Origin of the sequence: Flavobacterium jejuense, from assembly GCF_006491595.2 — a bacterium.
Taxonomy (GTDB): domain Bacteria; phylum Bacteroidota; class Bacteroidia; order Flavobacteriales; family Flavobacteriaceae; genus Flavobacterium; species Flavobacterium jejuense.
Map to the genome: position 1 here is coordinate 57,672 of NZ_VEVQ02000003.1, position 56,667 is coordinate 114,338.

Sequence of the window (56,667 nt, forward strand, 5' to 3'; positions counted from 1 at the left end):
TGCAAATTTGAATGCAAAGGTAGGAAATTGAACGTTAGAAACTAGAAGTTAAAAATCAGAAATAAATCATTCTACTTTTTGTTTTACAAGAAAACAATACAAAACCTAGCTAGGCCCTGATGGGAACAGCATCCTTTTATAAGTTGAAAACTTGTAAAAGATAACGTGAACAGCAGGAAAAGGGACAACAAAAAAAACAAGCCATTCGCTTCTAAAAATCACTCTATTTTTTCATAATATTGGTTTAAATCTTCAAATAATATAATTCTTGGATTTCCAAAAAACCAACTTCTTTTTATAATAGTATTAAAAAACTATCTATTAGAGAAGCTAATTTCTTCATCTTTTTAGTCTAAAGGACTTGTCCCATTTGTAGTTTCAATAAAAAATATTGTATCAAACATTACAAAAGGGTTAAGTTTATAATAATCCAAATCACTTTCTTTTCCATATCCTACAAGCTTTAAATTTTCTATAACTTCCTCTTTTTGCAAATTTTTTGTATTAAAATAATATGGTTTTTTATTTAATTCATTAAAAATAAGTTCCCATGAAGTTTTAGGCTGATTTTTAATAGTGTTCAATAAAAGTTTTTCGCTAAAATCGTGATCTCCATTAATAAATTTATTTTCTATATAAGAATGTGTTCCTTTTAGAGAACTTAATCCAATTGAATAATAATTTTCTTTAAATTCATTTTTTAAATCCCTACCCATAATTCCAATTTCATTTCCAATGATTATTTTATTAGATATATGAGCATTATGAGCCCAAATAATTATTTTTGCATTTGGATCTTTAGCTAAGTAAGATATTCTTTTTGCCATTACTTCATCCCTAGATTGAATTTCTTTATTTTTAGTCATATTCAAAAAATTCACATAACTTGTTTTTGCATTAAAAATTAATTCTTTTAATTTATCATTTAAAATATTTTCTTTATTTAAAATATTTTCAAGTTTCATTAAATCCTCATATATACTTGCTCCTAATCCATAATTATTTTTGGGTAAAATTAATGCATTTGGATATTTATTTAAATAATCATCTACACTTAAAACTATTTTTTCTTCTATGCAATTAAATAATTTATTAATAGAATCATTATTTAAATTGAGAATTTCATCTTTTAACAAACTACTTAAAACCCAATAAGAATCATCACATCCTTTAAATTTTATATCTTTCTTAGACTTAAACCAATTTAAAAAAGAAAGCATCTCTTTAGTTTGGTATATTGAAAACAAATGCTTTTTCATTAAACTTGATATTTCTTCCTTTTTTAAACTTTGAGTTAGTAACTCTATATCATCATAAGGATTTTCTAGAATAACAAGATTGAATCCTTTTTCATCTATTAGTTTTTTTGTAATTGCTTCTCTTAATTTATAAAACTCAGATGTACCATGAGTATCTTCACCAATAGAAACTATTTTACTATCACCTATATCTTTAATTAATTTATCTAAGCTTCTGTCTAACTTTTTATCAGTTGCAAAACTTATATCAGACATATTTTTTACAATTTTATTTGTCGTTTTCTTTAAAGTTTCTTGACTAACTGGCTTTTTTTCTTCTTTAGGCAATATTTTAAAATCCTTATCATCTATAGTTAATGTTAAATCATCAATCCACATTTTCCCTTTTCCGACAAGTAATCCACCAATTAATATTTTTTCTGCAACTAATGAGTTATAATCTAATTCTATTTCATACTTTTTCCAATCTGTTGTTCCTACTATTCCTCTATTATTCATGTTGTCAAAACCAACTTCTGGATCAATTCTTAGCCATAAGCCAGCATAACCATCAGCAACATTTTCTGTTTTTACAAATCCTGTAAGTTTAATTTTTTTTCCTGAATAAGATGCTGGAATATTAAAAGAAAGTGCCTTAAAACCCTCTTTACCTTCTTTATATTCAATAATGGCTGAATAACGTCCATTATATTGATTTAATGAATCTTGAAGAATTACATAACTATCGTTTCCAAAGAGACTCCAATCTTTAAATCCTTTTTCTTTTAGTATTTCAAAATCTAGATTATACTTTTCATCCGAAGTTTCTTGAGCAATTAAATTTCCATTAACAAATAATGAGAATAACAGTAATTTTAAAAATGTTTTCATATTTTCTAATTTTTATTTAGACAAATATTCATAAAATGCTAACGTAAAAATTGTACTAATTAGACATTAACTTTTTTTTATAATTTTAAAATAAATGTTTTTTTGAGAAATTGATTGAGTCTTTTTAAAAAAATGTTTTGGTGTTTCTCCAGTCAATTTTTTAAATGCATTATTAAAATTTGCCTGATCATAATAATTTGAATCTAATGCTACTTCTGTTAAATTAAATTCTGGATTTACTTTTTTTATTTTTTCTAATGATTTTCTAAACTTAATTATTTTTTTAAATGTGATTGGACTTTCACCACATAAACTTTTAAAAAGTCTATAAAGCTTTTTCGGGCTACAATTACATTGTTTAGCAATTAAATCAATTGATAATTCATTTTTATCCATTAATTCAATTGCTTTGATAACGATATCTGTCCCTTGCTTTTCAATTAATTTTTCAAGTAAAAAATTAGAAATATATGTTACTTTTTCATCTGAGTTTATACCTAAAAGAGGAAAATTAAAATTGTTAAAAAAATTTATCAAAAAAATATCTCTAGAACTTTTCCAATCTAAGGTATTTTCTAAAAATTGAACTAAACCATATGGTTTAAATACTATACAAAAATCATTTACTTTACCAATTATATTTATTTTTATAGGAAGAACAAACTTATTAACTGTAAAAAAACTATTATTCAAGTTTTCCATGTTTTCTATAAAAACCTCATTATCGATTATTTTCACAATAGAATTATCTACATAAGAAACAGGTAAATTAAAATGTGGAAATGCAAAATAGCTTTCATCTTCTAATTCAGTCTCATAAAAGTATTCTATATATTTTTTTAACCTAATATCTTTTGGTTCAAATATTCTTATTTTCATTTAATCTCTATTTCTCGCTACTTAACTTATCATGATACATTTTTATATTATCTTTTACTTCGTCTTCTAGTTCTGGTTCTTTTATATCATTATATTTTTCTAGCGTTTCTAAAATAGTTTTAGCTACTAAATAACGGCAAGTTTCTTTATTATCTGCAGGAACGATGTACCACGGAGCATGCTCTTTTGAAGTTTTATTAATCGCTTCTTCATAACATTTTTGATAATCATCCCAAAGTTCGCGTTCTTTTAAATCACCAGGAGAAAATTTCCAATTGTGTTTTTCGGTTTCTAATCTTCTTAACAAACGCTGTCTCTGTTCTTCCTTACTTAAATGCAAATAGAATTTCAATACAATAACACCATTAGTCGTAATATGTTTTTCAAAGGCATTGATGCTTTCAAAACGGTTTTCCCAAAATTCAGGAGTTATGTCTTCAACGGATTCAATACCAGGAATATTTTCATTTAAAATATAGTTAGGATGCACTCTTGTAACCAAAACATTTTCATAATGTGTTCTATTAAATACTGAGAATTTTCCTTTTTCTGGCAAAGCCAAATAATGTCTCCATAAATAATCGTGTTCTAATTCGATTAAATTTGGTGTTTTAAAACTGTGCACCACTACTCCACGCGCATTAAATTCTTTAAAGACTTCACGAATTAGACTGTCTTTTCCAGCTGTATCCATACCTTGTAAGCAAATCAATACTCCATATTTGTTATGTGCATACAATGTGTCTTGAATCCTACTAAGTTTTTCTCTGATTTTCTGTAGTTTTTTCTCTTTCTTTTTTTCTGAAGTAGCTACATCAATAAAAGTTGGAATTGTATTAAGTTGAATAGCTTCGTTAGCTCTTAAATCTTCACAATTTATATTTTTCATTTTATGAATTTTATTTATAAAGATAAATGTATTTTTACAACCGAAAAAAATTATCGAAATAAAATGGAAAAATTCCAGTTACAACTTTTTCAAGAAATTATTGGAATAGGTTCCGCATCTGGCATTTTATATCATAATAATTTACTTTTTATCATTTCAGATAATAGTTCTTTTTTATATGAGCTGAATTTGGACAATGACCATTTTGAAAAACATGCATTGGACAACAACCCTCAAGAAAACATTCCAAAGAAAGACAAACCTGATTTTGAAGCTATAAATCTAAAAGACAATACAATCATTATTCTTAGTTCCGGTTCAACTGAAAAAAGAAATAAGGGTAAGATTTTTGATTTAAAATTTAAAAAAAGCAAAACTGTTGATTATACAAAACTTTTTGATCGTTTCAAAAAATTGACTTCACTTTCAAAAGAAGAATTAAATATTGAAGGATTAATTAATACTTCAGAAAAAACCTATTTCTTTCAAAGAGGGAATTCTATACATGCTGCAAATGGAATTTTTATTTTAGATGAAATCACAAATTCTCTCACTTTTAAAGCCATTACCCTTCCTGCACTTAATGGAATTGAATCTTCATTTACTGATGCCATTCTTGTTACTGAAAACATCTATTTTTTAGCAGCAGTTGAAAACACAATCTCTACTTATGATGATGGAGAAATACTAGGTACTTTTTTATGTAAAATGAGACTTGACGATTTTGTAATTACAAAAACACTTTTTCTGTCAGAAAAACATAAATTTGAAGGTATCACATTATATCAACAAAATGAGACTCTACTCACTTTTCTTCTTTGTGAAGATAATGATGATGAACAATTAAAATCAAAAATTTATAAACTAACAATAAATAAGTAATGAATCCAATTTTATCTAAAAATGTGTTTTTAGTAAAAGAACACGTAGGCATCTTTAAAGCTTCCAATAATTATGACATCTACAATCCTGAAAGTGGTTCTGTAATGATGACTTGTAGAGAACCAAATCTAGGTTTCTTCACTAAACTATTTCGCTTTACAGATTACAAAAGAATGACTCCTTTTCATATTGTAATTAGTGATCCTCAAGGAAAAAAAATCCTTTCAGTTAAAAGAGGTGTTACCCTTTTTAGATCAGATGTGGATGTTTTTGATGAAAATGAAAAATTAGTTGGTGTTTTCAAACAAAAATTCTTTTCTTTTGGAGGAAAATTTGAAATACATGATGCAAATGATAAACATCTTTGTACACTTCAAGGAAAATGGACAGGTTGGGATTTTAAATTTATGCAACAAAACAAAGAACTAGCTAATGTTTCTAAAAAATGGGCAGGAATAGGTAAAGAGCTTTTTACAAGTGCTGATAATTATGTACTCAACATCAATGCTTCTGTAGATCCAGAAGACAAAGTAAGACAGCTTATTTTGGCTGCTGTAATGTGTATTGATATGGTTTTTAAAGAATAGTTTTAGAAAAACAAAAATTTAAAGGCATATGTAATAAAAAACGTATGCCTTTATTTATTTTTAAAAAATATTTAAAGGCTCTCCCAACCTTTTACCAACTTTTGCGCTCTATATAGAAAAGCAACCAATTGTGATGGATGAAAAAATAATACAAGCCTGTAAAAAGCAAAACCGCGAAGCGCAACGTAAGGTTTATGAATATATGGCTCCAAAGCTGTATCACTTATGCAAACGCTATCTTAAAAAAGAAGAAGAAATCGAAGAAGTCTTAGCGGATGGCTTTTTTATTCTCTTTACCAAAATTGATCAATTAAAAGAAATCTATGCTTTTGAAGCTTGGGCAAGAAAAATTGTAGTCAACCAATGTTTGTTACAATTAAAAAAGAATCTCAACTTTAATTTATATTTAGAAGATGTAAGTTACAAATCCCAACCTTTAGCAGACAATGTGACCGATTTAGAAGAAGCTGATTTATTGAATTTACTCCTTTATATTCCAGAAGGTTGTCGAACGATTTTTAATTTATTTGTCATTGAAGGGTATTCGCATAAAGAAATTGCCAATCAATTAGGTATTTCAGAAGGCACCTCTAAATCACAATTGAATGCTTCCAAAACGAAGTTAAAAGAATTGGTAAACACTTTTTACTATCAAAAAGCAAAATAATCATGGGAACAGAAGATAAATTATATAAAAAAATACAACAAGTAGCCGAAAAAGCTGAAACCAATACTTTCCCTGGAATGGAAAAAGTATGGGCGCGAGTTGAGGAGAAGTTGGAAACAAATGTTCTTAAGAAAGAAAAAAATAATTGGAAAAAAATTAGTGTCGCTGCTTCAATTATCATTGTTTTATCTATCCTTTACAATTTCAATAAAAGAGAATCCAGAATAGAAAGAGACTCAATTGTAATTAATGATTCTATGGTAAAAAAAGAATTATTAAAAGAAGAACAAATAATCAGTTTAGTTAAAGACACGGTAAAAAAAATAAAAAAGGACACTTTATTTAATTTGAAAGAAAATCAAGTTGTTTTTAAAACATCACCAATTGAACTTGTTAAAAACGATAGCTTAAAACTTCAAAAAAATAATTTAAAAATTATTCCAAACAATAATGCATTGGGATTTATCGAAACGGCAGATTCAACTTCGAAAACAAATAAAAAAGATAACATTTTATTTCCAAACTTAAAAAAAAGAAATCAAAGAATAGAATACACTAGTTTTCAATCAACCAGTAATAAATCACTACAAAATCCGAGAACTACTTTTAAAAAACCTAATCCTTTAGTTATAATTAATGGAAAAGTTGATAGTGTTAATGGTCTTAAAGAAATAACTAAAGACGAAATTGATTCTATTTATGTGCTCACAAATCCATTATATATTATTAATGGTGTCGAGTATAGTGAAGAATCTTTATTTGGAAAAAACCCTACAAGTCCCTATTATCCTCTTGACAAACAAAAAATTATTGCAACAACTATTTTGTATAAAGAAGAAGGTGAAAAAATATACGGAGTTAAAGGAAAAGAAGGTGTTGTGATTATTAAAACAAAAAATGAAAAACCAATTAAGTAATATCATTATGAAAAACGTACTGACTTTAATTTTACTAGTATTTATTGGAGTAAATATAGCCGCACAAGATTCTATAATAAAAACGAAAGAACTAAACATTTTTCAATGCAAATCATCTATTATTGATAAAAGAAAAGATCCAATTGTTTTGGTTAACGGAACTATTGTAAGTAGTAATATATTAGAAAAAATAAATGTTCTAAAAATCAAAGATCTAAATGTTTTAAAAAGAGACTCTAGTACTATTTTTAAACATAATTCTGCTGAAGGTACAATTATCATAACCACAAAAAACATTTCAGATAAAAAGTTAGAAAAACTTTATAAATTATATCCTTACGAATATTCAGAAAACAAAGGTAAAGAGTTTACCCTTACAGGATTGATTTTAGATTGTGAAAAAAATCCTCTACCAGGAACTAAAATTAAAAACTTAAATACTAAAAATGACTGTTTAGCCGATTTTGATGGTAAATTCAAAATTAAAGTTCGTAAAAATGATGTTTTGCAATTTGAAAACTCTAATTATGTATCACAAAAAGTAATAATCGAAAAACAAAAAACGATTACTATTTCTTTAAAAGCTATTCTTCTTTCAAATGACAAACCAATTCTTCTTAAAAAACCAGTAATTTACCTTTACCCAAAAGAAGAAACAGAAGTTACATTGCAATTTGATTTCAATGGAAAACTACTAACTACTTTCCCAAAATATGAAGAAAACTGGAAAGTTATAGCTTCTCCAAGTGGACAGCTTTACGATACTAAAACCAAACGCGTTTATAATTCTTTATTTTGGGATGGGATATTTAATTTACCAAAAGAACATTATCAATACAAAGATGGTTTTATCGTTGCAAAAGAGAATTTAACCCATTTTTTAATTGAAAAACTAGAGCATGTTGGTCTAAACAATCAAGAAACAAATGAGTTTATTCAGTTTTGGTTACCTATTTTAGAGCAAAACAAATTCAATTTTATTCATTTTTTGACAAATGATGCTTGTAATGAAGTTTCAATTAATTCGGTAAACCCAAAACCTGAAACTTCTATTAGAATCTATATGGAATTTTATGGCTTAGAGCAATCCATGTCTATTAAAGAACAACAATTACCTAAAACAGAACGTAAAGGTTTTACTCTGGTTGAATGGGGAGGAACTGATGTCACTAATAAAATACAAAAAGATGAACTATAATATTTTAGCATTACTACTTTTCTTTTGTTTTCAAACACAAGCACAAGAAAAACAAATAGAAATAACAACATCAAAAATTGAAGTAAACTCAAAAACTCAAACCATTTACATCATAAGTGGAATTGCTTCCACTATCACAAAAGAAGATTTGGCTTTTGCTAAAAAATACAACATTCAATATCATGATTTTGGCTGTTTGGCTCCTGTAAATTTTAAAGAGTATGAAATTAAAAACGCACTTGTTTTTGAAAAATTGAATTTAGAGTTTGGAATATATTGGCAAAAAGAAATAAAAAGTTCTTCAATGGGTTTTGAAAAGTGGAAGAAGAAATAGTAATTAGTAATTAGTAATTAGTGATTAGTGATTAGTGATTAGTGATTAGTGATTAGTGATTAGTGATTAGTGAAAGGTAATGGTATAGTTCTTGTAGTTATTCTCTTAAAACTAATTTATGAAAAAAGTGTTTGTTTTTTTATTAGTCTCTTTAATTTCCTGTAAAAAAGAAGAAAAAAATATTTCAAAACCTGAAATTCCTGAAATAAAAAAAGAAAAATCTCTTGTTGAAAAGGAAATAGATGATCCTTTCTTATTTTTAAGTTTAAAAGATACCATTGATGTTAAAACTTTAGAATTTCCCTTTGAACTTGAAAGAAATGCTATTTGTGTTACAATCTCTATAAGTTATGGTTGGAATGCATTTGATGATAGAATCCATTATATTTTTTCAGAAGATAGCATAATCAATGCATTTAAAGAAAAAATTCCAAAAAGTTATCTAAAAGGGAAAAGATATAAAAAAAAGGTCGAGAAAATTAAGCTAAATAATAAGAAAAAATCTGAATTATTAGCCTCTTTGAAAGCTGAAAAAACAATTAATTTTCAAAAATATAATCAAACTGATTTTACAATTGACTCAAATAAAATTAGTAGATGTATTGTAACAGATAATAATGGTTACAGCATCACTTTTTTACAAAACAATACATATAATTCTTTTTTTTATTATGCTCCAATATTTGCTTTGAACAAATGTGATGATGAAACTATAAATAAATCCGTTTTAAAAGAATTCATTGAACTTTTAAAAATTTGGAAAGTTGAATTATAAAAAACTAAAAGCTCCAATTGGAGCTTTTTTACTATTTACTTTACTAACCGCTTATTACTAAGGACTAAGGACTAATCACTATTTCTCAATTTCCTTTAAAGAATCCATTTTTTTAATTTCTAAGAAACCTTTTAAATCTTCAAAATGTTCTTTTACTCTTTTGTTTCCAAATTCAAAAACTTTGGTAGCCAAACCATCTAAGAAATCTCTATCATGAGATACTAAAATTAAAGTACCGTCAAAATCGCGTAGAGCATCTTTGATAATGTCTTTTGTTTTCATATCTAAGTGATTTGAAGGCTCATCTAAAATCAATAAGTTAACAGGCTCTAATAACAGTTTTATCATAGCCAAACGTGTTTTTTCTCCTCCAGAAAGCACTTTCACCTTCTTTTGAATGTCATCCCCTTGGAACATAAAGGCTCCTAAAATATTTTTGATTTGGGTACGAATGTCTCCTACTGCAATTCTATCAATAGTTTCAAAAATAGTAGCATCTCCATCTAATAAGGAAGCTTGATTTTGAGCAAAATAACCAATTTGTGCATTGTGACCAATTTCAACACTTCCAGAATTGATTTCAATCTCTTTCATGATAGCTTTTATCATGGTTGATTTACCTTCACCATTTTTACCCACAAAAGCTACTTTTTGGCCTCTTTCAATAACAATATTAGCATCTTTAAAAATCACATGATCTCCATAACTTTTATACAATTCTTTCACCACCACAGGATATTGACCTGAACGAACAGATGGTGGGAACTTTAACTTTAAAGCCGAGTTATCAATCTCATCAACCTCAATTGGGACAATTTTTTCCAACATTCTAACACGAGACTGAACTGCATCAGTTTTAGAAAAAGTACCACGAAATCTATCAATAAAGGCTTGATTATCTGCAATGAATTTTTGTTGTTCTTCGTAAGCTTTTTGCTGGTGAACTCTTCTGTCTTTTCTTAATTCTAAATAATGTGAATATTTGGCTTTATAGTCATAAATTCTTCCCATTGTAACTTCAATCGTACGATTTGTAATATTATCCACAAAAGCTCTATCATGAGAAATAACCATTACTGCTTTGGCTTGGTTTACCAAAAAGTCTTCCAACCATTGAATACTATCCATATCCAAGTGATTTGTTGGCTCATCTAGTAGAATTAAATCTGGTTTTTTTAATAAGATTTTTGCTAACTCTATTCGCATTCTCCATCCTCCCGAAAATTCTTTTGTTGGTCTACTAAAATCCTCTCTTTCAAAACCTAATCCTTTTAGTACTTTTTCAACTTCAGCTTCATAATTCACCTCTTCAATAGCATAAAACTTCTCAGAAAGTTCCGAAACTTTTTCAATAAGTTTCATATAAGCATCACTTTCATAATCGGTACGAATTGTTAATTGTTCATTAATTTCATCTATTTCTGCTTTCATTTTAAAAACTTCAGCAAACGCTTTGGAAGTTTCTTCCATAACCGTACAATCATCATTTGCTAATAAATGCTGAGGTAAATAAGCAATAACAGCCTCTTTTGGAGCTGAAATTGCACCGCGAGTTGGTTTATTTTCACCTGCAACAATTTTCAAAAGAGTAGATTTTCCTGCTCCATTTTTACCCATAAGGGCAATTTTATCGGTCTCATTAATGGCAAAAGTTACCTCACTAAAAAGCGTTGTTCCACCAAATTCTACTGCTACGTCGTTTACTGTAATCATTTTATAAAAGTTAAAAGGCGAAAGTTAAAAGTCAAAAGACAAGTAACTATAATTTTTGAAGGTGCAAATATAGAGTATTAAGCGAATAAGCCAATTTAGAAAAACAAAAAAACTTATAAAAAAAGTAAGTTGATAATTTGATTCTTAATTTATTATCAAATAAATAATTCGCATTAGAAAATAAGTCATTAACTATACTTACTGTGTAAAATAACTTAATTTTGCTAACCAAAAAAATAAAAAATGCCTCTAATTGACTATAGTTTTCTATCAAAAATTTTACCAAAAGCTAAAATCAAAAAATCATTTAGAAAGTTAAAAAGCGATTATTTATTCCGAATTCGAATTGCAATGGCTTTATTTTTCTTTGGGAAAGGGTTTTGTTTTGCCACTTGGGCCAGTCGAATTCCTGATTTAAAACTTTCTTTGCAGTTAAGTGAAGCAGACTTAGGTACTATTTTATTTTTTCTTCCCATTGGTCAATTAGTTGCAATGCCTTTTTCTGGAAAAATAGTGAGTCGTTTTGGAAGTCGTACCGTCACCATATACGGTACTTTACTTTATGCTCTTTTTTTAACTTTTTTGGGTTTAGCAAATACTAGTTGGCAATTAGCATTAGCATTATTTCTATTCGGTGTTTTTGGGAATTTTTGTAACATAGCCAGTAATACACAAGGAGTTGTAACCCAACAACTTTTTGAAAAACCTGTAATGGGTTTCTTTCATGGCTCTTGGAGTTTGGCTGGTTTCTTTGGTGCTTTAGTATCTTTATTAATGGTTTATTTAGGTTTATCTCCTTTCATTCATTTTATTATAGCTTTTGGTTTTGTTGCTATTATAGTTGCATTAAACTCTAAATATTTGGTACAAACTAAAGTTAGTAAGCATCTTGAAAAAGTAAAAAAATCTATTTTCCAGGTTCCTGATAAAATTTTAATTTGGTTAGGAGTAATTAGCTTTTGCTGTATGGCAAGTGAAGGAATTATGTTTGATTGGAGTGGAGTATATTTCAAAGAAATCGTACAAGCACCAGCCACTTTAGTTGCATTAGGCTATACCTGTTTTATGATTACTATGGCAACAGGGCGGTTTTTAAGTGATCTTTTAGTGCAGAAATATGGTTCAAGAAAAGTAATACTAACTAGTGGTATTGTTATAAGTGTTGGTTTATATACTGCTGTCCTTTTACCTTACTTAATTACTTGTACTATTGCATTTATGCTGGTTGGGTTTGGTGTATCTAATGTAATTCCAATAGTTTTCAACGAAACTGGGAAAATTAAATCGGTTGCTACTGAGACAGCTTTGACTATCATTTCCAGTATTAGCTTTCTTGGATTTTTAATTGGCCCGCCTATCATTGGATATATTGCTGAAGCCACTTCATTGCAATATTCTTTTGCAACTATAGGCATTTTTGGTTTTTTCATAACCTTAGTAACTTATAGACAAAAGCTATTTAAGTAATCTTTATTTTTTAATCTATCTTTAACAGCAGTATGTTGTAATCACATGAATTTCTTTTTATCTTTGATACTAAATTAAACAAAACCAATTATGAAATCGCAGATTCACGAACACAAAAAAAACTATGTTAACATTGTGAGTAAAAAAATAGCTCTATTTGCATTTGCCATGACAATACTTACAACAAGTTGTAAAAAAGAAGAAAAAACCGAAACACCTGTTGAGGAAATAAAAACAGAAGAAGTAAGTGGTTTAAAAATAGTTTCTGATTCAACAAAAGTGAGTTGGACAGCATATAAAACTACTGACAAAGTAGCTGTAGGTGGTAGCTTCAAAGAAATTGAATTAAAAAACACACAAACTGGTAACACTCCAGAAGCTGTCCTAGAAGGTGCCTCTTTCTCAATTCCTGTTAGTAGCTTATTCACTAATAACGAAGATAGAGACAATAAATTAAAAACAATTTTCTTTGCCGCTTTAAAAAATACTGAAATGATAGGTGGTGCTTTAAATTTTAGAGATGGAAAGTGTTTTCTAACTTTAACTTTAAATGATGTTACTAAACAAATGGAAGTTCCATTTACATATGAAAACAAAAAATTTGCCTTAAATTCAACTATTAATTTAGATGATTTTGGAGGTCAAACAGCTATCGAAGCTATTAATAAAGCATGCTTCGAATTACACAAAGGAGCAGATGGAGTTAGTAAAACTTGGAGTGATGTTGCTATCAGTGGTTCTGTTTTATTCGAGTAAAACAGGTAATAAATAATAAAAAAAGTGCCTTGAAATTTAATTTTTCAAGGCATTTTTTTTTTTATAAATTCATTTTGAAGTCATCAATAACTGCTTCTGCCTTTACAAATTCTCTTTCTTCGATAAATAATTCCACAGCCATACCTGAATTACCAAATCCTGATACTCTAGCCGCTTGCAAATTATTTCTTACAACAGGAAAAATATTAATTGCTTCTAATTTTTGTTGCAATCCTGATGCCAAAATTTCGCTACCAGAAAAAATCTTTTTTAATGCCATGATATTATGTATTTACTTTTATTTTTTACTATTAAACCTAAGTTATTCATCTGATTCTAAAAAAACAGGATCAATCATAATCTTTTCAGCAAGAAAATCAATTTTTTCTGTTATTTCATTGCAAAAGAAAATACGCTGTGTTTTGCTAATACTATCAGAGATACGTTTAATTATTGGATCTAATCTATTTCTTAGTAAAATATCAGCATCATCAACTACTACCATTAATAAACGGTTTACATTATAACCTGCACCAGAGAACATGATATTCAACTTATTTGGTGTACCAATAAGAATGTCTATTCCTAACGAAATTTGGTTTTTATCATCATCTAAATCCGTTTTATCATGAACTCCAAATACTCTTAATTTGTTATTTTTTCCTAATTGATTAAATAAATCTACCATTTCAAGTACTTGAGGTTTGTCTTGTACCATGATTAAAGCTCTTGGAGATTCTTCAAAAGGCTTAACTAACTTCTGAATTACATTAATAACAATAGTAGTCGTTTTCCCTGAACCTTTACTCGATTGAATAATAGCATCTACTCCACTTTTAATAGTAGAAAATGTCCCTTCTTGCAAATCATTTGCTTCTGTTAAACCGACTTCTACTAATCGTTGCTGTAAAGCCTCGTTTATTTTTTTTAATTTCATTTTTTTAGTATTAGTGATTAGTTACTAATAATTAACAATAAAAAATATACCCTAATTATCGTTTACCAATTACTATTTTATTACTTACTTGCAAATAATTTTACATCTTGTTCTGAAACCTCAGTTCCTCCAAGAATGATTAAACGCTCGACTACATTTCTTAATTCACGAATATTTCCTGTCCAGTCGTATTCTTGTAGTAATTTAATGGCTGTTTTACTAAATCCTTTTTCTGTATTCCCTTGTTCTTCTGCAATTTTATTGGTAAAATGCTTTAATAATGCTGGAATATCATCTCTTCTGTCATTTAAAGCAGGAACCTTTATTAGAATCACTGCTAGTCTATGGTATAAATCTTCTCTAAAACGCCCTTCTTCAATTTCCTTTTTTAAATCTTTGTTTGTAGCTGCAATTACACGTACATCCACTTTAATATCTTTATCTGCACCTACTCTTTGCACTAAATTTTCTTGCAAGGCTCTCAATACTTTTGCTTGAGCTGGTAAACTCATATCTCCTATTTCGTCTAAAAAAATAGTTCCTCCATTTGCGGCTTCAAATTTCCCTGCTCTATCTTTAACGGCTGATGTAAAAGCTCCTTTTACGTGACCAAATAACTCGCTTTCTATTAATTCCGAAGGAATAGCTGCACAGTTTACTTCAATAATAGCTTGATTTGAGCGATCACTTTTTTCATGTAATTGATGAGCGACTAACTCTTTTCCTGTTCCATTTGGTCCTGTTATCAACACACGAGCATCTGTAGGAGCTACTTTATCAATCATAGTACGAATATGATTAATCGCTTCACTTTCTCCTATCATTTCGTAATTCTTACTTACTTTTTTCTTAAGAATTTTGTTTTCTACTACTAATTTCTTCTTATCTAAAGCATTACGAACTGTATTTAATAATCGGTTTAAATCAGGTGGTTTTGATATGTAATCAAAAGCTCCTAATCTCATGGTATTCACTGCGGTTTCTAAATCGCCATGACCAGAAATCATGACCATTGGAATTTCAGGTTTTATTTTTTTTACGGCTTCTAGTACCTCAACACCGTCCATTTTTGGCATTTTGATATCGCATAGTACTAAATCGTAATCCTCATTCTTTATTTTTTCTATTCCTTGAAGTCCATCTTCTGCTTCATCAACTTGATAGCTATCATTTTCTTCAGAAAGAATTTTTACTAAGACTCTTCTAATAGCAGCTTCATCTTCAATAACTAATATTTTTGGCATATTGTTGTTATAAATTGTGAATTTTGTATTTTTAATTGGCTTCAAAGTTAGTGAAAAATCAATACATTTCCTTTCTAACCCTGATGGGAATGAAAATCCTGTTATTGCTTTTACCTATTTTCTATTAGATTACTTAACTAATGGCAATAACAGATTGTAATGTACAGCAGGAATTACTATAACAAAAATTCGCAAGCCATTCGTTTCTATTGATTAATAATGTGAATATCGCGTTGTGGAAATGGAATAGAAATTCGATTTTGTTTGAAAGCCTTATCAATACTAAATCTCAAATTGCTTTTTATGAGCGGACTTGCCATTCCATCTGCTACATAAAAATAAAGTGAGAAATTTAAAGAAGAATCAGCAAAATCTTCAAACAAAACAAGTGGTTTAGGCTCTTTAACTACATCTTTTTCTTGTTCTGCACATTGCAATAATGTTTTCTTTACTAATTCGACATCACTTCCATAAGCAACTCCTATATTTACTTGTTCTCTATTAATATAACTATTTTGTGTCCAATTAAATAGTGTATCCATCATGAATTTATGATTAGGAATCACCATGACTCTATCATTTCTTGTTACCACTCTTGTAGTTCTTAATTTTATGTCAAGAACTTTACCAACCTTATCATCTACTTCTACGATATCACCTACATGTAAAGATTGATCTAAAATAATTAAGACTCCAGAAATAATATCTTGGAATAACTGTTGCAAGGCAAAACCTAAACCTACTAATAATGCTGCTGAAGCTGTTAAAAGTACGCTCATATTAACACCTGAAACATCTAATGCGAAAATGATTGCAAAAATAAAGACGATGTACCGAATAAACTGAAAGAAACTAATAAACTTATTTTTATCTTCTAACGGTAATTTTCTTGTAAAAACAACTCTAACTAATTTTAAAATCACACTTGTAAGCACTAAAACAATTAGCAACAAAGCAACTGTTCCTACAGTAATATCTATAGAATCAGTATCAAGTAATTTAAAATTTAGAATATTTTTTAGTGTTTCTAACATGTTATTTTCTTTTTACACCTATTCCATAATAAGAGATAGATTTATATGTACTTTCATGTTCATTTTCAAATACCAAACCTGCCTCCCTTTGTAAATATTCTTTTTTTATTCCAATAACAGCATCACAACATTTTTTATTTGCTAATTTCTTAAGTACATTAATTACATCAATATCTTTATCAAAATTAGCTCCCTGAACCTCAATGAGTCCCACTTTTTCATATTCAAAAGTAATCGGTTCGCCGTCAAAAAATAAATCTACAATAGAATCTTTTTTAGTACAACTTGCTAATTCATTACCTACTGGAGTAAAAATTTCCTTAGGATAGTATCCTATACAAGAATTTAATAGAAAAAGAATAAGACTTAGGCTTATAAAAACTCTAAACATTTTTTTAATATTTTAACCATTTAAACAATTCTTTCCAAGTTGGTTTTTTACCATACATCAATATTCCCACACGATATATTTTTGCTGCAAACCATACTACAAAAGTAAAGGTTCCAAATAAAATAACAAGAGATAAAACTAACTGCCACCAAGGCACTCCAAAAGGAATTCGCATTAACATAACTATGGGCGATGTAAATGGAATAATTGAAAAAACAGTAGCTACTGTTCCGTGTGGATCATTTATAACAGTAAAGAAACCTATATAAACTCCTAAAATTAAAGGCATAATAATAGGTAGTAGAAATTGTTGAGAATCTGTTTCTGAATCTACTGCTGCTCCTATGGCTGCATATAACGAACTATATAAAAAATAACCTCCTATAAAATAAAGAATAAAACTTACCAGCATTAATGTTAACGGTAAGTTCATAAGTTCAGTCCAATAAGATTGAAATTTTAACATTCCTTCAGATTGTCCAGCAGCAGCCATCATTTCTGGTGACAAGGAAGCACTTGAATTTAGTTGTAAGCCAAAGAATGTTTGTGCCACAAATGCTAAAAGTAATCCTACAATAATCCAAATCAAAAATTGAAGAATTCCTGCCAAAGAATTTCCAATAATTTTACCCATCATTAGTTGGAATGGTTTTACAGAAGAAATTATAATTTCAATGATTCGATTGGTTTTTTCTTCAATTACACTTCGCATTACAAAATTACCATATATAATAATGAACATCATAATTAAATAACCCATTAAACCGCCAATAGCAATTTTTATTTCATTTAATCCTTTTAAACTTTCTTCTCCTGAAAATTTAGACAATTTCAGTGTTGAATCAACTTTTGCTTCTTCTATTTTCTTTTCATCTAATCCTAAAATTCTTAATTGATTAGATGTTAAAACAGAATCTACTATTTTTTCAACATGTCCAATAAAATTTATACTTGCACTATTTTCAGAAATATATTCCACTTTGTCTTTTATGAGTTGTAACGAATCTACTTTGGGTATATATAATAACCCTTCATAATTCCTAGCTGCTGAATCTTTTGCAATCCCAAAAGGCATTGTTGAAATATCTGAATAATGAAAATCCTTATTATTTTTAAAATTAGTTTTTATAAAACCTCCTTCATCATGGATGGCTATTTCTGTAGCCTTGTCTTTATTCATGGTGGATAAAAAACCAACTAACGCTGCTATTCCTACAAACAACAAAGGACTTAAAAATGTCATTACAATAAAAGATTTGTTTCTAACTTTTGCAATGAATTCTCTTTTTATAATTAAGAATAATTTGTTCATTTTTTTTGATTATTAGTTTAGCACTTGCTTAGTAATTATTACTTTGAAACAGCCTGAATAAAAATATCATTTACACTGGGTATTTTTTCTACGAAATGGGTTACTTGGCCAAAACTAGTTAGTATAGACAACAGCTCATTTGATGTATGATTTCCTATTTTAACTTCTAACTTTATATCATCATTAAGCGATTTAAAAATAGTTTGTTCTACAGAAAACTTCTGTGTTAATTGATACATTAATCCTTCTATATCGTTTGTTAAAACACCTATTTGAAAAGTATTGGTTCTGTATTGTTGTTTTACATCATTTAATTTACCTTCAATAAGCTTATTCGACTTATGTATTAAAGCAATATAGTTACACATTTCTTCTACACTTTCCATACGGTGTGTAGAGAATATAACAGATGTACCTTGTTTATTTAATTCTATAATTTCATCCTTAATCAAATTAGCATTTACAGGATCAAAACCTGAAAAAGGTTCGTCTAATATTAATAATTTTGGTTTGTGAAGTACTGTCACAACAAATTGAATTTTTTGAGCCATTCCTTTAGATAATTCTTGGATTTTTTTATTCCACCAATCCTCTATCCCAAATTTTTCGAACCAATATTTCAATTGCTTTTTAGCTTCTTGATGCGATAATCCTTTTAATTGAGCTAAATACAAACACTGTTCTCCTACTTTCATGGTTTTATACAAACCACGCTCTTCAGGCAGATAACCTATATATTGAATGTGATCTGGTTTTAAAACTTCACCATCTAATAATACCTGACCAGAATCTGGCATGGTGATTTGATTAATAATTCTAATTAGTGTCGTCTTACCAGCTCCATTAGGTCCTAAAAGACCATATATACTTCCAGATGGCACAGCAAGAGAAACATTATTTAAGGCTGTGTAATTACCATATTGTTTGACTACATTATTAACTTCAAGAATATTGCTCATATATTTTTTGTTTTTAAGCTGCCACTGCACTACTGTTTAAAATAATTAAACCGTGTATTATTGATAAATATAGTATTTCTGACTGTTCTATGGAAGAAATCATATCATTTTCAACTATATAATAATTTGTTTTCTAGTTTTTCCAACTAAATTTTCTAGAAATTGTACACTATTGATGGTTTGAATTGTTTACCAATATATAATTGGATTTCCAAATACTTTCCATTTTTACAAACATCTTTTTTACAATACCCTTTTTTTGAGAGATAATTGTTATAGATGAGTTCCAATTGAAACTAAACTCTAAAAGAACTGTAACATTTTTTTTAACTATAAAATCCAGCTTCCAAACACTTGGCTTTTCAAAGATGTAATTTGATCCATTTTTACAATTTATATAAGGTTTTGAATTAAACCAATCCTTATAGTTCATTTCAGCAACAACAGAATTATCTGCTAAAAAAATCAATTTCTTGTAGTTTTCATGTGTTACTAAATAGTGCATAATTAGGAATTTATACAAATTAGTAGGAAATTTAAGAAAATGTTACAAAAAACCCATCCCTTTTTTACGAAGGATGGGAAAAATTGCTATGAAAAAGAAAAATTCACTTTCCGTAAGGAAGTGAATTTCAAATGTATATATTTTTATCCAATTATGAAAACATATCCTTTACTTTTTCAAAAAAAGATTTATCTGATTTTTCAGGGGATGGCCTGAAATTATCATCACTTAACATATTTTCAAAAAAGACTTTTTGTTCTTTATTTAAAGTTTTAGGAGTCCAAACATTAACATGCACCAATAAGTCCCCATTTCCATAACCATTTAAGCTAGGAATTCCCTTACCTTTCAAACGAAGTATTTTACCTGATTGTATTCCTTCTTCTAATTTTATTCTTACTTTTCCGCCTACTGCTTCAATCTCTTTTGAAATACCCAAAGCTGCTTCTGGAAAGCTGATATATAAATCATAATGAAGGTTTTCACCTTCACGTTTTAGAAAATCATGTTCCAATTCCTCAATTGCTACAATTAAGTCACCAGGAACACTATTGTTACCAGGAGCTTCATTCCCTTTGTTAGAAACCTTTAACTGCATACCGTCTACAACTCCCGCTGGAATTTTAATTGATACAGTATCATCTTCCATTATCATACCTTGAGCATCTGCACCAGAAGGTTTAGCATCTAATATTTGACCAGAACCTCCACATGCATTACAAGTAGAAGCTGTTTGCATTCTTCCAAGAATAGTATTTGCTACTCTCATGATTTGTCCACTTCCATTACAAGTAGAACAAGTTCTATAAGTAACTCCTTTAGCTTGAACTTTACGTTTTACTTTTACTTTCTTTTCAACACCATTAACAATGTCTTCTAAAGTAAGCTTTACTTTAATTCTAAGATTACTTCCTTTCACTCTTCTTTGACCTCCACCATTAAATCCTCCACCAAATCCTCCACCGAAAGCACTTCCAAAAATATCTCCAAACTGACTAAAGATGTCATCCATATTCATGTGACCGCCACCTCCAAAACCACCAGCACCATCAAATGCAGCATGACCATATTGATCATAACGTGCTTTTTTGTCAGCATCACTTAAAACTTCATATGCTTCAGCAGCCAATTTAAAATTTTCTTCAGCTTGTGTGTCACCAGGATTTTTATCTGGATGATATTGAATTGCTTTTTTTCTATAAGCTTTCTTTATTTCTTCTGCGGAGGCACCTTTGCTAATACCTAATATTTCGTAAAAATCTTTTTTCATATATACAGTTTTCAACTTGTTATCGATACATCCTAAACTATTTAGAATACTCGAACTGACAATTTGTATTCTTAATTACCTATTACAACTTTAGGAAAACGAATAATCTTATCTCCAAGTTTATATCCTTTTTCAATAACATCTACTATTTTTCCTTTTAAATCATCAGAAGGAGCCGGAATTTGAGTAATTGCTTCAGCAAAATCAGCATTAAAAACATCTCCAGATTTAATTTCCACAACTTCTAACCCTTTAGAAACTAACGTTGATTTTAGTTTTTCATGAATCAACTCTACTCCTTTTACCAATGCTTCATCTTCTGATTTAGAAACTTGTTCCCAAGCTCTGTCAAAATCATCCAACACAGGCAACATAGACTGTAAAACTTCCTGATTAGCTGTTTTAAATAAATCAATTCGCTCTTTAGAGGTTCTTTTTTTGTAATTTTCAAATTCAGCAAATAAACGCAAAAACTTATCTTTCTCCTTGGCTAAATCTTCCTGAAGTTGTTCTTCAACTGTTAACTCAACGGCTTGATCTTCTGAAACATTTCCCTCTTGAACAGTATCTTTTTCAATGTTTTCTTTCTCAATGTTTTCAGTATTATCTTGACTCATATTTATTTTTATTTAGATAAATTTTATTTTCTATAATTAGCAAATCTATTGCCAAAGACTAAAAAATGTCAAATTGTCATAATCATCAACAATATTACAGATTAAGTAATAGGTATTTTTAGCTTTTAAATTTGCCTTTTTATACATATATTTGAACCAATTCAAATCAAAATAAATATTTTAAAAATTTTATCATGAAAAAAAGCGTTTTAAGTTTGGCTTTAATTACAATCTTTTCTTTAAGTAGTTGTAAAAAAGAAACTCCAACAGAAAATACTGAAACAACAACAGAAAACACTACTACAGAAGTAGGTGTTTCAGGAAAATACAATGTAGATACTACTTTTTCAATAATTGATTGGGTAGGTTCTAAACCTGCTGGAAAACATACAGGAACAATTGCTATTAAAGAAGGTAATTTTGAAATTACTGATGGTAAGATTACTAATGGTTCTTTTATTATTGATATGACTTCTATCACGGTTACTGATTTAACAGAAGAGACTGGAAAAACCGATTTAGAAACTCATTTAAAAGGGACAGGTGAAAAAGAAGGAGAAGATCATTTCTTTAATACTTCTAAATTTCCAACAAGTAGTTTTAAAATAAATTCTGTTAGTGAAACTGATGGAAAATTCACAGTAAACGGAACTTTAACCATGAAAGACATCGCTAAAGAAATTAGTTTTCCTGCAGCTATTTCTATTAATGAAAATGAGGTTTCTTTAATTTCTGATTCTTTTAAAATTGATAGAACTTTATGGGGTGTTAACTATGCTTCAAAATCTATTTTTGATGATTTAAAAGATAAATTTGTTAATGACGAAATTGAACTTACTATAAAAGTTAAGGCTACTAAGTAATCTTAAATTTTGTTTTTTTATAAAAATGCCCCAAATAGTGTCTGACTTTTTGGGGCATTTTCATTATTAAAGACTTTTTCTATTTCAATAAATCTTGTAATGCTTTGTCTAATGAAGCAAACTTAAACTGAAATCCTTTATCTAATATCTTCCTTGCGCTTACATTCTGACTAGTAAATAAAATTTGATGCATCTCTCCTAAAACTAACTTTAAAAGAAACTTAGGAATATTTGGCATAAAATAAGGAGCATTAATCGTTTTTGCAATGGCTTTAGTTAACCCTTCATTAGTTACAGGATAAGGTGACACAGCATTATAAATTCCTTCAAGTTTATTTAAAAGTATATAATAATATATAGATGCTAAATCATGATTGTGTATCCAAGACTGATATTGTTTTCCTGTACCAAAAGCAGCACCAACACCAAATTTAATTGGTGTTGTCATTTTCTTAAGTGCACCACCTTCTTTAGCTAAAACAATTCCTGTTCTAACTTTAGTAACTGCTATTGAAATCCTTTTAAAATGATCTACTTCCTTTTCCCATTTTAAAACAACTTCTCCTAAAAAAGAATCATCAACTTCTTCTTCATTCTCCTTATAAACAACATCATAGCTATTTGGATAAATTCCAATAGCAGAAGCTGAAATAATGTGCTTTACCTGATTTTGATTTTTTGACAATGTCTGAAATATTAATCGAGTAGATAAAACTCTACTATTAATTATCTCTTCTTTATAGGAAGTAGTCCATCTTTCAGAGACAGAAGCACCAGCAAGATGTATTATCACATCCACTTCATCAAATGCATTTTTATCGATTTCACCAGCGTTTGGGTTCCAATAAAAACCTTTATAATTAGATTCTGAAACTAATTTTGATTTTGAAGTAGATAAATAATGTATAGATATACCATTCTGCAATAACAAGTCTGACAACTCGTTACCAACTAGACCAGTAGCCCCTGTTATTAAAACTTTCATACAATTACGTTTTATACAAAAATACGAAGTATTAAACCTAACATCAATTAATTAACTAACGTTAACATGTGTTGAAAATTTATCCTCTTACCTTTACTGTCCATTCAAACAACATTTCAGAAACTTGTTCTCCTTTTTCATTTACACCTATAGATGTAACCCATATAGTTTGACCTTCTTTAGTATCTATTGCTTTTTGAATCGCTTCTTTAATATCGTTACCTTGTATACAAGTAAAAGCTATTCTACCAGTTGCTTTTTTAGTAAAAGAACCTTTATTATTAGCCACTAACATAGAAATATTAGCACCACTTTCCTTTATTTGATACATCACTAAAGCTCCTGTAGTAAACTCTGCAGCCATAGCTTGGACAGCAAAATACATTGATTTAAATGGATTTTGATTAAACCATCTATGTTTTACAGTTACTACACAGTGTTCACTTGTAATCTCTTTTACTCTTACGCCACACCAATAGGCTGCAGGTAATTTAAAGAACATAAAAGCATTTAATTTTGAAGGTGTAAATCGCATAATTTCTATATTTTTTGTAAAAATACAAAAAATACTATGCATTCATACTATTTTTAGTAATTGTTAATTTTATGTTAAAAAATAGTACTATGCGTAACATAATACTAGTTTTTAGACTTATCTTTGTATAAGAAATTAATAGCTATAAGATAGTTCTTTAAAAAAAACAATAAAAACAAAAATAGATTATGGAAACATCAAACGAAAAAAGTATAGGATCACTAATTCATTTAAGCACATTAAGTCAATACTTAATCCCTTTTGGTAATTATTTATTTCCTCTATTATTATGGACTTCAAAAAAAGAAAAATCAGCTTTTGTAGATTATAATGGAAAACAAGCCTTAAATTTTCAATTAAGTATTTTACTATATTCTTTAATAGCCTTAATAATTGCAATACCTACTTGTTTATATTGGTTTATAAGTATTGCTGAGAAACTAGAAATAAGCGATAATCAAGTTACAATAAGAGAAATTATTACAACTCAAAACATAACAGGAATGGTTATTCTTGGCTTAGTAGCCTTAATTCTAGTGTTCTTTTTAAAACTAAGTGAATTTTTTCTAATCATTTATGCCTCTTTTAAAAGTGCTAATGGAGAGTATTATAACTACCCGCTAACAATCAATTTTATAAAATAGTTTCAATCATCAAATCAATCAATCAAATCGTCTGAACCTTATTAAAATTTGGAACAGAAAAATCAAAAAATGAACAGTTTAATTAAAAACAAAATGAATTATGAATATTGAAAACACAAAAGCTCAAATGAGAAAAGGTGTTTTAGAGTTCTGCATCCTTTCTGTATTAAAAGTAAATGATGCCTATACTTCTGAAATTCTAGAGACTCTAAAAAACGCGAAATTACTAGTAGTTGAAGGAACTGTTTACCCTTTATTAACTAGGTTAAAAAATGATGGCTTATTAAGTTATCGTTGGGAAGAATCTACATCTGGACCACCAAGAAAATATTATGGATTAACCGAATTAGGTCAAGAATTTTTAAATGAATTAAACAACACTTGGACAGAATTATCTGATGCAGTGAATATAATAACACAAACTAGTCAAAAATAATAGTCATGAACAAAACAATTAGTATAAATTTAGGAGGTTTCTTTTTTCATATAGATGAAGATGCGTATCAAAAATTAACACGTTATTTTGATGCTGTGAAACGATCACTTTCTCCAGAAGGAAGAGATGAGATAATAAAAGACATAGAAAGTAGAATAGCAGAACTTTTTCAGGAAAGAATTAAGAGCGAAAAACAAGTTATTAGTCTAACTGAAATAGACGAGGTTATTGCTATTATGGGACAACCAGAAGACTATAAAATAGATGAAGAGACATCTTATTCTAATGATTCTTCGTATACTAGCACTACAAAAACGGGGAAATCAAGAAAATTATTTAGAGATAAAGACAACGCTATTTTAGGTGGTGTTTCAGCAGGTTTTGGTCACTACTTTAATATTGATCCGCTTTGGATTCGATTAGGTATTGTGTTAATTGTTGTAGCTGGTGTAGGTAGCCCAATATTAATCTATCTCCTTTTATGGATTATAGTTCCTGAAGCTGTAACTACCTCTCAAAAACTAGAAATGAGAGGAGAACCTATCAATATTTCAAATATCGAAAAAAAAGTTAAAGAAGGAATACATGAAATTACTGATAAAATAAATAATTTAGATCACCAAAAAATTGCAAATTCTGCAAGATCTGGTGCAAATCAAATTGGTTCAACATTAAGCGATTTATTCCTTGGCTTTTTTAAAATAGTTGCAAAAATAGTTGGTGTATTTATTATTTTCTTTTCAGCTTTAGTATTGTTAGGTATTATCGTAAGTTCTTTATTTATGATATTTTCATCATCATTACCTAACTCATATATCTTTAACAATATCCATACACCATTGGACTTTGATGTTCCTATGTGGATTCAGGGATTATTATTGTTATTTAGTGTTGGAATACCTTTATTTTTCTTACTAATACTTGGCTTAAAATTATTAGTAAATAATATGAAATCTATTGGAAATTATTTCAAATACTCTTTGTTAGCTGTCTGGATTGTATCTATTATAGGAATTACATATTTAGGAATACAGCAAGCTACTGCAATAGGTTTTGAAGGTAAAACGGTAAAAAAAGAACAATTATTTATACAACCCACAGATACCTTACATGTAAGAATGCAATACAATAATTATTATGCAAAAAGTATTCATGAAAGAGAAAATCATAAATACAGACATGATGAAAACAATAAAGAAATTATTTATTCTACAAAAGTGAGAGTACATTTTCTTAAAACAGAAGAAAACCAACCTTTCATACAAGTAGAAAGGTCAGCTACTGGAAAATCTCATAAAGAAGCTACTAGTCGTTCAGAAAAAATTAGATATAATTTTGACATTCAAGGAAATAGAGTTAATTTAGACAATTATTTCATAACTGCTTTTGGAAATAAATTTAGAGACCAAGAAGTCAATATTTACATCTATTTACCAAAAGGTACTTATGTACAACCTGATGAAAGCGTACAAGATTATGATTGGTCTGATAACGATTTCTTCAATCTACATTATAGTTCAGATGACTATGTTTACAAAGTAGAAGATAATAAAGTGATATGTACCAATTGTCCTGAGGAGGAAAACGACGACGACGACGATGATTCAGAAAGAGTTGAAAACATGTCTATTCGTTTAAACAACAAAGAATTAAAAATCAATGTAACTGAAGATAAACTTAGCATTGAAACTGAATAAATTAAAATAACAACTAATAAACAAATTGTCATGACTAAATTAATTATTCAAATTACCAAAGCGATTGTAACAATCATTTCAGTATTGTTATTACAATCGTGCGTAAATTCAAATTGGAATAACGAAACTATCTCTGGAAACGGAAAAATAGTAGAAGTAAGTAGAACTGTAACCGAAGACTTTAATGCTATTTCGGCTAAAAATGGGCTAGATGTAATCATTAATCAAGATAATACAAACAAGATTGTGGTTAAAGCCGATGAAAATCTGCAAGATCATATTTTTACCCAAATTAAAGAAGGAACACTTGTAATTTATTCGGATGTTAATATTTTAGATTCACAAGCTAAAAAAGTATATGTTTCTACCTCTAATTTAAACAAATTATCATCATCTAGTGGTGCTAGTGTTACTAGTGACAAAGAACTAAATTTTGAGAACCTAGAAGTAGAGTCTAGCAGTGGAAGTACTATAAACATTGACGTTGTTGCCAATACTTTATCTTGTGAAAGCAGTAGCGGAAGTACTATAATTGCTAAAGGGAAAACCAATACACTAAACACAAAGTCTTCAAGCGGAAGCAACATCAGTTTAGGAAAACTAATTGCTCAAAATGGACAATCTGAGTCTTCTAGCGGAAGCTCTACAAGAGTTAATGTTATCAATGAATTAAAAGCCGATGCCTCAAGTGGAAGTAGTATTAATGTCGTTACTAAACCGAATTCATTACAAGTAGAAGAAAGCTCGGGCGGAAGCGTTCATTCAAAATAACATCTTTTACAAAACATCAGTCTACAGCTGATGTTTTTTTTTATATTTGTCTTAAGTTAAACATTCAATTTTAAAAAAACTTTTGGAATGATTATTGAATAGTTTAATCCGTCAAATTATAATTTATTAAAATGAAACAAATTGCATTTTTACTTTTAGTGTTATTTTCATCCACCATTAGTTTAGCTCAAAAAAAAGACAAAATTAAAGGTTCCAAAATTATTACCCATACTATAAAAGAGGTTGAAAGTTTTGAAAATATTGAAATTGAAGATAATATTGAAATTTATCTAGTAAAAGCAGATACACCATCTATCGAAATTGAAGCAGATGATAATTTACATGATGTTGTTAATTTTTCTATAACAGGAAATACACTTCGCATTACAACTCTAAAGACAGTTAGTAGTGCTAAAAAATTTGATTTACGTATCAATTATGCGTCTGAATTAAAGTTAATTACTGTAAAAAACGATGCCAAACTACACGCTCTAAATGCCTTACAACTAGATAGCATCACTATCAAAAACTTTGATAATTCGGTTTCTTACTTAAATGTAAACTCTACTTCTTTTACTTTAATTTTAAATGACAAATCAGAAGCAGAAATTAATGTAAAAGCTCAAAATACTACTCTTCAACTTAGCAAAAATGCTGAACTTAAAGCTTTAGTAGCTTCACCAGAAGTTAAAATAGATCTTTATGAAAGAGCAGAGGCAAAAATTGAAGGAGATGCCACTAATGCGAAAATAAGATTAGACAATAATGCTAATTTAATAGCCAATAAGTTTAGTGTGGCTTCTGTAGATTTAACAATTGAAAACTATGCAAAATGCGAAGTAAAAGCAATTAATGACATTGCTATTTCTGCTTCTGGAAAAACCCAAATTGAATTATTTGGTGAACCAAAAATTGAAATAAAAAAATTCACAAACACAACTACTTTATATAAAAAAGAAAACTAATGCGATTAAATATTCTTTTATTCCTTTTTATTACAAGTATTAGTTTTAGTCAAAATACTAAAACTTTTCCAACTGATTTTTTTGGAAAATATAAAGGTAAATTGAATATCTATAACCAAAGTGGCAATCAAGTAATTGATATGGAATTACATTTATTACCTACAGATACTATTGGTAAATACCGTTACACAATTATTTACAAATCTGATAAAACGAACCAAGAAAGAAAATATACTTTAATAGAAAAAGACAAAGCTAAAGGAGTATTTATTATAGATGAAAATAACGGTATCTTATTAAATGCGTTAGTAAAAGACAATACATTATATTCGATTTTTGAAGTACAAAATAGCTTACTCACTACTACAGAACATTTCAAAGAAAACTATGTTGATTTTGAAATTATGTATACCCATAAAACTAAAGTTGAAAAATCAGGAGATAATACTGAGGAAAATCCAGAAGTCTTATCCTATCCAGTTATGAATGTTCAAAAAGCGAGATTGTTTAGAGAATAAAAAATGTCATTCTAAACGAAACAAATCTTATACGATTATAACTTTTAGAATGACATTCTTTACTATTTTAAAAACTTAATTTTTAATGTTTTGCAGCCAAGTAACGCTCAGCATCTAGTGCAGCCATACAACCTGTTCCAGCTGCAGTAATAGCTTGTCTATAAACATGATCAGCAGCATCACCACCTACGAAAACACCTGCTACATTTGTTTTAGCAGTTCCAGGAATATTTTTAATGTATCCTGTTTCGTCTAAATCCAAATAATCTGCAAAAATATCAGTATTTGGCTTGTGACCTATCGCTACAAAAAATCCTGTTGCTGGAATTTCTGTAACTTCACCTGTAGTTCTGTTTTTAGCTTTTACAGCGGTTACAACTTGACCATCACCCACAACTTCTTCCGTTTCTGTGTGTAATAAAATTTCAATATTTGGTGTATTTCTAACACGCTCTTCCATAATTCTAGAAGCTCTGAATTTATCACTTCTAACTAACATAGTTACTTTTTTACAAATGTTAGATAAATAATGTGCTTCTTCACAAGCACTATCTCCTGCTCCAACGATTACCACTTCTTGGTTTCTATAAAAGAAACCGTCACAAACAGCACAAGCCGAAACTCCACCACCTAATTGTAGATACTTTTGTTCAGAAGGTAATCCTAAATATTTAGCAGTTGCTCCTGTAGAAATAATTACAGTGTCTGCATGAATTTCAATCGTATCATTGATCCATACTTTATGAATAGCTCCTGAAAAATCTACTTTAGTTGCCCAACCATCTCGTATATCTGAACCAAAACGTTTCGCTTGCTCTTGCAATTGCACCATCATTTCTGGTCCAGTTACACCATCAGGATAACCTGGAAAATTTTCTACCTCATTTGTAGTAGTTAATTGTCCTCCAGGTTGTTGCCCTTGATATAAAACTGGAAACATATTCGCTCTAGCTGCATAAATCGCTGCAGTATAACCTGCTGGTCCAGAACCTATTATTAAACATTTTACTTTTTCTATTGTATCTGACATGATCTATTGTATTTATTGAAGCTCCAAAAGTAAGGATTTTGAGGCAAATGAAATGTACTATTACTTACAAAATAACTATTTTACAATAAGCTTTATTTATTCTCTTGCAACTTATTTAACAGGACCTCAAAATCTACTTTTTCTTGTTCGCCTGAAGCTAAATTTTTAATTCCAAATTGATTGTTTCTCATTTCTTCTTCTCCGACTATTACAGCAAAAGGAATCCCTCTTTTATCAGCATGTTGAAATTGTTTACCAATTTTAGTAGCATCAGGATACATTTCTACTTTTATTCCTACTTGTCTTAATTTGGCAACAGCTTTCATAGCGTATTTCGCTTCTTCTAATCCAAAATTTAAAAACAATGCTTTTGAAGTTTCAGTAACCGTTTCTGGAAACAAACCCAATTCTTCGATGACCAAAGCAATTCGGTCCAAGCCAAAAGAGATCCCAACACCACTCATGTTTTTTAATCCGAAAATTCCAGTTAGATCATCATAACGACCACCACCACCAATAGAACCCATTTTTACTTCTTTAGGTGCTGACACTTCAAAGATAGCTCCAGTATAATAATTTAAACCACGTGCTAAAGTAACATCTAAATCTAAAGTTGCAGTTTGTAAACCAATTTCATTTACATTATCGCAAATAAATAATAGTTCTTCCACTCCTTTCATTCCTTCTTCTGAAGAAGCTAATAAATCTCCTAATTTTGTTATTTTTTCAGAAATTGTTCCTGTGAAACTAAATAAAGGTTGCACTTTTTCGATAGCACTTTCAGAAATTCCTTTTTCGAGCATCTCTTTCTTTACACCTTCTTCTCCTATTTTATCTAATTTATCTAAAGCAACCGTAAAATCGATTAACTTATCAGAAGCACCAATTACCTCAGCAATTCCTGATAAGATTTTACGATTGTTGATTTTAATAGTAACTCCATTTAAACCCAATTGACTAAAAACCGAATCATACAATTGTGCCAATTCTACTTCTTGCCAAAGCGAATTGGAACCTACTACGTCAGCATCACATTGAAAAAACTCTCTAAAACGACCTTTTTGAGGATTATCTGCTCTCCAAACAGGTTGAATTTGGTATCTTTTAAATGGAAATTCAATTTCATTTTGGTGCTGGACAACATAACGCGCAAAAGGAACCGTTAAATCGTAACGAAGTGCTTTTTCTGAGATTTTCCCTGTGAATTTATTTAATTCTATACGTTGCTCAATAGAAATTGTTTCCGCTGAATTTATTTGTAATTCTTCTATAGATTCTGGTATCTCTATTTTACTTTTCTTGTTATAGAAAAAATTCCCCGAATTCAAAATCTTAAAAATAAGTCGATCTCCTTCTTCGCCATATTTTCCCATTAAGGTTTCTGAGTTTTCAAAAGAAGGAGTTTCAATAGGTTGGAAACCAAATTTTTCAAAATTGGTTTTTATTGTACTAAAAATATAATTGCGTTTTGCTACTTCAACAGGTGAAAAATCACGAGTTCCTTTTGGTATACTTGGTTTTTGAGCCATTTTTATGAATGTGTCAATTTGATAATGTGTCAATGTGTCAATTGAAAAATGCACCGTATAAATAGTTACATTTTCTTTAGAACATCTAAAATGCAAATATCGAATTTATTACTGATTAAGAAAAATTATAAAACTAATTACTAATAACTTTTCACTAATTACTAAAAAAATGTAACAAATCTTCTCTTTTAAAGTCTAATAGTCGTTATGGTAGGATTATTTAAAGAAAATACAAGGATAGCTCTAGACTCTATAAAGGGTCAAGTGTTGCGTACAGCATTAACGGTTTTAATTATCATGATAGGAATTACCTTTTTAGTAGGTATTCTTACCTTGACTAAGGCCTTGGAAAATAATTTATTTGGAAATTTTGCTTCTATGGGAGCCAATACTTTTTCAATAAGTCGCTATGATTTTTCGGCAGAAATTAATCGAAATGATGTTGAACAAAAAGTGAATCCTATAATTAGTTACCCACAAGCAAAAGCTTTTAAAGATAAATTTACTTTTCCGTTTACATCTACGTCTTTATCTTTCACAGCAGCTTCTGGAATTGAAGTAAAACACCAAGGTGATAAAACTGATCCCGAAATTAATATTATAGGAATTGATGAAAATTTTTGCCCTAACAAAGGTTTGGAAGTTACAACAGGAAGAAACTTTAATTCTTTTGATGTAGCTAATAATAATTATGTTTGTATTTTAGGTTCTGACTTTCTGAAAGGCCTTTTTAAAAATAAAAATCCTTTAGAAAAAACCATTTCTATTCGTGGAGCTAAATTTAAAGTAATAGGTGTTTTAAAAGAGAAAGGTTCTACTTTTGGCAACAGTCAAGATTTGCGTGTTCTAATTCCTAATCAAATTGCACGTTCAATTTTTTCAACTCCAAATATAAATTATGATTTAGATATTAAAGTACATAACGAAGCGCTTTTAGACGAAGCTGTTGATGATGCTACTTTAACCATGCGATTGATTCGAAAATTAAATCCAATACAAAAAAACAACTTTGGTATTGAACGTAGTGACGATTTAATTCAAACTTTAGGTTCAAATTTAGCTGTGATTAACTTAGTAGCTGTAATTATTGGTGCTATAACCGTTTTTGGTTCAACCATTGCTCTTATGAATATTATGCTTGTTTCTGTTAGTGAGCGTACAAGGGAAATTGGTATTAGAAAATCACTTGGTGCAAAAAGAAGCACAATCGCTTGGCAATTTTTTACTGAGACTTTTATTATCAGTCAAATAGGAGGGTTTTTAGGAATTATCTTTGGAATAATACTAGGAACTGCTATTTCTTTAGTTGCAGGATTTTCTTTTGTAATTCCTTGGCTTGCTATGTTTGCCGCTTTTATAACAACACTAATCGTAACCATTATTTCTGGTTTATATCCTGCTATAAAAGCATCAAAACTAGATCCTGTGGAAGCGTTAAGATATGAATAACGTTTACTTTATAAAAAAACACCCTTTTCAAAAACATGAAAAGGGTGTTTTTTTTTAGACAATTAACTTTTATATTCTTAAACTAAACTTACTGGTTACAAAGTTTGCTTTTTGATTATCTGCTGGACCAGTTCCTGCTGTACAAATTTCAAAACCAGCTTGAATACTTGTCAGGTAATTAGTATTACTCATCCAACCCCAACTAACGGCATTATCAATAAATTTTTTTAAAGGTGCGTTAATATATCCTGTTCCGTTGTTACTGCCATTATATCCTGTAAGTTGAACGAAAGTTAGTACTTGTTGTTGTCCAATCGAACCTTTATATACGTTATAATATGCATTCCATACCCAAACATTTGACTTCCAAGGTGTGTTTATGTTGTTGTTTTCATTTATCGGCCACTGTCCTTTTCTTTTGGTCCAAATCATGATTTCATATTTGTTTGTACTTTGTTGATTTTGATTGGGATCAAACCAAATATCAAAACTAGAGTTATATTTTGCGCCACTACCTCCATCATTTAAAACATACATACTCCATTCTGCTGTTAAATTACTGGTGATGTTTTTAATTTGTTTTGGAAAGCCATTATTATTTCTAGAAACATTATTATAATGTCTTCCATACACTAAACCTGCATAAGATTTTACACCACTGTAAGAATATTTCCCAGTAGTTGTATAGGCCTTTACGCCCCAATTATTAATATCATTATACCAAACATACTGTTGAGGATCAGCTCCATAATCGCCATCATCTAACGACCAAATATTATTTTGTACAAATGCCCACCTATAATCAGGGTCATGATAAATACCATATTGACCTGTAACTGTTCCTGATCTAGAAGCAATAGTAGCGTTATCTTTTGTTTCTGTTACAAGATCTTGTTTGTCTTGATTGAAATCTTCTTCAGTTGAACACGAACTTAACAACATTGCTAAACAAGCAATTAATAGATAATTTTTCATCTTTTAATAGTTTTTAATAGTTAAATATTTTTTACTAGCTTACTACATCGATATAGTAACTGTTTTGTAAAAGTATTTTAACCACCACTAAAAAACTATAATAAAACAATCATACTTTATAACAATTGAAGCAATTTTTATCAATTTGATATTTAAATAGATATTTTTTTATACTAATAATAAAGAAACAAGGTTATTTTTACCAAATAACCACAAAGTAGATCATAAATTACAGCAGATCATTCTATCATTCCCATAAAAATCTTTCTTTAATTTGATGTTTTTAAAGGCTAAAGATTCTAATAATTGAGTAGTTTCATTTCCTAAATATTGGTTGATTTCAAAAAATAACATTCCATTTTCTGAAAGATTTATTTTGGCTAGTTCTGCTATTTTTCTATAAAAAAGTAGAGCATCATTATCTTCAACGAATAATGCTAAGTGAGGTTCGTATTCTAAAACGTTCTTATTTATTTCATGTTTTTCCAAGTTTCTTACATAAGGAGGATTAGAAACAATAACATCAAATTGAGTCTCTAAATTAGTAACTTCTAAAATATTAACTTTTATAAAATTGATTTCTGCTTTATTTTCAATAGCATTTTTTTTGGCTACAACTAAAGCATCTTCTGAGACATCAATTGCTGAAACTTCTGCATTTGGAATATTTATTTTAAGAGCAATAGGAATACAACCCGAACCTGTGCCAATATCTAAAATTTTAAGCTCTGATTTCTGACTTTTAACTTCTTTCTGACTTTCTATAATCCATTCTACTAATTCTTCAGTTTCTGGTCTAGGAATTAAAGTGTTTTTATTTACAAAAAAACGTAAGCCATAAAACTCGGTTTCACCAATACTATATTGAATTGGTTTTTCCTGTTTAAGTTCTTTCAAGATAGAATTCCATTTAGCCAAATCAACTTCATTTAATTCAAAATTAGGATTCAAAGCTAAATCCACTCTTTTCATTTGATGTAAATATTCTAAAATAATAAAGAAGAAACTCTCTATCTCCATTGCATCAACTATACTTTCTAATTGCGAAGTAAAATATGCTTTATATTCTTTTAAAAACATCTTAATTTGGTACTAATTTATTTTATAATTCTCTTGTCATCCAAACTTCACAACTGTTGTGCCCTGTATTTCCCATTGGAGCATCAAGAGGCTTAAAGCCTAAATTAACATATAACTTTTGAGCCGCTTTCATAAAAGAAAGTGTTTCTAAATAACATAAAGAAAACCCTTTTTGCTTAGCAAAAAGTAAACAATCTCCTATAATTTGTTTTGCCAAACCAGTCCCTCTTATTTCAGGAGCAAAATACATTTTTTGTAACTCACATACATGAGTTCCTTCATTTTCAAGAGGAGCAATTCCACAACCACCTAAAACTTGACCATTCTTTTCGACCACTAAATAAATAGACCTATCTTCTTTATAAACCTCATATAAAGTATCAAGTATAGGATCTGCATAAGCTGTTCCCTCTTTTGGAGCTTCTAATTCTTCAAAAACAGTTCTAATTACTTTTGCCATTTGAGCATTATCTTTTTGCTCAATTTTTCTAATTATCATAATCAAAAATTTGTATGGTAAAAGTACATAAATTGATACAAATGTGAGTTAATTTCTATATTAAAAATACTACATTTGTACTATGAACACACATGAATTCTACATAAACCGCTGTATTGAACTAGCAAAAAATGGTTTAGGAACTACATATCCTAATCCTTTAGTAGGTAGTGTAATTGTTTATGACAATAAAATTATAGGAGAAGGTTGGCATAGAAAATCTGGTGAAGCACATGCTGAAGTTAATGCTATTCAAACTGTAAAAGACAAATCGTTACTTACAAAAGCGACTATTTATGTAAGTTTAGAACCGTGTAGTCATTTTGGAAAAACACCACCTTGTTGCGATTTAATTATTGCAAATAAAATTCCTAATGTAGTTATAGGTACTATAGACCCATTTGCAAAAGTGGCAGGAAGTGGAATAAAAAAACTAATTGAAAATAATATTACAGTTACTGTTGGTGTTTTAGAAGACAAATGTAATGAGCTGAACAAACGTTTTTTTACATTTCATGCTAAAAAAAGACCTTATATCATCTTAAAATGGGCAGAAAGTTTAGATGGTTTTATCGCTCCTGATAAAAAACAAAGAGAAACAGAGCAAGAAAAATTAAGTCCAATTTGGATTACCAATACTTATTCTAGACAATTAGTTCATAAATGGAGAGCAGAAGAGCAGTCTATTCTTGTAGGAACAAATACAGTCCTTGATGATAATCCAAAATTGAACACAAGAGATTTTAAAGGGATAAATCCTGTTAGAATCATCATTGATAAATCAAATAAAATTACAGAATCATTTGCTGTTAAAGACGGAAAAACAACTTCTTTTTTCTTTACAGAAGATATTATTTTAACAAAAAATAAAAACATTATTTACGAAAATATTGTTTTTGATGCCGATTTTTTATTAAATTTAACAAATCGTTTGCACAAAAATGAAATACAATCTATAATAATTGAAGGTGGTTTAAAAACATTACAATCTTTTATAGACTTGAATTTATGGGACGAAGCTCGTGTTTTTATAGGTAAAAATCAATTGAATTCAGGAATAAAAGCTCCTCTTCTCAATTCAATTCCTAAAAAAACAATTAGCATAATGGACGATACACTAAACTTATTCAGAAATTATGATTGACACGATTATTTTTGATTTTGGGGATGTTTTTATCAATTTGGATTTTGATGCCACCCAAAAAGCATTACATGAACTAGGCATTAAAGAATGGAACTCTGAATTAGACAAGCTTAACAAAAGCTATGAGGTAGGCAAAATAGATGAATTAGAGTTTATTAAAGGTGTACAGAAACACACTAATGGAGCCGAATTAGTAACAATTCGAGAAGCTTGGAATGCCTTATTACTAGATTTTCCATTATATCGCCTTGAATTTCTTCAAATGATTTCATCAAAATACCGTTTATTTCTTTTAAGCAATACTGATTCTACTCATATTGATAAGTTTGAACACAAAGTAGGTCAATCTTTCGCAAGAGATTTTTACAGCTGTTTTGAAAAAGTCTATTTTTCATTTGAAATTGGTCAAAGAAAACCAGATGAGAATACTTATAAATATATCATTGGTAATCATAATTTAGTTCCTAAAAAGACATTATTTGTAGATGATAAATTAGAAAATATTGAAGGAGCAAAAAACGTAGGATTACAAACTTGGCATATAAACCCTAAAACAGAAGATGTCACCTCACTACTTGAAATAATAAAAACAATTTAATGGTTTATTTACTGTTAGCTATTTTATTTTCGAGTATCTTATTTATTGTATTAAAATCTTTTTCCAGATACAACATCAACACATTACAAGCTATTATATTTAATTATATTATAGCTTTTTCAGTTGGATTACTTATCAATAAAACTAAAATTTCTATTACAGAAACTTTTGAAAAACCATGGTTATATTACTGTATTTACCTTGGCATTCTTTTTATTGGTATTTTTTTTACGATGGGAAAAACAGCTCAAAAAAACGGAGTTTCAGTAGCATCAGTAGCCAGTAAAATGTCATTAATCATACCTGTTTTATTTGGAATTTATTTTTTTAAAGAAGAACTAAGTTCGCAAAAAATAATAGGAATTTTTATCGCTTTAGCAGCAGTATATTTTACTACTAAGGAAAACGATGTCACAATTGAACCCTCCAATTTTATATATCCAATTTTATTGTTTATTGGTTCAGGTGTCATAGATACAAGCATGAATTATATTCAAAAAAACTGGGTAAAAGAAGAAGAGATTGCTTTATTTTCCTCTTTTACTTTCTTAAGCGCTTTTACTTTTGGGCTTATAGTTTTAATTTATCAGACTATTAAAAATCAATTTACTTTTCATTTTAAAAACTTAATTGGCGGTTTTTTATTAGGTATTCCAAATTACTTTTCAATGTATTTTTTAATAAGAGCTCTTCATAATCAAAAAATTCAGAGCGCTACATTGTTCACATTAATAAATATTGGTGTAATTTTGCTCTCAAGTCTTATAGGAGTTCTTTTATTTAAGGAAAAACTTAAAAGACATAATTATATAGGTATTGCATTAGCCATTATAGCACTACTATTAGTATCCTTTTAGAATGAGCGATTTTTTTACAGACACTTACAAAACCATAGAAAACCCATCAGACGAAATTCTTTTCAAAGAAAAAAACAGTAAATTTTATGGATATGCATTTCCTGTAACCCATGAAGAAGAAGTCAAAGAAATCATTAATCAATTAAAAAAACAACATCATACAGCGAGGCATTGGTGTTATGCTTTCCAAATTGGAACAGAAAGCATCTATTACAGAGCCAATGATGACGGAGAACCAAATAACAGTGCAGGTGCTCCTATCTACGGACAAATACAATCTTTTAATGTTACCAATATACTCGTTGTTATAGTTCGCTATTTTGGCGGAGTCAAACTAGGTGTAGGTGGCTTAATTTCAGCATACAAGACAGCTGCACAAATGACACTAACCAATTCGGTAATAATTGAAAAAACAATTGACACGCATTTCCAAATCACATTTGATTATAAAAACATGAACAAAGCGATGCGAGTAATAAAAGAACAACAACTTACTATTATTTCGCAAAAGATGGAAATGAATTGCCAAATTGAAATTAGCACTCGAAAACAAAACGAAGAAAAAATACGAGAAATCTTTGAAGCCTTATTTGAAATTGAAATAAAAAAGCTTGATATATAATTTCTATAAGTCTTCTTTTAAAGTTTTTTCAATCGATCAGCAACATAGTTTGGAGGCAATGTTGGGCGACCCGATTTCATATCTACAAATACCAACATTGAATAACCAGTTGTTAATAACTCATTCTTTTCATTATAAATTTCGTAGTCAAATTCTATCTTAACTGAGGTCTGACTTTTAAAGATTGTTTTCACTTTTAATAAATCATCATAACGAGCTGGCTTCTTGTAATTCATATTCAAAGAAACAACTGGTAACATAATTCCATTTTCTTCCATCCATTTATAAGAAACACCAAGGTTTCTAAGCCATTCTACTCTCCCCATCTCAAAATACTGAGCATAATTTCCATGATAAACAACTCCCATTTGGTCAGTTTCAGCATAACGTACTCTTACCTCAAATTCATATTCCTTCATATTAAACATTTCTTAAATTAACATTAATTAATCATCATTAGGCTTACAATATTTTTTTTTAAAAATCAATAGCCTTTTCATTTTTTTTTACCGAAAATTGTTCACATATTTGTTCTCCCGTTTACAAAGCTATTAACTCATTCATCTTTGTAAGACAACTACTATAAAAGCTATAAATAATTATAAAAAAAAGCAAATATATGGATAAAACTGCGCAATCGGTATGGAAAAATTGTCTGTTATTCATAAAAGATAACATTCAGGAACAAGCCTACAAAACTTGGTTTGAACCTATTCAGGCAGTTGACCTAAATGATAACGCACTTTCTATTCAAGTTCCAAGTAAATTTTTCTATGAATGGTTAGAAGAGCATTATGTAAAACTACTTAAAGTTGCACTTACAAAAGAATTAGGACAAAGTGCTAAATTATTGTACAAAATAAAAATGGAAAATACTTATGGCAATAAGCTTCCATTTACAGAACAGATTCCAAGTAATAACAGACAAGCTGTTAAAACCCAAGAAGTAGATGTTCCTATAGTACAAAAAAATCCTGAGCTTAAAAATCCATTTATTATTCCTGGAATTAGAAACATCAATATAGACTCACAATTAAATGCAAACTATAGTTTTGACAATTTTTTAGAAGGAGACTCAAATAGATTAGCAAGAAGTGCTGGTATGGCAGTTGCTAATAAACCTGGAGGTACTTCTTTTAACCCTTTATTGATTTTTGGAGGTGTAGGATTAGGAAAAACACATTTAGCACATGCTATAGGTGTTGAAATTAAGGACAAATTTCCTGAAAAGACTGTTTTATATATTTCAGCGGAAATTTTCACCCAGCAATATATAGATTCTGTTAAAAAGAATACTAGAAATGACTTTATTCATTTTTATCAATTAATAGATGTTCTAATTATTGACGACGTACAATTTTTATCAGGAAAATCTGGGACACAGGATGTGTTCTTCCATATTTTCAATCATTTACATCAAAATGGGAAGCAAGTCATCTTAACTTCCGATAAAGCTCCTGTTGATATGCAAGATATTGAACAACGTTTATTATCTCGTTTCAAATGGGGATTATCAGCAGAATTACATCAACCAGATTATGAAACTCGTATTTCTATATTAAAAAATATTTTATATAGAGATGGAGTTGAAATTCCAGAAGAAATTATTGAATATGTAGCTAAGAATATCAAAAGTAACGTTAGAGAACTTGAAGGAGCAATCATTTCTTTAATTGCTCAATCTTCATTTAACAAAAGAGAAGTAAATCTTGAACTAGCAAAACATGTTGTTGAAAAGTTTGTAAAAAATGTAAAAAGAGAAATCTCAATCGATTATATTCAAAAAATCGTTTCCGATTACTTTCAATTAGATATTGAAACACTTCAATCTAAAACTAGAAAAAGACATGTTGTTCAAGCAAGGCAATTAGCAATGTTTTTTGCAAAAAAATACACAAAATCTTCTTTAGCAAATATTGGAAATCAAATTGGAGATCGAGATCATGCTACTGTATTACACGCTTGCAAAACAGTTGATAATTTAGTCACTACAGACAAACAATTTAGAAAGTTTGTAGATGACATTAATAAAAAACTTTCTTTGTAAAAAATGGCTGTAAAAATTTTAATGGTATGTTTAGGTAATATCTGTCGTTCACCACTGGCAGAAGGAATATTACAAAGTAAACTATCAAAGAAAAATTTTATAATAGATTCTGCAGGAACTGGTGATTGGCATGTAGGACAATTACCCGATAAAAGATCCATAGCTACAGCAAAAAAGCACGGAATTGACATTACAAATCAAAGGGCACAACATTTTAATACAGCTCATTTTGAAACCTTTGACTATATCTACACTATGGATATGTCTAACTATAAAAATGTTTTAAGCTTAGCCCCTAGCGAAAAAGCAAAATCAAAAGTAAAACTCATTTTAAACGAGTTATTTCCAAACGAAAATGTAGAAGTTCCTGATCCCTATTATGGTGGTGATGAAGGATTTGAAAATGTATATAAAATGCTAGATAAAGCTTGTGATATTATTGCAAAAAAATTAACAAAAAAATGAATACCTCTTTTGGAAAACTTTATTTAATTCCTTGTACTTTATCTAATCCTGGAGAAACTACTGTTGTTCCAGAAGATGTTCTACCGCAAACCATTAAAAGAAGTATTGATTTTATTGATGATTATATTGTAGAAAACGAAAAAACTGCTCGTCGTTTTATAAAAAGTATTCATCCTGAAAAAAAACAACCAGACTTAAAACTTTCTTTATTAAATAAACATACTGAAGTTGCCGAACACTATACTATGATACAACCTTTACTTGAAGGAAAAAATATAGGTTTATTAAGTGAATCAGGTTGCCCAGGTATTGCCGATCCTGGTGCTGTTATAGTAAAACTGGCTCATGAGAAAGGTATTCAAGTTGTGCCTCTTGTAGGACCAAGTTCTATTTTACTAGCATTAATGGCTAGTGGTATGAATGGGCAGAGTTTTGCTTTTAACGGCTACTTACCTATCGATAATCAAGAAAAAAAGAGCGAATTAAAGCATTTTGAACGATTATCACATGAAAGAAATCAATCTCAATTATTTATTGAAACTCCTTATAGAAATAATAAATTACTAGAAGATTTGATTCAAATATTACAACCAACCACTCATTTATGTATTGCTTGTGACATTACTTTACCAACAGAGTTTATAAAAACAAAAACTATAGCTGACTGGAAAAAAAACAAGGTCGACTTACATAAGCGACCTTGCATTTTTATTATACATAAAATGTAATTAACTAACTTTTGCTTTTGCATTTTTATTTGGAGCAATGTGAGAAATATCATATCCTCCAAATTTCTTAATATAACTTCTCAACGAAGTACCAAAACCATCTTTAAAGCCTCTTGTACCATTACTTCTTAGGTACTTTCTTACCGAACCTGCTCCTCCAAGGTGAGCAGCAGCAATTAAACCTGATTCTGTGATTTTTACGCCATTTATAACTCTACCATTATACTTTTCAATTTCTTTTCTTAATTCCCATTTATTTTTTGCAATAAGTGCTTTAAAAGCCTTTTCTTGCCATTCTGGATTTTTTAAAAATTCTTGAAAGTCATAAATACCTACAGAACGTAATGTACTCTTTCCAAATTGGTATTTACCCATGTAACCATAAGAGTTAACCATGTTTAAAACACCTCTTGATTCTTTGAAAGCCAATGCTTGTCTAAAACCAACAAAAGTCTTTCCTACATAAGGAACAGCAATTGAGCTGTTCTTAACTTCGATTTCATCTTCATTCTCACTAGGAACATCATAAGAAATTTTCTCATTTTTACCTAAATGAAACCCTTCTACTTTTTCAATTTCAAAAGAATTAAATCCTGATGAAACTAATACTACTAGGATGGTCAATCCAAAAAAATACGAACCTTTTTTTACCATAAATTTTAATTTCTCAGGCCCTGTCACCACGCTGAAATTTCCGGGGGCAAAGATACGACATTTTTTATAATATTGATTTTGAGGCTGTTAAAGTTTTCTAAAAATAGACCAAATGCGCCTTAAATCCGTCAAAACCAGCTATTTGAAGAGTTGGAGCAGGGATTTTTATTGTATTAAAAACGGAAAAAAAAGTTTTTAAAAAATGGGACTTTGTTTCTATTTTAGTCAAATCTACATCTAAACTCAGGTAAAATTGACGTGAAGAATATTGAATATAATTATTTTTAAATGCTTCTTGATTTGTCCCATACAACATTCCTTCTGCACCGTATCCAACCGCTAGATTTAGCCACTTTGGTATGGATTTATTTTTAATAAAGGATTTTATATTAAAAGACAACCAATAGGTTTGTCCATTATAATCTTTTAAGATTTCTTCTTGAAATCCATTACCTAAAGTTTTTGGTCGTAAAGAAGCATATTGAGTTTGATGAAAAGAAAACTTAGGAATAATTCTTTGTTCTTTCCAAAGTACTTCCTGAGAAACATATAAAGCTGTACCAGAAACATTAGCAACCATATCACCAGTAGAAGCTCCCCATTCTTGAGAAAAACCATCAAAAACTTCTACAACAGTCAGAAAACCTAAACCTAGTGTTGCTCCATAAATCAATTGTTCTTTTTTTGAGGCACCACTCCACGTTAACATTTCTGCTCCTACTCTACCCAAATGATAAGAAGAATACATATGCCCTATTTTATCCATTTGTAGCCATTCCTTATTATCATTTATAAAATGAAAACTAGATTTAGGGTAATCTTTATACCAAAGTTGATTCAAGCCAATAAGCGTTCCACCTAATACAACTGACTCAGTAAGATAAACTTTAGTTTTTCTCGAATTATTTAAAGTATCTGAAGGAGTGAGAAATTGATTGAATTTAGATTGTGAAAAACAAACAGGTGTTACAAAAATGAAAATAAAAACCCAACTAGCCCTGATTGCAGTGAAAATCCTTTTCTTATTTTTAAAGAAATAAGAAAAGATTGCAACGAAAAGCAGGTAAATGGACCACAAATATTTACTGTAGATTTGCTCCAAAAACTATCGATTAATTCCTAGCTTATTCACCCATTTACTATATTCTTTTGCATTTATCTGATGTTGCGTATAATTAGAAGCGAAAGCATGATAACCTGGTTTTGAAGGACTAGCACAAAAATAATAATAATCGTGTTTTTCGGCATTTAAAACGGCATCAATAGCTGAAATATCTGGCATTGTAATAGGTGCTGGAGGTAATCCAGCGTTTATATAGGTATTGTAAGGAGAGTCTATTTTTAAATCCTCATACAAAACTCTTTTTATAATTTGATTAAAATCGCCTGAACGCTTTTTTACTGCATAAATAATGGTTGGATCAGCTTGTAAAGGCATTCCTGTTGCCAATCTATTCAAATAAACACCAGCTACTCTTGGTCTTTCACTTACTTTTACTGTTTCTTTATGAACGATAGAAGCTAAAGTAGAAACTTCTAATGGTGTTAAATTCTTATCAGAAGCTTTCATCATTCTTTCATTATTCCAAAATCTCCTGTAGGATTTAGCCATTTTATCTGCTATTTTGTTAGCAGATGTATTCCAATAAAACTCATATGTATCAGGAATAAACATAGCCAAAACCGTTTCTTCCGTAAACTCATTCTCTTTTAAAAAATCTGGATCAGTGAACGCTTTTACAAAATCTAAACTATCGGGTTCTGTTTGCGAAGCTAATCGACCTGCTAAATTACCAATACTTTCTTGGTTATTAAAAGCCACTTTCACTGGTAAATTGAGTCGTAAAGATCGAACAATATCAAAATTAGTCATTCCTTTTTTTAATAAAAAACGACCTGCTTTTATATTTTGATCGTACTTTCTATTAGTTGCCATAAAATCAAACTTATCCAAATCTGTAAGGTATGGACTTAGAATTTCTTTCACCTCTTCGTAGGAAGCATTCGTTGGAATATACACATAAACTTCGCTTTCAGTAAATTTAGTATTGGGTACAAATGCTTTATTATAAACCACATATGCTACTATTGCAGCCACAACTATTCCAACTACAGCTATAAATGCTATTATCTTTTTCAATTTTTTATTTCTATTTTTTATGATTAATTAACTGAACCAAATATTCGTCTTGATAGTTTCCGTTTATTTTGTTCCAATCTTTTTTGATTCCTATTTCTTGGAAACCAAATTTAGAAAAAAGTTGCAAACTATGCTTGTTTTCTACTCCAATATTTGCATATAATTGATGCAATTGCAATTGATTAAAAGCATATTGAATTAATAAATCTAGTGCTTCTGTACCAATACCTTTAGTTCTATCTTCTTTTTTCTGAATTAAAATACCTATTCCTGCTCTATTATTTTTTGGATCAAAATCAAATAGATCAATTAAACCAATTGTTGCATTCGAACTACCCAAACAAATAGCTAATCGCAGTTGCTTGGCTTCATAAATATCTTGTTGGGCATTTTCTAAATACTGACGAATCAAAAATTTACTGTAGGGTGTTTGCGTATTACTCACTTCCCAAATTTCTTCGTCATTTTCAACAACATATACAAACTCTAAATCTTCAGGTTCTAGTGCTCTTAAATAAATATTTTTCCCTTTTAATGTAATCACTATTTATTTTTATTAATAGCTAATGCTGCAATTACTACAATTAAAATAAGTACCAAAAAAATCAATCCTATTGACATCATATATTTTATATTTCTATTTCTCCTTTAAACACAAATTTTGCAGGACCTATTAAAAAAACATCTGTAAATTTTCCATTTTCTTCTTTAAAACTTACTTCTAAATCCCCTCCTTCTACGTCTAATTTTACATTTTTAGCCTGTGTGAGTTTATTTGCATACATAGCAATTGCTACAGCAGTCACACCTGTTCCACAAGATAAAGTTTCGTCTTCCACACCTCTTTCATACGTACGAACTGCAAATTTGTCACTGTCAATTTGTTTCACAAAGTTAACGTTACTACCTTCTTTTCCATATAAATTGGAATATCTAATTTGGCTTCCTCTATTTTTTACATCTAAAGTTTTAAGATCCGAAACTAATTCAACATGATGAGGAGAACCTGTATTTAAAAAAGTATATGTATCAAAGTTTTTAATTTCAGTTACGTCTTTCATCTGTAAAGAGACTATTTGATTTTCATCTACGGTTGCAAAATGATAGCCATCTATAGCTTTAAATGCTGCTTTATTATCAATTATTTGAAGTTGTTTTGCAAAAGCTACTAAACATCTTCCTCCATTACCACACATACTGCTTTCATTTCCGTCTGCATTGTAATACATCATTTTGAAATCATATTTTTCATGATTTTCAAGTAAGATTAAACCATCTGCACCTATGCCAAATTTTCTGTCACATAAAAACGCAACAAGTTTGGTATTATTTTTGGGAAAACTATTGGTACGATTATCAATCATCACAAAATCATTTCCCGTTCCTTGATATTTATAAAATGTAAGATTCATTATTATTTTGTATGATACAACAAAGATAGAACAAAGAAGTAACGATTAAAAAATATTATTCGTATACCCAAAAGTTTTTATCTTCTAGATTCTTACAAATTGTAAATTATTAAAAAGATGTTAAACATTGTTAAGTGAGCGTTAAACTGATTTTTTGTTAAATTTTTGTGTTTAATTTTACATAGAAAATAAATTATTAAAGTATTATGAAAAGATTAGGAAGTATTTTTTTAGTATCATTACTAAGTGGTGCAATTACTTTAGGCGCCTATAAATTGTTTATGGAATCTGAAAATACATCTTCTATTTCTGTAGCTCCAAACTACACCAGAAATGTATCCTTAGGTTCAGAAAACATAGATTTTACAGAAGCAGCTGAAACTGCAGTACACAGTGTAGTTCACGTTAAGAACATGACTATGAATCGGGTTTACAGCAATCCTTTAGATTTCTTTTTTGGAAACGGAAGAGGTGGCACACAACAACAAATGCAAGTTGGAACTGGTTCTGGAGTTATCATTTCTGAAGATGGTTACATTGTTACTAATAATCACGTAATTGATAATGCAAGTGAGCTAGAAGTAACTTTGAATAACAATAAGAGTTATAAAGCAAAATTAATTGGTACCGATTCAAGTATGGATATTGCTTTAATTAAAATTGATGCTGGTGAAAAATTACCTTACATCGTTTTTGGAGATTCTGAAAACACTAAAGTAGGCGAATGGGTTTTAGCTGTAGGTAACCCATATAATTTAACTTCAACTGTCACCGCTGGAATTATTTCAGCAAAGGCTAGAGATTTAAGCAATCAAGGATTACAATCTTTCATTCAAACAGATGCGGCTGTTAACCCTGGTAATAGTGGTGGAGCATTGGTAAACACAAGAGGAGAATTAATTGGAATAAATACTATGATTTCTTCTCCTACCGGAAGTTATGCAGGTTATTCTTTTGCTGTACCTTCAAATATTACTAGAAAATTAGTTGAAGATTTAATGCGATTTGGCAATGTACAAAGAGGTGTTTTAGGAATTGAAGGAGGAGAATTAAACACAAAAGCTGCAAATGAGCTAGGAATAGATTTTACAGAAGGTTTTTATGTAGGTAAGGTAACCAAAAAATCCGGAGCTGAAAAAGCTGGTATTAAAGAAGGGGATATCATTGTAAGATTAGATACAAAAAAAATAAATCGTTTTTCTGATTTAACTACTTACATTAACACAAAAAGACCTGATGAAATTGTAAATGTTACTGTTTTACGAGATGGAGATGAGAAAATAATTCCTGTTAAACTCACCAAAAGAGAGTTGCTTGTATACGAATATGAAGGAGTAGAATATGAAGACATTAGTGCTAATGACAAAAAGCAATATAATATCGATTATGGTGTAAAAATAAAATCGGTAAAAAATGAAGAAATCATTGAATATGCACAGGCCCTAGAAGGAAGCATCATTTTAAGTGTAGATGGAAGAAAAATGGAAAGTGTTGAAAATTTGACAAGTTATTTGAAAAATAAAAGAAATCAAAAATCGCAATACAGAATCATCACTAAAGATGGTCAATTAATGCAAGCTATTTTTTAATAGAAATTCCTAAAATTAATTAGTTTAAAAAACAGCATCAAAGTTTTAATTTTGATGCTGTTTTTTTTTATTTTAATTGAATTCGTAATAGGTTCCTATTTCGAAACCAACTGCATTATAACCAAAATTTGGTTTTTGCAAATTAGCGTTTGAAACATGTCTAATCATACATTTTAAATCAAAAGACATCTTATTTATTTTATAATTCGTTCCCAAAGCAAAAATATCACTAAAGGCAAAACCTTTTTTCAATCGTTCTGTTTCTGTATCAATATACATTGGTCCCACATTACCAAGTGCATATACAGATAATTTAGGATTAATATAATATTTATAATTGACTCCTAAATTTAATACATATTCATTCATCGTTTTTAAAGGCATAAATTTTGCCCGAAGCTCATCACCATTAGAAACAGTATGACTAATAAACCAATAATTTATTAATTTATGTTTTGATCTGTAATAACTTGGTTCTACCAGAAGTTCCCAAACATGATTTCCTTTTTCAGACAAATTAAAATGACTTGATATTTTAAAAATATTATTTTCATAAGCATAATCACTATCTTGTTTGAGAACGGTATTTTGGGAAGAATATCCATAAATAAGTCCAATTCTCAACCATTTTTTTGTCGGCTTGTTTTCCTGAGAAAAAACTGTTATAAAAAAGAACAAAAAGAATACTTGAAGCAGTTTAAGTTTCATTATTTGGAGAATCAATTTAATTACCCCAAAAATACTTTAAATTATATAGGAACAAAATCTTTTTTTACAACAAACTTTTAATTAAAAAATATTTTACGAAAACGATTGAAATCAGTACTTTTGCAAAAAAAATACACAACACCACTTTATTTTTTACTTCATGAACAACAACACTTTATACGAAAAAGAGCTTACTTTTCAAGCCGATAGACGAAAAGCTTGTGTGGAATTTATAAAAATCATTAGTGATTTATGGTACGACAAATCTATTGAATTAATTCTTTTTAGGAATCAGTTGATTGACAGAAATGTAAGCGACATCATTAACCTTCACGAATACGCGGGTCAATTTGTTGGAAAACCAATCAATATTTTTGATTCTGTAGAAATTGCTAGTGCTATAGTTGATTTAGATTTACCACCATCCAGAATTGACATTGGCAAACTAACTTACGAATATCATTTAGAAGACGACAAATACAACGATTCTAAAGCCTTTGTTATTGATAAATTGAAAAATGCTAAGAACTACCAAGAAATCAAACCAAAAGATGTTGTTTTATATGGTTTTGGAAGAATTGGTCGTCTTTTAGCACGTGAAATGATGAGTAAAATAGGAAAAGGGCAACAATTGCGTTTGAGAGCTATTGTTACTAGAGATAAGATTGATGCCGTTTTACTTGAAAAAAGAGCTTCATTATTACGTTATGATTCAGTACATGGTGATTTTGAAGGTTCTGTACACGCTGATCCTGAAAATAATGCCCTTCTTATTAATGGTACAACTGTTCATATCATAACAGCGAATTCACCTGAGGAAATTGATTATACAACTTATGGCATTGAAGATGCTTTAGTGATTGACAATACAGGTGCTTTTACCACAGAAGAAGCCTTAAAAAGACATTTAAGTTCTAAAGGTGTAGATAAAGTTTTATTAACTGCACCAGGAAAAGGAATTCCAAATATTGTTTATGGTGTAAATCATGAAGAATTTAATCCGGATGATGTTAGTATTTATTCTGCTGCTTCTTGTACTACAAATGCTATTACTCCTATTTTAAAAGTAGTTGAAGATACTTTAGGAGTAGTTAAAGGTCATATCGAAACCATTCATGCTTACACCAATGATCAAAATTTGGTGGATAATATGCATAAAAAATACAGAAGAGGTCGTTCTGCAGCTTTAAACATGGTTATTACTGAAACTGGTGCTGGAAGTGCGGTTGCTAAAGCTTTACCAAGTTTGGCAGGAAAATTAACGTCAAACGCTATTCGTGTTCCTGTTCCAAATGGATCTCTTGTCGTACTAAACTTAGAAGTTAACAAAGAAACTACTGTTGAAGATTTAAATAACATTATGAAAAAATATGCTTTAGAAGGCAAACTTGTAGAGCAAATAAAATATTCATTAAACAATGAATTAGTTTCATCTGATATTGTAGGTACTTCTGCTCCATCCATTTATGATAGTAATGCAACTATAGTTTCAGCTGATGGAAAAAATATTGTTATGTATGTATGGTATGATAATGAATATGGTTACAGCCACCAAGTAATTAGATTAGCTAAATATATTGCTAAAGTAAGACGTTATACTTATTATTAGTAGTTAATTTAAATTCAAAATAAAAGGAGCCGTTTAAAATTAAGCGGCTCCTTTTTATATTTGCAGAGGTACTATTTGATTACGATAAAATTAATTTATTTATTACTTCTTTACCCATTTCTTCATTAATCATTTTAATGATTTTTTCCCTACCATAAGAAAGCTCTTCTCTCAAAACTGAAGAAGTCAATCTTACATATAGCGTTTTGTTTTTTAACTCAACTGCCTCCGTATAATTTGCAACTCCATTGCCCATTAAATTAATCCATGCTTCTTTAACATCAACCTTATCTATTCCTGATTCTAATTTATTTTGAGAAACAAAATTTTTAAGAACATCTTTTATTGAAGCTTCTGCATTAAATCTCTTTGCCATCTTTTCCTATTTTTATATCATTTCTTCTTTTATAATAATACTGTATTCCTTGTTCGTTTTCCAACATTATTTTTTCATTCGTCAACACTTTAATTTCTTCTTTCCAACTTGAGAATTCAGTTTTATTTAAAATAAAAAAAGAATTTTCTTTTCCTTCTACAGTGAATTCTTGAATAATATTGTTCAGTAAAAAATTGCCGTTGTATACCAATCTCACTTTTCTACGAGTTCCCTTGCCGTCTTCAAATTGAATTTGCTCAACAGCCTCATTTATTTTGTATTCTTTTACAACATTATCAGTACTTACCACTTTTTCTATTTCCCAAATACCATTAAGAAGCTGTAAATCTGATTCTTGAATAGATTCCGAACAAGATAACAAAACAAAACAGATAAAATATAATAGCGTTTTTTTCATTTCTTAAAATTTGAAATAAAATTACATATTTCAAACAGATTAATTAAACTATTTGTTATTTTTATTGTCAAACCAACCAAATGTTATATTTATGAAGACAATATTTACCCTTTTAACAGCATGCATACTAGTATTTGCTTGTAGTGATTCAGAAGATAAAATTGTTAATACAACATTACCAACTATAGTTACTGATGAAATTACAAATATTTCTTTCACAACAGTTACTGCTAAGGGAAACATCACACATAATGGAGGTTCACCTATAACTAGTAGTGGATTTTGCTGGAACACTAGTCCAAATCCTACAACTTCAAATTTTAAAACGAATGAAGGAAATAATTCAGGGACATTCACTTCCAACCTAACAGCTTTAACTGAAAACACAACTTATTATATTAGATCTTATGCTATTAATAGTGTTGGCATAACCTATGGAAATGAATTAAGTTTTACAACAGAAGAAAGTATGTATTTTCCTCCCAATGATGCTACCACTTGGGAAACAAAAACAATTGCTAGTTTAAATTGGAATCAAAATAATGTGCAAGATTTATTGGATTATTTGGAAACAAAAAATTCAAAAAGTTTTATTATACTTCACAATGGAAAAATAGTTATGGAATATTATTTTAATGGACATTCTAGCACTACACCATGGTATTGGGCAAGTGCTGGAAAAACACTAACTGCAACCATGACTGGAATTGCTGAACAAGATGGCTTACTCCAAATAAACGATAAAGTATCTGATTATTTAGGCATAAATTGGACTAGTGCACCTTTAGCCAAAGAAAATTTGATTACTTGTAAAAACTTACTTTCTATGAATTCTGGTTTAGATGATAGTATTGGTGATGATGTTTCACCAGCCAACTTACAATATATAGCAGATGCAGGAACAAGATGGGCATATCACAATGTATATGTGAAATTGCAAGATGTAGTTGCTACAGCTTCAGGACAAACTTGGGATGCTTATTTCAATACAAAATTAAAAACACCCATAGGAATGACTGGAACTTGGCTTTCAAGTGGCACAAACGGAAGTTTAAGTGTTTACTGGAGCACAACACGTAGTATGGCTCGTTTTGGCTTATTAGCTTTAAACAAAGGGAATTGGAATGGCACTCAAATTTTAAACACAAATTACTTTAACGATGCTACAATTACTTCTCAAACCATAAACCAAGCCTATGGATATCTTTGGTGGTTGAATGGAAAAACCAGCTATCATTTGCCTCAATCACAATTACAATTTCCTGGAGAATTAATTCCAAATGGCTCAAGCGACATGTATATGGCATTAGGAAAAAATGATCAAAAAATATATGTAGTACCTAGTAAAAAATTAGTTATCATAAGAATGGGTGATACCGCAGATGGTTCAAACTTTGCTTTATCAGATTTTGACAATGTCCTTTGGGGGAAAATAAATGCAATTATTAATTAAAGATAGGCTAGCTAAATTAGTCAGCCTATCTGTAATTAGTATAATAAATTTTCTATTTATTTTTATTAATATTACCTTGAATTGACCAAGCAAAATCAAGTTGGACTTGGTTTTTAAAGAAAACATCATCTTTCATATCTATATATTGATCAGTACTATAGCCATTACTTCCTGAAGCTGTAGCTAGGGCATGACAAGTCATGCAATTTGTTTGAACACCATATTTAAATTCTGGCTTAAAAGTGTTTTTAACACTAAAAACATCAGCTCCAAAACCAGCTTCTAAATAAGGATTAAAAGCTATTATTGGTGTAGCTCCTTTATCAGATCCTCCTGTAATAGGTTGATTTGGCCAAACCATCGCATAAGCAGAAGAAACAGAATAATTAGCAGCAGCACCAGTAATCACAGAAGGTATTAAACTAGCTTCGCTTTCTGAACTAGGAAAAAAAGGTTTTTGAGAATCATAACTCCAGAAGAAGGTTTGCCAAGTCCAATTGCTTATTTCTTTTGTCCCAACATGCATTGCTACTAAAAGCACTAAGTCTCCAGCTTTAAAGCCACGACTTGCTCCTTTATCTTGATGTTCATTTAAAAAAGCTGCTGCTTCCTTATCTAACTTATAGTTTATAAACTCATCTACATTACATGTAGCTGCTTCAATTTCTTCTTTAGTAGGGTTCTCAGTAGTAACAGGCACAAGTGTTTTGTCGTTTTGTCTGTTTTTAATATCTACATAAACATATGTTTTCCAGTCTTCATCACCAAATGCTTCTACAGGATTCGGCATACCTGGCCAAACTGGAACTCTAATTAAACCATTATTATCTGGAATACCTGAGAAGTACACAGGCTTAGTTGTGATAGCTTCTTGTGGAAAATCAGGAATTTTTCCAATACCATTTTCTACTTTATAACTATCTAAAACCGATTGATTAAATATTAAGTTAGATGTAGCAAAATTTGCCGCTTGAGGATTATAAGATACCGTTTCAAAAAGGCTAAATGTAGTATCTATAATTGCATTTTTATTAGCAAAAAGTTGAGCATGAATAAACTGTTTAGGCACTTTTAATTGAGTTCTATTTTTTTTAACATTAGCATAACCATTCTTTTCACCACCATTTGCAGCAATTTTTGCTAATTCATCAACTCCCATCCAAGTTTCATAAACTAAAAGAGTATCACCTTCATATATTTGATTAGATTTTGAAGTTAATCCTGCCCAAATACCCCAAGAATGATTTGTAATGCTAATTTTATCTTGTTTTTCAAGCCAATTATAAATTTTCAAAGAGTCTTCAGGAAAATTAAAACCCTTGATTCCTAAATCCGATGGAAAATCTTGTGGAATAATTTCATCTGATTTAACTTCGGTAACCACTTCTTTTTCCTTTACATTTTCTTTTTTCTCTTCTTTACAAGAAAACAGGATAAACAACAAAGCAAGAGTAACTAAACCATAGTTTCTTGCTTTTAGAAAATAAAATTTGATCATAATTATTTGTTTTTATTGGTTACATTAACTTTTGGCTAGCGGTAATTTTATCCAATAAAAAAGACTCCTAAACATAAAAACTACTAAAAGTAAAAATGTTTGCTTATAAATATAATACTATTTTAAAAAAAAATGAAGTTATTCTTAATCTATTTAAAGAAAGAATCTACAAATTCAAACTTATTAAACACCTGTAAATCTTCAATACCTTCTCCAACTCCAATGTATTTTACTGGGATCTTAAATTGATCAGAAATACCAATAACAACTCCACCTTTTGCAGTCCCATCTAATTTAGTTACAGCCAAACTAGTCACCTCAGTAGCTGCTGTAAATTGTTTTGCTTGTTCGAATGCATTTTGCCCTGTTGAACCATCTAAGACCAACATAACATCATGAGGAGCATCATCTACTACTTTTTGCATGACACGTTTCACTTTCGTTAATTCATTCATTAAGTTTACTTTATTATGCAAACGACCAGCAGTATCAATGATTACAACATCAGCATTTTGAGATACAGCTGATTGTAAAGTATCAAAAGCTACAGAAGCAGGATCACTTCCCATTTGCTGACGAACGATTGGAATATCAACTCTATCAGCCCAAATTTGCAATTGATCTATTGCAGCAGCTCTAAAAGTATCAGCAGCACCTAAAACGACACTATATCCAGCTTTTTTAAATTGATTAGCCAATTTTCCAATGGTAGTTGTTTTACCAACACCATTAACACCAACTACCATAATCACATAAGGTTTTTTACTTTCAGGAATTACAAAATCTGTTTCATTACCTGTATTATTCTCTGCTAATAATCCAGCGATTTCTTCTCTTAAAATTTTATTTAATTCATCAGTTCCAAGATATTTGTCAACAGCTACCCTTTCTTCAATTCTTTTAATAATTTTTAAAGTAGTATCTACACCAACATCAGATGAAACTAAAATTTCCTCTAGGTTATCCAGCACCTCATCATCTACATTGGATTTTCCTGCAACGGCTTTGGTTAATTTTGAAAAGAAAGTTGTTTTTGTCTTTTCTAAACCTTTATCTAAAGTTTCCTTTTTTTCTGAAGAAAAAATTCTTTTAAAAAAACTCATATTATTTTAGTTACTATTTATTAGCAAATGTAAAAATAAAAAAGCTACTTTCAAATGAAAGTAGCTTTTCTATATAATTGAAAAAAAAGAATTATTTCTTTTTTAAGAATTCATCAACTAGTTCAGGAGCCATAACTGATTCTACGAATGTGTAAGCACCTGTTTTAGGAGACTTAACCATTTTAATAGCTTTGGTTAATCTCTTTGAAGAAGTTTGTAAAGTTGCTACGGTTTTCTTTGCCATGACTTATATTATTTAATTTCTTTATGAACTGTTACTTTTTTCAAGATTGGATTAAATTTTTTAATCTCTAATCTATCTGGAGTATTTTTTTTGTTTTTAGTAGTAATGTAACGAGAAGTTCCTGCTACACCAGACGCTTTGTGCTCTGTACACTCTAAAATAACTTGGATTCTATTGCCTTTCTTTGCCATCTTGATATATTATTAAGGATTCTTGGAATTAATTATTTAATCATTCCGTCTGCTTTTGCTTTTTTAAGAACAGCAGCAATACCATTTTTATTGATTGTCTTTAATGCAGATGTAGAAACCTTTAAGGTTACCCATCTATCTTCTTCAGCAATATAAAAACGCTTTTTAAATAAATTAACAGAGAATTTTCTCTTAGTTTTATTCATAGCGTGAGAAACATTGTTCCCTACCATTGCTCTTTTACCTGTAAGTTCACAAACTCTTGACATTATTTATACTCTTTATTTCGTTATTCAAAATCAGGGTGCAAAGAAACAAAATTGAATCCAATTACACAACAATCTTTTATTAATTTTTCAAAATTTCTTTATAAAGTAATTCGAACGCTTTATTTACTGCTCTTCCAATCACCTTTTCACGAGGTTGACCAAAATTAAATTGCTCACAATAAACCTCTTTAGGAGTTGCAAGCGCAATGTAAACCGTACCTGTTTTAGCATCAGAATCCCCTTTATTTGGCCCTGCATTTCCTGTTGTCGCTATGGCATAATCGGTATGAAATAATTTCTGAGATTGCAAAGCCATATTTTTAGCAACTTCTTCACTTACTACTGAAAAATTAGTAATCAAACTTTCATCAACACCTAATATTTTTATTTTAGCTTCGGTAGCATAACTTACTATACTTCCTTTAAAATAAGAAGAAGCTCCTGAAATTGATGTTATAACTTCTGCCATTTTACCTCCTGTACAACTTTCTGCTAATGATAACGTTACTTCTCTTTCCTTTAAAAGCTTTCCAACTACAATTTCAATAGACTCATCTTCATCAATACCTATAATTATTTCCCCTATCAACCTATACAATTCTTTAATTTGAATTTCTAAAGCTTCTAACAAATCCTTTTCGTTTTCTCCTCTCGCCGTTAATCTTAACCTTACTCTACCTGGGGCTGGCAAATAAGCTAACTTTATATACTTTGGTAAATTATCTTCCCAATCTTCTATTTGCTCTGCTATTAAGCTTTCACCTCTTCCATAAGTCATAATCGTTTTATGAACAATATATGGTCTTTTAAATCGCTGAATCAATTGAGGAACAACCTCGTGATCGACAAGGTATTTCATCTCATATGGCACTCCTGGCAAGGAAACAAAAACAGTATTTTCCTTTTCCATCCACATTCCTGGAGCCGTACCCATTTTATTAAACAGAATCTTTGCTTTTGAAGGAACTAAAGCTTGCTCTTTATTAATTTGTGAAATTGGTCGTCTGTAAAAACTTTCAATCAAATCTCTTACATGTTCTAAGACAGAAGTATTTTCAACTAATTCATCTTCAAAATAATCACAGAATGTTTTTTTAGTAATAT

At 29.4% G+C, this 56,667-nt stretch carries 64 protein-coding genes (1 of these 64 cut by a window edge); 28 read left to right on the forward strand and 36 right to left on the reverse strand.

The features are described 5' to 3' along the window. Positions 1–347 precede the first annotated feature (347 nt). The 3 genes from FIA58_RS05150 to FIA58_RS05160 all read right to left on the reverse strand — a co-directional run bounded on the left by FIA58_RS05150 (position 348) and on the right by FIA58_RS05160 (position 3,897). Positions 348–2,129 carry an erythromycin esterase family protein gene (locus tag FIA58_RS05150; RefSeq protein WP_140960794.1) on the reverse strand — a complete coding sequence of 594 codons (1,782 nt, stop codon included), beginning with the start codon at positions 2,127–2,129 and terminating at the stop codon, positions 348–350. Positions 2,130–2,195: 66 nt separating this feature from the next. Then, positions 2,196–3,008, reverse strand: a complete 813-nt coding sequence (locus tag FIA58_RS05155) for a helix-turn-helix domain-containing protein (RefSeq protein WP_140960796.1) — start codon at positions 3,006–3,008, stop codon at positions 2,196–2,198. Positions 3,009–3,015: 7 nt separating this feature from the next. Next, positions 3,016–3,897, reverse strand: a complete 882-nt coding sequence (locus FIA58_RS05160) for a PPK2 family polyphosphate kinase (RefSeq protein WP_140960800.1) — start codon at positions 3,895–3,897, stop codon at positions 3,016–3,018. A 63-nt stretch (positions 3,898–3,960) separates the two neighbouring features. Here FIA58_RS05160 and FIA58_RS05165 point away from each other — a divergent pair, with 63 nt between their 5' ends. The 7 genes from FIA58_RS05165 (at position 3,961) to FIA58_RS05195 (ending at position 9,257) form a co-directional block, all read left to right on the forward strand. Continuing rightward, complete coding sequence (locus FIA58_RS05165; RefSeq protein WP_140960802.1) at positions 3,961–4,779, forward strand: DUF6929 family protein; 819 nt, start codon at positions 3,961–3,963, stop codon at positions 4,777–4,779. Further along, the gene (locus tag FIA58_RS05170; RefSeq protein WP_140960805.1) at positions 4,779–5,366 is read left to right on the forward strand and encodes an LURP-one-related family protein; all 588 of its coding nucleotides are present in this window, start codon (positions 4,779–4,781) and stop codon (positions 5,364–5,366) included. Before FIA58_RS05165 ends, FIA58_RS05170 begins: the two co-directional genes overlap by 1 nt. 133 nt (positions 5,367–5,499) lie before the next feature. Continuing rightward, positions 5,500–6,033 carry an RNA polymerase sigma factor gene (locus FIA58_RS05175; protein ID WP_140960808.1) on the forward strand — a complete coding sequence of 178 codons (534 nt, stop codon included), beginning with the start codon at positions 5,500–5,502 and terminating at the stop codon, positions 6,031–6,033. A 2-nt stretch (positions 6,034–6,035) separates the two neighbouring features. Beyond that, positions 6,036–6,950, forward strand: coding sequence for a hypothetical protein (locus tag FIA58_RS05180; RefSeq protein ID WP_140960810.1), 915 nt, complete (start codon positions 6,036–6,038; stop codon positions 6,948–6,950). Further along, on the forward strand, positions 6,931–8,148 hold the full coding sequence (locus tag FIA58_RS05185) for a hypothetical protein (protein ID WP_140960812.1): 1,218 nt from the start codon (positions 6,931–6,933) through the stop codon (positions 8,146–8,148). Before FIA58_RS05180 ends, FIA58_RS05185 begins: the two co-directional genes overlap by 20 nt. After that, complete coding sequence (locus FIA58_RS05190; RefSeq protein WP_140960815.1) at positions 8,138–8,482, forward strand: FEKKY domain-containing protein; 345 nt, start codon at positions 8,138–8,140, stop codon at positions 8,480–8,482. Before FIA58_RS05185 ends, FIA58_RS05190 begins: the two co-directional genes overlap by 11 nt. Before the next feature lie 118 nt (positions 8,483–8,600). Then, entirely contained in the window at positions 8,601–9,257 is a 657-nt protein-coding gene (locus FIA58_RS05195) for a hypothetical protein (protein ID WP_140960817.1), read from the forward strand. Positions 9,258–9,335: 78 nt separating this feature from the next. Here the strand turns inward: FIA58_RS05195 and FIA58_RS05200 are convergent, their stop codons facing one another. Next, positions 9,336–10,970: an ABC-F family ATP-binding cassette domain-containing protein gene (locus FIA58_RS05200; RefSeq protein ID WP_140960820.1), complete on the reverse strand. Its 1,635-nt coding sequence runs from the start codon at positions 10,968–10,970 to the stop codon at positions 9,336–9,338. Between the two features lie 243 nt (positions 10,971–11,213). Here FIA58_RS05200 and FIA58_RS05205 point away from each other — a divergent pair, with 243 nt between their 5' ends. Both FIA58_RS05205 and FIA58_RS05210 read left to right on the forward strand, forming a co-directional pair. After that, positions 11,214–12,437, forward strand: a complete 1,224-nt coding sequence (locus tag FIA58_RS05205; protein WP_140960822.1) for an MFS transporter — start codon at positions 11,214–11,216, stop codon at positions 12,435–12,437. Positions 12,438–12,527: 90 nt separating this feature from the next. Further along, positions 12,528–13,193 (forward strand): YceI family protein, encoded by a 666-nt coding sequence (locus tag FIA58_RS05210; protein WP_140960824.1) that lies wholly within the window; start codon positions 12,528–12,530, stop codon positions 13,191–13,193. Between the two features lie 61 nt (positions 13,194–13,254). Here FIA58_RS05210 and FIA58_RS05215 read toward each other — a convergent pair whose 3' ends face one another. From FIA58_RS05215 to FIA58_RS05225, 3 genes are all read right to left on the reverse strand, one after another. Continuing rightward, a complete protein-coding gene (locus FIA58_RS05215) occupies positions 13,255–13,473 on the reverse strand; it encodes a DUF2007 domain-containing protein (protein WP_140960827.1) in 219 nt (72 codons plus the stop codon). Positions 13,474–13,515: 42 nt separating this feature from the next. Then, positions 13,516–14,130 carry a DEAD/DEAH box helicase gene (locus tag FIA58_RS05220; protein WP_140960831.1) on the reverse strand — a complete coding sequence of 205 codons (615 nt, stop codon included), beginning with the start codon at positions 14,128–14,130 and terminating at the stop codon, positions 13,516–13,518. Between the two features lie 80 nt (positions 14,131–14,210). Then, a complete protein-coding gene (locus FIA58_RS05225; protein ID WP_140960833.1) occupies positions 14,211–15,374 on the reverse strand; it encodes a sigma-54-dependent transcriptional regulator in 1,164 nt (387 codons plus the stop codon). 16 nt (positions 15,375–15,390) lie between these two features. Here FIA58_RS05225 and FIA58_RS05230 point away from each other — a divergent pair, with 16 nt between their 5' ends. After that, positions 15,391–15,534 (forward strand): hypothetical protein, encoded by a 144-nt coding sequence (locus tag FIA58_RS05230; protein ID WP_165928855.1) that lies wholly within the window; start codon positions 15,391–15,393, stop codon positions 15,532–15,534. Between the two features lie 46 nt (positions 15,535–15,580). Here the strand turns inward: FIA58_RS05230 and FIA58_RS05235 are convergent, their stop codons facing one another. The 7 genes from FIA58_RS05235 to FIA58_RS05265 all read right to left on the reverse strand — a co-directional run bounded on the left by FIA58_RS05235 (position 15,581) and on the right by FIA58_RS05265 (position 21,462). Then, positions 15,581–16,408, reverse strand: coding sequence for a mechanosensitive ion channel family protein (locus FIA58_RS05235; RefSeq protein ID WP_140960836.1), 828 nt, complete (start codon positions 16,406–16,408; stop codon positions 15,581–15,583). Between the two features lies 1 nt (position 16,409). Beyond that, positions 16,410–16,799, reverse strand: coding sequence for a hypothetical protein (locus FIA58_RS05240; RefSeq protein WP_140960838.1), 390 nt, complete (start codon positions 16,797–16,799; stop codon positions 16,410–16,412). A 4-nt stretch (positions 16,800–16,803) separates the two neighbouring features. Then, positions 16,804–18,111, reverse strand: a complete 1,308-nt coding sequence (locus tag FIA58_RS05245; RefSeq protein ID WP_140960841.1) for an ABC transporter permease — start codon at positions 18,109–18,111, stop codon at positions 16,804–16,806. A gap of 38 nt (positions 18,112–18,149) precedes the next feature. Further along, positions 18,150–19,070: an ABC transporter ATP-binding protein gene (locus FIA58_RS05250; RefSeq protein ID WP_140960844.1), complete on the reverse strand. Its 921-nt coding sequence runs from the start codon at positions 19,068–19,070 to the stop codon at positions 18,150–18,152. Between the two features lie 169 nt (positions 19,071–19,239). After that, positions 19,240–19,575, reverse strand: a complete 336-nt coding sequence (locus FIA58_RS05255) for a hypothetical protein (protein ID WP_140960847.1) — start codon at positions 19,573–19,575, stop codon at positions 19,240–19,242. 151 nt (positions 19,576–19,726) lie between these two features. Continuing rightward, positions 19,727–20,845 carry a molecular chaperone DnaJ gene (gene dnaJ / locus FIA58_RS05260; RefSeq protein ID WP_140960850.1) on the reverse strand — a complete coding sequence of 373 codons (1,119 nt, stop codon included), beginning with the start codon at positions 20,843–20,845 and terminating at the stop codon, positions 19,727–19,729. 71 nt (positions 20,846–20,916) lie between these two features. Further along, positions 20,917–21,462: a nucleotide exchange factor GrpE gene (locus tag FIA58_RS05265; protein ID WP_140960853.1), complete on the reverse strand. Its 546-nt coding sequence runs from the start codon at positions 21,460–21,462 to the stop codon at positions 20,917–20,919. Between the two features lie 194 nt (positions 21,463–21,656). On the opposite strand from FIA58_RS05265, the gene FIA58_RS05270 reads away from it, so the two are divergent. After that, entirely contained in the window at positions 21,657–22,325 is a 669-nt protein-coding gene (locus FIA58_RS05270) for a YceI family protein (RefSeq protein WP_140960856.1), read from the forward strand. A 79-nt stretch (positions 22,326–22,404) separates the two neighbouring features. On the opposite strand, the gene FIA58_RS05275 is transcribed toward FIA58_RS05270, so the two are convergent. After that, the gene (locus FIA58_RS05275) at positions 22,405–23,310 is read right to left on the reverse strand and encodes a TIGR01777 family oxidoreductase (RefSeq protein WP_140960859.1); all 906 of its coding nucleotides are present in this window, start codon (positions 23,308–23,310) and stop codon (positions 22,405–22,407) included. Positions 23,311–23,389: 79 nt separating this feature from the next. Then, positions 23,390–23,845 (reverse strand): DUF4442 domain-containing protein, encoded by a 456-nt coding sequence (locus tag FIA58_RS05280; protein WP_140961510.1) that lies wholly within the window; start codon positions 23,843–23,845, stop codon positions 23,390–23,392. 188 nt (positions 23,846–24,033) lie between these two features. Between FIA58_RS05280 and FIA58_RS05285 the strand changes: the two genes are divergently transcribed. From FIA58_RS05285 to FIA58_RS05310, 6 genes are all read left to right on the forward strand, one after another. Then, positions 24,034–24,489, forward strand: coding sequence for a DUF4870 domain-containing protein (locus tag FIA58_RS05285; RefSeq protein ID WP_140960861.1), 456 nt, complete (start codon positions 24,034–24,036; stop codon positions 24,487–24,489). A 100-nt stretch (positions 24,490–24,589) separates the two neighbouring features. Continuing rightward, complete coding sequence (locus FIA58_RS05290; RefSeq protein WP_140960864.1) at positions 24,590–24,925, forward strand: PadR family transcriptional regulator; 336 nt, start codon at positions 24,590–24,592, stop codon at positions 24,923–24,925. Positions 24,926–24,930: 5 nt separating this feature from the next. Then, entirely contained in the window at positions 24,931–26,622 is a 1,692-nt protein-coding gene (locus FIA58_RS05295) for a PspC domain-containing protein (protein ID WP_140960866.1), read from the forward strand. Between the two features lie 30 nt (positions 26,623–26,652). Next, positions 26,653–27,393 carry a head GIN domain-containing protein gene (locus FIA58_RS05300; protein WP_140960869.1) on the forward strand — a complete coding sequence of 247 codons (741 nt, stop codon included), beginning with the start codon at positions 26,653–26,655 and terminating at the stop codon, positions 27,391–27,393. A 131-nt stretch (positions 27,394–27,524) separates the two neighbouring features. Then, entirely contained in the window at positions 27,525–28,358 is an 834-nt protein-coding gene (locus FIA58_RS05305; protein ID WP_140960871.1) for a GIN domain-containing protein, read from the forward strand. After that, the gene (locus tag FIA58_RS05310; RefSeq protein WP_140960873.1) at positions 28,358–28,876 is read left to right on the forward strand and encodes a hypothetical protein; all 519 of its coding nucleotides are present in this window, start codon (positions 28,358–28,360) and stop codon (positions 28,874–28,876) included. Before FIA58_RS05305 ends, FIA58_RS05310 begins: the two co-directional genes overlap by 1 nt. Positions 28,877–28,958: 82 nt before the next feature. Here the strand turns inward: FIA58_RS05310 and trxB are convergent, their stop codons facing one another. Then, positions 28,959–29,906, reverse strand: a complete 948-nt coding sequence (gene trxB / locus FIA58_RS05315) for a thioredoxin-disulfide reductase (RefSeq protein WP_140960875.1) — start codon at positions 29,904–29,906, stop codon at positions 28,959–28,961. Positions 29,907–29,998: 92 nt separating this feature from the next. Continuing rightward, complete coding sequence (gene hisS, locus FIA58_RS05320; RefSeq protein WP_140961511.1) at positions 29,999–31,435, reverse strand: histidine--tRNA ligase; 1,437 nt, start codon at positions 31,433–31,435, stop codon at positions 29,999–30,001. Between the two features lie 207 nt (positions 31,436–31,642). On the opposite strand from hisS, the gene FIA58_RS05325 reads away from it, so the two are divergent. Further along, positions 31,643–32,884 carry an ABC transporter permease gene (locus tag FIA58_RS05325; RefSeq protein WP_140960878.1) on the forward strand — a complete coding sequence of 414 codons (1,242 nt, stop codon included), beginning with the start codon at positions 31,643–31,645 and terminating at the stop codon, positions 32,882–32,884. Positions 32,885–32,953: 69 nt separating this feature from the next. On the opposite strand, the gene FIA58_RS05330 is transcribed toward FIA58_RS05325, so the two are convergent. The 3 genes from FIA58_RS05330 to FIA58_RS05340 all read right to left on the reverse strand — a co-directional run bounded on the left by FIA58_RS05330 (position 32,954) and on the right by FIA58_RS05340 (position 35,438). Beyond that, on the reverse strand, positions 32,954–33,859 hold the full coding sequence (locus FIA58_RS05330) for a glycoside hydrolase family 12 protein (protein WP_140960881.1): 906 nt from the start codon (positions 33,857–33,859) through the stop codon (positions 32,954–32,956). A 222-nt stretch (positions 33,860–34,081) separates the two neighbouring features. Further along, a complete protein-coding gene (prmC, locus tag FIA58_RS05335) occupies positions 34,082–34,939 on the reverse strand; it encodes a peptide chain release factor N(5)-glutamine methyltransferase (RefSeq protein WP_140960884.1) in 858 nt (285 codons plus the stop codon). 22 nt (positions 34,940–34,961) lie between these two features. Then, positions 34,962–35,438, reverse strand: a complete 477-nt coding sequence (locus FIA58_RS05340) for a GNAT family N-acetyltransferase (RefSeq protein ID WP_140960887.1) — start codon at positions 35,436–35,438, stop codon at positions 34,962–34,964. 82 nt (positions 35,439–35,520) lie between these two features. Between FIA58_RS05340 and ribD the strand changes: the two genes are divergently transcribed. The 4 genes from ribD to FIA58_RS05360 are packed head-to-tail and all read left to right on the forward strand — an operon-like array spanning position 35,521 to position 38,659. Beyond that, positions 35,521–36,582 carry a bifunctional diaminohydroxyphosphoribosylaminopyrimidine deaminase/5-amino-6-(5-phosphoribosylamino)uracil reductase RibD gene (ribD, locus tag FIA58_RS05345; protein ID WP_140960889.1) on the forward strand — a complete coding sequence of 354 codons (1,062 nt, stop codon included), beginning with the start codon at positions 35,521–35,523 and terminating at the stop codon, positions 36,580–36,582. Then, positions 36,575–37,180 (forward strand): HAD family hydrolase, encoded by a 606-nt coding sequence (locus FIA58_RS05350; RefSeq protein WP_140960891.1) that lies wholly within the window; start codon positions 36,575–36,577, stop codon positions 37,178–37,180. Before ribD ends, FIA58_RS05350 begins: the two co-directional genes overlap by 8 nt. Continuing rightward, complete coding sequence (locus FIA58_RS05355; RefSeq protein ID WP_140960893.1) at positions 37,180–38,037, forward strand: DMT family transporter; 858 nt, start codon at positions 37,180–37,182, stop codon at positions 38,035–38,037. Before FIA58_RS05350 ends, FIA58_RS05355 begins: the two co-directional genes overlap by 1 nt. Position 38,038: 1 nt before the next feature. Continuing rightward, on the forward strand, positions 38,039–38,659 hold the full coding sequence (locus FIA58_RS05360; protein ID WP_140960896.1) for an IMPACT family protein: 621 nt from the start codon (positions 38,039–38,041) through the stop codon (positions 38,657–38,659). Between the two features lie 17 nt (positions 38,660–38,676). Here the strand turns inward: FIA58_RS05360 and FIA58_RS05365 are convergent, their stop codons facing one another. Continuing rightward, complete coding sequence (locus FIA58_RS05365) at positions 38,677–39,078, reverse strand: acyl-CoA thioesterase (protein WP_140960898.1); 402 nt, start codon at positions 39,076–39,078, stop codon at positions 38,677–38,679. Positions 39,079–39,278: 200 nt separating this feature from the next. Here FIA58_RS05365 and dnaA point away from each other — a divergent pair, with 200 nt between their 5' ends. From dnaA to FIA58_RS05380, 3 genes are read left to right on the forward strand one after another with little or no spacing between them, the layout of a single operon-like run. After that, positions 39,279–40,706, forward strand: a complete 1,428-nt coding sequence (gene dnaA, locus FIA58_RS05370) for a chromosomal replication initiator protein DnaA (protein ID WP_140960904.1) — start codon at positions 39,279–39,281, stop codon at positions 40,704–40,706. A gap of 3 nt (positions 40,707–40,709) precedes the next feature. Next, entirely contained in the window at positions 40,710–41,171 is a 462-nt protein-coding gene (locus FIA58_RS05375) for a low molecular weight protein-tyrosine-phosphatase (RefSeq protein WP_140960907.1), read from the forward strand. After that, entirely contained in the window at positions 41,168–41,899 is a 732-nt protein-coding gene (locus FIA58_RS05380; protein WP_140960909.1) for an SAM-dependent methyltransferase, read from the forward strand. Before FIA58_RS05375 ends, FIA58_RS05380 begins: the two co-directional genes overlap by 4 nt. On the opposite strand, the gene FIA58_RS05385 is transcribed toward FIA58_RS05380, so the two are convergent. The 5 genes from FIA58_RS05385 to dapF form a co-directional block, all read right to left on the reverse strand. Then, positions 41,900–42,553: a lysozyme family protein gene (locus FIA58_RS05385; protein WP_208022760.1), complete on the reverse strand. Its 654-nt coding sequence runs from the start codon at positions 42,551–42,553 to the stop codon at positions 41,900–41,902. It abuts the gene before it with no gap. A 97-nt stretch (positions 42,554–42,650) separates the two neighbouring features. After that, positions 42,651–43,535: a DUF2279 domain-containing protein gene (locus FIA58_RS05390; RefSeq protein WP_317167880.1), complete on the reverse strand. Its 885-nt coding sequence runs from the start codon at positions 43,533–43,535 to the stop codon at positions 42,651–42,653. Between the two features lie 123 nt (positions 43,536–43,658). Then, a complete protein-coding gene (gene mltG / locus FIA58_RS05395) occupies positions 43,659–44,693 on the reverse strand; it encodes an endolytic transglycosylase MltG (protein WP_140960914.1) in 1,035 nt (344 codons plus the stop codon). Positions 44,694–44,703: 10 nt separating this feature from the next. After that, positions 44,704–45,237, reverse strand: a complete 534-nt coding sequence (locus FIA58_RS05400) for a GNAT family N-acetyltransferase (RefSeq protein ID WP_140960916.1) — start codon at positions 45,235–45,237, stop codon at positions 44,704–44,706. Positions 45,238–45,322: 85 nt separating this feature from the next. Further along, positions 45,323–46,105, reverse strand: coding sequence for a diaminopimelate epimerase (dapF, locus tag FIA58_RS05405; protein ID WP_140960919.1), 783 nt, complete (start codon positions 46,103–46,105; stop codon positions 45,323–45,325). A gap of 206 nt (positions 46,106–46,311) precedes the next feature. On the opposite strand from dapF, the gene FIA58_RS05410 reads away from it, so the two are divergent. Then, entirely contained in the window at positions 46,312–47,694 is a 1,383-nt protein-coding gene (locus tag FIA58_RS05410; RefSeq protein ID WP_140960921.1) for a Do family serine endopeptidase, read from the forward strand. 72 nt (positions 47,695–47,766) lie between these two features. On the opposite strand, the gene FIA58_RS05415 is transcribed toward FIA58_RS05410, so the two are convergent. Continuing rightward, on the reverse strand, positions 47,767–48,402 hold the full coding sequence (locus FIA58_RS05415) for an acyloxyacyl hydrolase (RefSeq protein ID WP_140960924.1): 636 nt from the start codon (positions 48,400–48,402) through the stop codon (positions 47,767–47,769). 160 nt (positions 48,403–48,562) lie between these two features. On the opposite strand from FIA58_RS05415, the gene FIA58_RS05420 reads away from it, so the two are divergent. Beyond that, a complete protein-coding gene (locus tag FIA58_RS05420) occupies positions 48,563–50,011 on the forward strand; it encodes a glyceraldehyde-3-phosphate dehydrogenase (RefSeq protein WP_140960927.1) in 1,449 nt (482 codons plus the stop codon). 79 nt (positions 50,012–50,090) lie between these two features. Here FIA58_RS05420 and FIA58_RS05425 read toward each other — a convergent pair whose 3' ends face one another. Continuing rightward, a complete protein-coding gene (locus FIA58_RS05425; protein ID WP_140960931.1) occupies positions 50,091–50,387 on the reverse strand; it encodes a DUF721 domain-containing protein in 297 nt (98 codons plus the stop codon). Beyond that, a complete protein-coding gene (locus FIA58_RS05430; protein WP_140960934.1) occupies positions 50,371–50,805 on the reverse strand; it encodes a hypothetical protein in 435 nt (144 codons plus the stop codon). Before FIA58_RS05430 ends, FIA58_RS05425 begins: the two co-directional genes overlap by 17 nt. Before the next feature lie 91 nt (positions 50,806–50,896). On the opposite strand from FIA58_RS05430, the gene FIA58_RS05435 reads away from it, so the two are divergent. Beyond that, complete coding sequence (locus FIA58_RS05435; protein ID WP_243754640.1) at positions 50,897–52,258, forward strand: serine hydrolase domain-containing protein; 1,362 nt, start codon at positions 50,897–50,899, stop codon at positions 52,256–52,258. A 52-nt stretch (positions 52,259–52,310) separates the two neighbouring features. Here FIA58_RS05435 and FIA58_RS05440 read toward each other — a convergent pair whose 3' ends face one another. The 6 genes from FIA58_RS05440 to FIA58_RS05465 form a co-directional block, all read right to left on the reverse strand. Next, positions 52,311–53,756 carry a hypothetical protein gene (locus FIA58_RS05440; RefSeq protein WP_140960937.1) on the reverse strand — a complete coding sequence of 482 codons (1,446 nt, stop codon included), beginning with the start codon at positions 53,754–53,756 and terminating at the stop codon, positions 52,311–52,313. A gap of 149 nt (positions 53,757–53,905) precedes the next feature. Then, a complete protein-coding gene (gene ftsY, locus FIA58_RS05445) occupies positions 53,906–54,859 on the reverse strand; it encodes a signal recognition particle-docking protein FtsY (RefSeq protein ID WP_140960939.1) in 954 nt (317 codons plus the stop codon). Positions 54,860–54,950: 91 nt separating this feature from the next. Further along, the gene (locus FIA58_RS05450) at positions 54,951–55,103 is read right to left on the reverse strand and encodes a DUF4295 domain-containing protein (protein ID WP_140960942.1); all 153 of its coding nucleotides are present in this window, start codon (positions 55,101–55,103) and stop codon (positions 54,951–54,953) included. An 8-nt stretch (positions 55,104–55,111) separates the two neighbouring features. Beyond that, positions 55,112–55,294, reverse strand: coding sequence for a 50S ribosomal protein L33 (gene rpmG / locus FIA58_RS05455; RefSeq protein ID WP_026714106.1), 183 nt, complete (start codon positions 55,292–55,294; stop codon positions 55,112–55,114). 32 nt (positions 55,295–55,326) lie between these two features. Beyond that, the gene (rpmB, locus tag FIA58_RS05460) at positions 55,327–55,563 is read right to left on the reverse strand and encodes a 50S ribosomal protein L28 (RefSeq protein ID WP_140960944.1); all 237 of its coding nucleotides are present in this window, start codon (positions 55,561–55,563) and stop codon (positions 55,327–55,329) included. Between the two features lie 79 nt (positions 55,564–55,642). Next, positions 55,643–56,667, reverse strand: partial view of a CinA family nicotinamide mononucleotide deamidase-related protein gene (locus FIA58_RS05465; protein ID WP_140960947.1) — the 3' portion only. It continues 223 nt past the right edge of the window; the window shows 1,025 of its 1,248 coding nt (coding positions 224–1,248); its start codon lies off the right edge, out of view; the stop codon is at positions 55,643–55,645.

What these genes read in the sequence shown, in the direction of transcription:
- FIA58_RS05150 (WP_140960794.1), bottom strand. Translation starts at nt 2,129, where the DNA reads ATGAAAACATTTTTAAAATTACTGTTATTCTCATTATTTGTTAATGGA.
- FIA58_RS05155 (WP_140960796.1), bottom strand. Translation starts at nt 3,008, where the DNA reads ATGAAAATAAGAATATTTGAACCAAAAGATATTAGGTTAAAAAAATAT.
- FIA58_RS05160 (WP_140960800.1), bottom strand. Translation starts at nt 3,897, where the DNA reads ATGAAAAATATAAATTGTGAAGATTTAAGAGCTAACGAAGCTATTCAA.
- FIA58_RS05165 (WP_140960802.1), top strand. Translation starts at nt 3,961, where the DNA reads ATGGAAAAATTCCAGTTACAACTTTTTCAAGAAATTATTGGAATAGGT.
- FIA58_RS05170 (WP_140960805.1), top strand. Translation starts at nt 4,779, where the DNA reads ATGAATCCAATTTTATCTAAAAATGTGTTTTTAGTAAAAGAACACGTA.
- FIA58_RS05175 (WP_140960808.1), top strand. Translation starts at nt 5,500, where the DNA reads ATGGATGAAAAAATAATACAAGCCTGTAAAAAGCAAAACCGCGAAGCG.
- FIA58_RS05180 (WP_140960810.1), top strand. Translation starts at nt 6,036, where the DNA reads ATGGGAACAGAAGATAAATTATATAAAAAAATACAACAAGTAGCCGAA.
- FIA58_RS05185 (WP_140960812.1), top strand. Translation starts at nt 6,931, where the DNA reads ATGAAAAACCAATTAAGTAATATCATTATGAAAAACGTACTGACTTTA.
- FIA58_RS05190 (WP_140960815.1), top strand. Translation starts at nt 8,138, where the DNA reads ATGAACTATAATATTTTAGCATTACTACTTTTCTTTTGTTTTCAAACA.
- FIA58_RS05195 (WP_140960817.1), top strand. Translation starts at nt 8,601, where the DNA reads ATGAAAAAAGTGTTTGTTTTTTTATTAGTCTCTTTAATTTCCTGTAAA.
- FIA58_RS05200 (WP_140960820.1), bottom strand. Translation starts at nt 10,970, where the DNA reads ATGATTACAGTAAACGACGTAGCAGTAGAATTTGGTGGAACAACGCTT.
- FIA58_RS05205 (WP_140960822.1), top strand. Translation starts at nt 11,214, where the DNA reads ATGCCTCTAATTGACTATAGTTTTCTATCAAAAATTTTACCAAAAGCT.
- FIA58_RS05210 (WP_140960824.1), top strand. Translation starts at nt 12,528, where the DNA reads ATGAAATCGCAGATTCACGAACACAAAAAAAACTATGTTAACATTGTG.
- FIA58_RS05215 (WP_140960827.1), bottom strand. Translation starts at nt 13,473, where the DNA reads ATGGCATTAAAAAAGATTTTTTCTGGTAGCGAAATTTTGGCATCAGGA.
- FIA58_RS05220 (WP_140960831.1), bottom strand. Translation starts at nt 14,130, where the DNA reads ATGAAATTAAAAAAAATAAACGAGGCTTTACAGCAACGATTAGTAGAA.
- FIA58_RS05225 (WP_140960833.1), bottom strand. Translation starts at nt 15,374, where the DNA reads ATGCCAAAAATATTAGTTATTGAAGATGAAGCTGCTATTAGAAGAGTC.
- FIA58_RS05235 (WP_140960836.1), bottom strand. Translation starts at nt 16,408, where the DNA reads ATGTTAGAAACACTAAAAAATATTCTAAATTTTAAATTACTTGATACT.
- FIA58_RS05240 (WP_140960838.1), bottom strand. Translation starts at nt 16,799, where the DNA reads ATGTTTAGAGTTTTTATAAGCCTAAGTCTTATTCTTTTTCTATTAAAT.
- FIA58_RS05245 (WP_140960841.1), bottom strand. Translation starts at nt 18,111, where the DNA reads ATGAACAAATTATTCTTAATTATAAAAAGAGAATTCATTGCAAAAGTT.
- FIA58_RS05250 (WP_140960844.1), bottom strand. Translation starts at nt 19,070, where the DNA reads ATGAGCAATATTCTTGAAGTTAATAATGTAGTCAAACAATATGGTAAT.
- FIA58_RS05255 (WP_140960847.1), bottom strand. Translation starts at nt 19,575, where the DNA reads ATGCACTATTTAGTAACACATGAAAACTACAAGAAATTGATTTTTTTA.
- dnaJ (WP_140960850.1), bottom strand. Translation starts at nt 20,845, where the DNA reads ATGAAAAAAGATTTTTACGAAATATTAGGTATTAGCAAAGGTGCCTCC.
- FIA58_RS05265 (WP_140960853.1), bottom strand. Translation starts at nt 21,462, where the DNA reads ATGAGTCAAGATAATACTGAAAACATTGAGAAAGAAAACATTGAAAAA.
- FIA58_RS05270 (WP_140960856.1), top strand. Translation starts at nt 21,657, where the DNA reads ATGAAAAAAAGCGTTTTAAGTTTGGCTTTAATTACAATCTTTTCTTTA.
- FIA58_RS05275 (WP_140960859.1), bottom strand. Translation starts at nt 23,310, where the DNA reads ATGAAAGTTTTAATAACAGGGGCTACTGGTCTAGTTGGTAACGAGTTG.
- FIA58_RS05280 (WP_140961510.1), bottom strand. Translation starts at nt 23,845, where the DNA reads ATGCGATTTACACCTTCAAAATTAAATGCTTTTATGTTCTTTAAATTA.
- FIA58_RS05285 (WP_140960861.1), top strand. Translation starts at nt 24,034, where the DNA reads ATGGAAACATCAAACGAAAAAAGTATAGGATCACTAATTCATTTAAGC.
- FIA58_RS05290 (WP_140960864.1), top strand. Translation starts at nt 24,590, where the DNA reads ATGAATATTGAAAACACAAAAGCTCAAATGAGAAAAGGTGTTTTAGAG.
- FIA58_RS05295 (WP_140960866.1), top strand. Translation starts at nt 24,931, where the DNA reads ATGAACAAAACAATTAGTATAAATTTAGGAGGTTTCTTTTTTCATATA.
- FIA58_RS05300 (WP_140960869.1), top strand. Translation starts at nt 26,653, where the DNA reads ATGACTAAATTAATTATTCAAATTACCAAAGCGATTGTAACAATCATT.
- FIA58_RS05305 (WP_140960871.1), top strand. Translation starts at nt 27,525, where the DNA reads ATGAAACAAATTGCATTTTTACTTTTAGTGTTATTTTCATCCACCATT.
- FIA58_RS05310 (WP_140960873.1), top strand. Translation starts at nt 28,358, where the DNA reads ATGCGATTAAATATTCTTTTATTCCTTTTTATTACAAGTATTAGTTTT.
- trxB (WP_140960875.1), bottom strand. Translation starts at nt 29,906, where the DNA reads ATGTCAGATACAATAGAAAAAGTAAAATGTTTAATAATAGGTTCTGGA.
- hisS (WP_140961511.1), bottom strand. Translation starts at nt 31,435, where the DNA reads ATGGCTCAAAAACCAAGTATACCAAAAGGAACTCGTGATTTTTCACCT.
- FIA58_RS05325 (WP_140960878.1), top strand. Translation starts at nt 31,643, where the DNA reads ATGGTAGGATTATTTAAAGAAAATACAAGGATAGCTCTAGACTCTATA.
- FIA58_RS05330 (WP_140960881.1), bottom strand. Translation starts at nt 33,859, where the DNA reads ATGAAAAATTATCTATTAATTGCTTGTTTAGCAATGTTGTTAAGTTCG.
- prmC (WP_140960884.1), bottom strand. Translation starts at nt 34,939, where the DNA reads ATGTTTTTAAAAGAATATAAAGCATATTTTACTTCGCAATTAGAAAGT.
- FIA58_RS05340 (WP_140960887.1), bottom strand. Translation starts at nt 35,438, where the DNA reads ATGATAATTAGAAAAATTGAGCAAAAAGATAATGCTCAAATGGCAAAA.
- ribD (WP_140960889.1), top strand. Translation starts at nt 35,521, where the DNA reads ATGAACACACATGAATTCTACATAAACCGCTGTATTGAACTAGCAAAA.
- FIA58_RS05350 (WP_140960891.1), top strand. Translation starts at nt 36,575, where the DNA reads ATGATTGACACGATTATTTTTGATTTTGGGGATGTTTTTATCAATTTG.
- FIA58_RS05355 (WP_140960893.1), top strand. Translation starts at nt 37,180, where the DNA reads ATGGTTTATTTACTGTTAGCTATTTTATTTTCGAGTATCTTATTTATT.
- FIA58_RS05360 (WP_140960896.1), top strand. Translation starts at nt 38,039, where the DNA reads ATGAGCGATTTTTTTACAGACACTTACAAAACCATAGAAAACCCATCA.
- FIA58_RS05365 (WP_140960898.1), bottom strand. Translation starts at nt 39,078, where the DNA reads ATGAAGGAATATGAATTTGAGGTAAGAGTACGTTATGCTGAAACTGAC.
- dnaA (WP_140960904.1), top strand. Translation starts at nt 39,279, where the DNA reads ATGGATAAAACTGCGCAATCGGTATGGAAAAATTGTCTGTTATTCATA.
- FIA58_RS05375 (WP_140960907.1), top strand. Translation starts at nt 40,710, where the DNA reads ATGGCTGTAAAAATTTTAATGGTATGTTTAGGTAATATCTGTCGTTCA.
- FIA58_RS05380 (WP_140960909.1), top strand. Translation starts at nt 41,168, where the DNA reads ATGAATACCTCTTTTGGAAAACTTTATTTAATTCCTTGTACTTTATCT.
- FIA58_RS05385 (WP_208022760.1), bottom strand. Translation starts at nt 42,553, where the DNA reads ATGGTAAAAAAAGGTTCGTATTTTTTTGGATTGACCATCCTAGTAGTA.
- dapF (WP_140960919.1), bottom strand. Translation starts at nt 46,105, where the DNA reads ATGAATCTTACATTTTATAAATATCAAGGAACGGGAAATGATTTTGTG.
- FIA58_RS05410 (WP_140960921.1), top strand. Translation starts at nt 46,312, where the DNA reads ATGAAAAGATTAGGAAGTATTTTTTTAGTATCATTACTAAGTGGTGCA.
- FIA58_RS05415 (WP_140960924.1), bottom strand. Translation starts at nt 48,402, where the DNA reads ATGAAACTTAAACTGCTTCAAGTATTCTTTTTGTTCTTTTTTATAACA.
- FIA58_RS05420 (WP_140960927.1), top strand. Translation starts at nt 48,563, where the DNA reads ATGAACAACAACACTTTATACGAAAAAGAGCTTACTTTTCAAGCCGAT.
- FIA58_RS05425 (WP_140960931.1), bottom strand. Translation starts at nt 50,387, where the DNA reads ATGGCAAAGAGATTTAATGCAGAAGCTTCAATAAAAGATGTTCTTAAA.
- FIA58_RS05430 (WP_140960934.1), bottom strand. Translation starts at nt 50,805, where the DNA reads ATGAAAAAAACGCTATTATATTTTATCTGTTTTGTTTTGTTATCTTGT.
- FIA58_RS05435 (WP_243754640.1), top strand. Translation starts at nt 50,897, where the DNA reads ATGAAGACAATATTTACCCTTTTAACAGCATGCATACTAGTATTTGCT.
- FIA58_RS05440 (WP_140960937.1), bottom strand. Translation starts at nt 53,756, where the DNA reads ATGATCAAATTTTATTTTCTAAAAGCAAGAAACTATGGTTTAGTTACT.
- ftsY (WP_140960939.1), bottom strand. Translation starts at nt 54,859, where the DNA reads ATGAGTTTTTTTAAAAGAATTTTTTCTTCAGAAAAAAAGGAAACTTTA.
- FIA58_RS05450 (WP_140960942.1), bottom strand. Translation starts at nt 55,103, where the DNA reads ATGGCAAAGAAAACCGTAGCAACTTTACAAACTTCTTCAAAGAGATTA.
- rpmG (WP_026714106.1), bottom strand. Translation starts at nt 55,294, where the DNA reads ATGGCAAAGAAAGGCAATAGAATCCAAGTTATTTTAGAGTGTACAGAG.
- rpmB (WP_140960944.1), bottom strand. Translation starts at nt 55,563, where the DNA reads ATGTCAAGAGTTTGTGAACTTACAGGTAAAAGAGCAATGGTAGGGAAC.